Genomic DNA, 53,652 nt, shown 5'->3' with positions numbered 1-53,652 from the left:
GATCTGGCGAGCCGCCTGGTGATTTCCTCGGACTCGCTGCTGCCGGCCGACGGTCTGATCAAGACCTTCGCGGCGCGCTCGGCCCGTCTCCTGCAGCCGGAAGTGATCGACGAACTGCTCAAGCACTCGGCCGATATCGACGAAGAAGTCAGCCGCCTGCTCATGCTCGAGGAAAACCTCGTGGGGGAGGCCAACAAGAGCAAGCTGGCCGGTTATGTCCGGGCGACCATCGGCTCGTCCGAGGCGGACGGCTATTATATCCGTGGTGGCGCTCAGCCGCTGGAACGGCTGGCGCGCCTGGCCGCACACCAGAAAAAAGTGCTCAAGGGAACCTACCCCAAGGACGCCAAGCAGGAATTGTCGGCGAAGTTTGACGAACTCGGCGTCAAGATCATCGACCAGAGCAAGATCCTGAACATGGTCGAGGCCGGCGATCGTCCCGCTCTCGACAAGGCGTCGGCCCTGCTGCGTCTGGCAACCGGCGGTGCGCTGCCGCTTGGCCGGTGCTCCACCGATGCGCAGGCTCGCGCGCTGCGCCAGATCAAGTCGGCCGCCGGGCTGAGCGAAGCCCAGACCGAAGACGGCCGGCCAAAGCTGAAGGCGATCCACGGCCTGTTGCAGCAACTCGCCACCCAGACCGGCAAGGCCGCCTGACACGAACCCGCTTCCAAAGCCCGGTATGCCCGCCTAGAGTGAGCGCATGATCTGGCGTTCGCTCATTCTTCTCCTTGCAGGCCTTGCAGCCGGTGCCGCGCTTGCGGTGTTTCTGGTCTTCGGTCCGCTCGAGATCGGGGGAACGCGCGTCGGCCCATGGGCCACCAATCCGCTGATCGGTGCCAGCGACGCCGGACCGATGACCCGCGCCATCGTCGCGCGCCGCGGCCTGCTCGCCCTCAACCGCTCGGAAACCGTCTATTTCACCGCCTTCGAGGACAGTAACGGCCGGACCCTGCGCGAGACCTGTCAGTACCGGGTGAGCGGCGGCGCCCTGCCGACACGCTGGTGGAGTTTCACGCTGTACGGCGAGGACAACTTCCTGCCGGTCAATGGCGACGAGGCCCACGCCCTGACCCGGACCGATCTGGGCAATACGGACTGGACCTTCATCGCCGGCCCGCGACGCCCGGACGGCACGCCCTGGCTGTCGACGCGCCGGTCCGGCGCCTTCTCGATCACGCTGCGCCTTTATCATCCCGACCCGGTCGTTCTCGAAGCCCCTGAAACGCTCGACCTGCCGGAGATCGAGCGGGTCGGCTGCGGGGAGGCAAGCTGATGCGCTGGCTCCTGCCCCTCGGTCTCTTTGCCATCGCCTCCATCGCCGGTTTCTGGCTGGCGCTGAACGCCATTCCCGGCGTGATCATGGGCAAGGCGATGGACCGGATCGGGGCGCTGGGCAGCGAGGCCGGCGACGTCCGTCATGCGCCGCGCCTGCGCGAAGACAACCAGACCATCGTTCGCGCCAGTCCGGATATTCTCTATTCTGTGTGTGTCTATGACGTGTCGGACGGGCCTGTCGTTGTCGAAGCGCCCTGGCCCGCCGACGGCAATTATACCTCCGTAAGCTTCTACGATGCCCGGACCAATAATTTCGCCGTCTTCAGCGACCGGGATGGCGATGCCTCGCCTGTCGGGATCGTGCTGACCGGAAACGCCGATACTGCCGAGGTTCCGGCCGGCTTCCATGCCGTTTCAGCCCCGACCTCGCGCGGCCTCATTCTCTACCGCCGTGTCATCGATGCGGACACGGATATGGCCACCGCCGAGACGGAACGCCGGGGCTTCACCTGCGCCCGCCTGTCCGATGAGTAACTTGCCCTCGCGGCAGGAGCGGTGAAACTCTGCCCCATCAATCCGGGGAGGTTTCATGAAACATCTGATCCGCGCGGCTTTCGCCGCCAGCACCGCCGCCATCGTCATTGCACCGGCCCAGGCCGATGACCGTGCCGATGTGGAGGCCACCGTCCAGGCCGTGTATGACGTGATTTCCGGTCCGGTCGGACAGGCCCGCGACTTCGATGCCATGCGCGATCTCTACCTGCCCGGCGCCGCCATGGGTGCCGTTTCGCCGGGCGAGGACGGGCAGGGCCGCGGCCGTGTCATCACGCTGGACGACTATATCGAGCGCTCCGGCCCCTGGCTGGTGGAGAACGGTTTCACCGAACGTCCCACGCGCACCGAGACCACGATCTATGGCGAGCTGGCCTATGTGCGCTCGGCCTATGAGGGCGTGAGCGGTGTGACCGGCGAGGTCTTTGTGACAGGCGTGAATTTCATCACCCTGTTCAAGATCGAGGGTGAATGGAAGATCGCCTCCATCCTCTGGCGCTCCGCCGACCAGGATTGGCCGGTCGACGCCGCCTTCGACTAGGCGCCAACGCGTTTCTTCCCCACATCGTGGGGAAGTGGGCCGATGCGCAGCATCGGGTCGAAGGGGTCGCGGCCACCGGCCGCGAAAGACGCTTGGCTCCAGAATTTCGCCGCGTACCGCGGCGACCCCTCCCCCGCTTCGCGGGTCCCCCTCCCCACTGACGTGGGTAGGAAGGCCTTCTCAGCTATTCTTCCTGTGCCGGTGCCTCGCCCTGGGCGTCGAGCGGGTCCACATCGTCCATCAGCTTCTGCATCAGGAAGGTGTAGAGCAGCGCGTCGCGGCGGGCCGTCTCTTCCAGATTGGCCGCAGCCGAGTGACCGCCGGCCGTGTTCTCGTAGTAGAGATAGTCATGGCCCAGCTCCTCCAGAAGGTGTGCGAACTTGCGGGCATGACCCGGATGGACGCGGTCATCCTTGGTGGAGGTGTAGAGGTAGATTTCCGGATAATCGCCATTCGCATCGACATTGTGATAGGGCGAGATCGAGCGCAGGAAACCGCCCTCGTCCGGATCCGACGGATCGCCGTACTCACCCATCCAGGATGCGCCCGCCAGCAGCTGGTTGAAACGCAGCATATCGAGTAGCGGCACGGCCGAGACGACGGCGTTCCACAGATCCGGACGCTGGGTGTACATCACACCGGTCAGCAGTCCGCCATTCGAACCGCCATACACGCCCAGATGCCGCGGGCTGGTGAGACCGCGCTCGTGCAGGTCCTCGGCGACCGAGATCAGGTCGTCATAGATGCGCTGGCGGTCCATCTTCAGACCCGCCTGGTGCCAGGCCGGACCGAACTCGCCACCGCCGCGGATATTCGCCACGACATAGGCACCGCCGTTTTCCAGCCAGAGCTGGCCGCGCGAGCCGGAATAGCTCGGACGGATCGAGACCTGGAAACCGCCATAGGCATACAGGAGCGTCGGCGTGGTGCCGTCCATCGGCACGTCTTCACGGCGCACGACGAAATAGGGGATCATCGTACCGTCGGTGGATGCGGCTTCATGCTGCTCGACGATCAGGCCTTCGGTGTCGAACCGGTCCGGGATCGACTTGACCTGTTCGACCGTCAGCTCGGCCGCATTGACCATGTAAAGCGAGTCCGGCGTCAGGAAGCCTTCGGCATTCATGAAGGCGATGTCCTCGTTCGAATTCGTCGAACCCAGGCCGATCGTCATATTGTCCGGAACCGGCACCGTGTCCGAGCTCCAGTTTCCGTTCTCGTAGTGGAAGGCTTCCAGCCCGCCGACGACATTCTCGTCGATCGCCACCAGGAGAGCCGATGCCGTCGCACCGACACCGCCGATGGATTCACGCGCCCCCGGCACATAGACCGTCTTCACCTCCGGCAGTTCGCCACTGGCGACGAAATCGGCCATGGTGAAGGAGAGCAGCGCGCCCTGCGGATAGGTCTCGCCGCCTTCCACAGGCGTCCATTCCTCGTTGATCGTGAAGACCAGCTCGCCCTGATAGAGATCCTGGATGTCCGATTTTGACGGGATGGGCAGCGCCACCGGATCGCTGTCCAGCGGCAGGTACCACCAGGTCGTGTCGTAGAACGTGTCCGCTTCCGAAGCCATCATGTAGACGGTGCCGTCGCTGTCCTCGGTGCGGAACGCAAACAGGCCGACATCCTCGCGGTCGCCGCGCACGACTTCGGTCGCTTCGGACAGGTCGGTGCCGCGTTCCCAGCGGTAGGAGACCGAGGGGTAGCCGCTGTCGGTGGAGTCTTCTTCGCTGGTGGCCAGGCCGACCAGCAGCGTGTTCTCGTCGACCCAGCTGACACCGCCCTTGGCGTTGGGGGTTTCGAAACCGCCCTCGACGAAGGCGCGGTCGGAGACGTCGAACTCACGGCGCACGGCCGCGTCGGACCCGCCGTCCGACAGGGTCAGCATACAACGGTCATAATCCGGTGCCAGGCAATTGGCGCCGCGCCAGACCCAGTTGCGGTCCTCGGCTTCGGACAGCGCGTCGAGATCGAGGATCACATCCCATTCCGGCGCCTCGGAGAGATAGCTCGCCAGCGAGGTGCGGCGCCACAGGCCGTGGGTGTTGTCGGCATCCTGCCAGAAGTTCCAGACATAGCCGCCATAATAGGCGCCATAGGGGATCCGGTCCTCGCTCTGATAGATCGCCAGAGCCTGGTCATAGAGGTCCTGATAACGCGCATCGCCGCGCAGGCGATCGAAGGTGCGCTCGTTCTGGCCCTCGACCCATTCCAGCGCCCGTTCGCCCTCGACCTCTTCGAGCCAGACGCGCGGATCGTTTTCCGGATCGATCTGGACGATCTGGCGCTCGCTGGTGGTCTCCGGTGTCTGGGTCGTCACGGTATCGCTCTCTTCGCTCGCGGGCTGGGAGCAGGCGGCGAGCGCGAGCGCCCCCGCGCTCAACGCCCAGAACTGCTTCTTCAACGTCATGTCAGTCACCCCTTTGACTTGTGTCGCGCGCAGTTAAGCCCGGACGGGTGCTGGACGTAAAGGCGTCACAGCGCTATCGGGGCAGAATGAAAGCACGACTGATGAATGGCGCCGGCAACAAGTTCGTACTCGCGGACGCGCGCGCGCGCGCCGGCTTCCTCGGCCTGTCCCGGAATACCGTGCGGGCGTGGGCGCACGCGCTGCACTTCGACCAGCTGCTCGTGCTCGAGCACAGCGACAGCGCAGACGCCTTCATGCGGATCTGGAATGCCGATGGCGACGAGGTCGGTGCCTGCGGCAATGGAACGCGGGCGGCGGGCTGGTTCCTGATGGAAGAAAGCGGCAAGCCGGCGGTAAGCATCGGCACGGCCAGCGGTCTGCTGCAGGCGGTGCGCGCCGGCGCGCTGACCGTCAGCGTCGACATGGGAAAACCGCGGCTGGACTGGCAGGACATTCCGCTGGCGCGCGACATGGACACGGTCGCGCTGGACTATGTCGCCGAAGCCGGCGGCGTACGCATCGAGCGCCCGGGCGCAGTGAGCATGGGCAATCCGCACGCCGTCTTCTTCGTCAGCGATGTCGAGACCCTGCCGATCGCGCGGCTGGGGCCGGAAGTGGAGTACGACCCGCTCTTCCCCGAGCGCGTCAATGCCGGCTTTGCCCAGATCTATGACGAGACCCATATCCGCCTGCGCGTCTGGGAACGCGGCGCCGGCATCACCGCGGCCTGCGGGACGGGCGCCTGCGCCGCGCTCGTTGCTGCGCACCGGCGTGGCCTGGCAGACCGTTCGGCCTCTGTCATGGCCGATGGCGGCGAACTGCATGTGGAATGGCGCGTCACCGACGATCACGTGATCCTGACCGGCCCTGTGGAAGACGAGGGCGAGGTCGATCTCGCCCTGGAGATCTGATTGGCCTGCAGCCTGCACCGCAAAGCCGCCTTTTCGCCGGTGATATTTCCCATAATATCCCGCTTCATGCCGTGATCGTGACACGGTTCGGGGGGACAGATGGGGGAGATGTCCATGAACACGATCCTGCGCCTTGCGCTGCCGCTTGCCCTGCTCGCCGCTCCGGCCGCGGCCCAGACCGGCGCGTCCGGAACCACCCCGCAGACACTCGCCCAGCAGATGTTCGCAGAGGCGAGCGCCGCTATCGGCAATGCGGATTACGAAGCGGCACGGCGCCTGCTGGAAGCTGCGCTCGACCTCAAACCGGCACACCCCGCCGTTTTGCGCGGCCTCGCCATTGTGGCCCTGAGGGCGGAAAACCCCGAAGACGGTTTCCAGGCCCTGGAGCGGATGGCCCGGGCCGGCATCGCGTTTGACCCGGAGCCCCTGGAAGATCTCCTGCGCACGGCCAACACTGCACGCTTCGAGGCGGTCGCCGGGCAACTCGCTGCCAACAGCGCTCCGGTCGGACAGGCAGAAGTCGTCGCCGAGATCGACCGGCCCGGCGCGCTGATCGAGGGTGTCGCGATCGACATCGAAACCGACCGTCTCTTCGTCTCCTCCGTCACCGGGCGGGAAATCCTGCTGCTGGAACCCTTCGCCCGCGACGAACCCCGGGTCTTCGCCGACCAGGAAGACGGGCTGTGGTCGGTGTTCGGCCTTGCGGTCGATGACCGTACCCGTGTCGTCTGGGCCGGATCGGCGGCTATCGAACAGACCCCGCTGGAAGACGGCGAGACCGGCGGCACCGCGCTGTTTGCCTTCGACCTTGTCACCGGCGACCTCTATCGCCGCTACCAGATCGACGATGCCGTGCAGATCGCCGACTTCACCGTGCGCGACGGCACCGTCTATGCCTCCGACAGCCAGGCGCCGCGGGTCTATGTGCTCGACAGCGTCTCCGGCGAGCTGGAAGTCCTGGCGGAGGATCCGCGCTTTGTCAGCCTGCAGGGCGTTGCGCTGGCCCGGGGGGCGCTCTATGTCGCCGACTATGCGATGGGTCTGTGGCGGATCGATCTGGGCGACCGGTCGGTTTCGCTGGTGCGGGGCGGGACGGAAAGCCTGATCGGCATCGACGGGCTGCGCCAGACCCGCGACGGCCGCATCCTCGCCGTGCGCAATGGCACCCGGCCGCACCAGGTCATGGCGATCGATCTGGACGCAGACGGTCATGCCGTGGCCAGCACCGAAGTTCTGCTGCGCGGTCATCCGGCAATGACGGGCGAGCTTGCCGAACCCACCCTGATCGATCCGGCCGACGGCCGGGCCTGGCTGGTCGCGAACGCAGCCTGGCCGCGCTTCCCGGCGGAAGGCGAAGGTCCGGGCGGCGAGCAGCCGGCGACCGTGATCCTGGAAATCGATCTGCCCTGATACCGGTCCGTCATACCGGCGGCAGTCAGCTTTCATTCATCGGTTTCTCATAATCTTGACGTTGCGGGGGCTGGAGCCGGAAGGCTCGATCGCTGCAAGGAGGCAGATCATGAGGGAAGTCGATCGCGATTTCGCGGAACAGATCCGCGGCCTCAGGCTGACGACGGCCGAGGTGACCTACTACATGCCGGACCACCCGGCGCTGCTGCAGACCTTCGTGTGGCAGACCCAGGATCTCGCGCCGAAATATCCGCGCCTGACCCGGTTTCTCGATTTCTGGAAGAGCGAGATCGATGCCGTCATCCACACCGTGCGGATTGCGCATCAGGGCCTGATCCGGCCGGCCGAGTGGCGGTTTGCCGATTGTCAGATGCGGCTGAACTGAGCGGTACGCCCCGCTCAGTCCTTGCGCGACAGGCCCGCGCCGCAGGCCGAACGGATCACGGTATCGGCCCGCAGGGCGCGCTGGCGCAGATTGAGGATCTGGTCGAAGGAAAAGCCGAGCGCGTCGGCCAAAGCCTGCGGCTCGCCGACCCGTTGCATGTCCGGCATTGCCGCCACGATCACGCGCATCTGGCGCTCATTGAAGCGCGAGCTTGCCTCGCGGGCCACGCAGGCACACGCGCCGGGCGATCCGCCGGCCGCCTCGCAGGCCTCGACCAGCGCACCGCGCACGGTCTCGGGATCCGGGTCGGATTGCGCCGTCATCAACAGCGCTGCAACCAGTCCTGCCCCCTGCATGATGCCGGTCATTCCGGTGTATCCCCCTTTGCGACCGGCCCGTCATCGCCTGAAAAGCCGATCAATTCTTGCCCGAACTGCAATACGGCCCCTTTCAACCACGGCCAGACCCGTCATAATCCAGAATGCGAGGGTAACACGAGTCCCAAGGAGCCCGACATGAGGCGCGTTCTATTTTCACTGGCAGCCGTTTCGATGCTGGCCGCCTGTGCATCGCCCACCCCCTACCAGGCCGCCGACGGCAGCCGCCGGGGCTTCGAAGAACAGCAGATCGAGACCAACCGGTTCCGGCTCTCCTTCGAAGGGAATTCGCTGACCGACCGCGAAACCGTGGAGACCTACCTGCTTTACCGCGCTGCCGAACTGACGGTGGAACAGGGGTTTGACTACTTCACCGTGGTCACCCGCGCGACCGACGAGGACACGCGCGTCACGGCGAGCGGTTTCGGTTCGCCCTATTATTCCGCCTTCCCGGTGCACTATTCCTACTACCATCCCCGCTGGGGCTGGCATGGCTGGCGGGATCCGTTCTGGGATGACACGCGTTATCGCGAGACCACCCGCTATGAGGCGAGCGCCGAGATCTTCCTGGGACGCGGCACCAAGCCCGACGATCCCAGTGCTTTCGACGCACGCGACGTGATCGCCAACCTGTCCGACGACATCGTCCGGCCCGAACCGGGCTGACCGGCGCGGACAGAAACCGAAAAAAGCAAAAGGGCCGGCGCATGCGCCGGCCCTCTTCGTTCGGACAAGCCCCGATGCCTATTTCGGGGGCATGCGGGCGCCGGCGTCGAGGCGGACGCATTCGGCGTTGATGTAGTCATTGGTCACCATGAAGGCGACCAGATCGGCGTATTCGGCCGGCGTGCCGAAGCGCTGCGGGAATTGCAGATGCGAGGCCAGGGAGGTTTTCACTTCCGGCGGCATCTGCTGATAGATCGGCGTTTCGAAGAAGCCCGGCAGGATCGTGTTCACGCGGATGCCTTCGCGGGCCAGGTCGCGCGCCATCGGCAGGGTCATGCCATAGATACCGCCCTTGGAGGCCGAATAGGCCAGCTGGCCGATCTGGCCGTCCTGGGCCGCGACCGAAGCGGTGTTGACGATCACGCCACGGCCGCTGTCGCCCGCCGGGTCGAGCGCCATCATGCCGGCGGCCGATTTGGACGCGCACAGGAAGGAGCCGACCAGGTTGATCGCGATGACGGTCTGGAAGCCCTTGGCGGAGTGGGCGCTGATCTCGCCGGTCGAGGAGGACCGGCGTGCCGTCTTCTCGGCCCAGCCGATACCGGCGCAGTTCACCAGCACGCGTTCCTGGCCATGGGCCTCGCGTGCCCTGGCGAAACCGGCATCGACGCTCTCCTCCTCGGCCACATTGACCTGGCAGAACACGCCGCCGATTTCCCTGGCGACCGCTTCGCCCTTCTCGGCATTCATGTCGAAGATCGCGACCCTGGCGCCATCGGCGGCCAGACGGCGGGCTGTGCCTTCGCCGAGACCGGAAGCACCGCCGGTGACGATGGCAGCGATGGAATTGTCAATTTTCATTTGTCTTCCCCTTTATCGACTTGCCCTGCGGCATAGCGCGTCGGGACAAAAAAGAAAATCGCCCGCATCGTCGCGGCTGGAAATCCCGGTTGGGTGCGGCCGCTGCCCGGTGTTAGAGCTAGCGCCGCAACCCCACCGACGGACGATCCGATGAGCCAGACCTACGCCCTTCTCCTGCACGGCGGCGCCGGCGTGCTTGCGCCGCGCAGCTACGATCCCGAACGCACCCACATGCGCGAACTGGCCGAGGCCGGCAAGGCGATGCTGGAGGCTGGCGACGCGGCGCTGGACGTGGTGACGGAGATCGTGCGCCGGCTGGAGGCGTCCGGCCTCTATGTCGCGGGCAAGGGCGCCTCGCCCAACCAGGCCGGCCGCTATGAGCTCGACGCCGCCATCATGGACGGCTCGGACCGGCGCGCCGGGTCGGTCGCCGGCCTGACCGGCTTCATCAGCCCGGTCCATGCGGCCCGCGCCGTGATGGAGGAGACGCGGCATGTCATGCTCGCCGGGCGCGGCGCGGAGCGCTTCGCCGGCCTGCAGGGTCTCGAGCGGGTGGAGAGCGTCAACGACTATTACACCCCGGCAGCCGCCCCCGATGATCGCGAGATCGCGACCGGCACGGTCGGCTGCGTGGCGCTGGACACATCCGGACGTCTGGCTGCGGCAACCTCGACCGGCGGCACGCTGAACAAGCTGGAAGGCCGGGTCGGCGACAGCCCCATCCTGGGTGCCGGCTGCTGGGCGGACGGGCATGTGGCCGTCTCCTGCACCGGCCAGGGCGAATTCTTCCTGCGCCAGGCTACCGCCAAGGACATCTCGGCCCGCATGGCCTATGGCGGCCAGACGCTCGCCGAAGCCGCCGCCGGCGCGATCGGCGATGTCGGCAGCCTGGGCGGCGAGGGCGGCGTGATCTGTGTCGACCGCGACGGCAATCTGGCCCAGCCCTTCAACTCGCCGGGCATGAAGCGCGCCGCGGTATACCCGGACGGGCGGATCACTGTAGAGGTCGACTGAGCGACCAGGGATCGGGCAGCAGGGCAGGAGCGGGCATGCGCGGTTATTTTGCAGTCGGGGCGGAAGGCATTTCCAAGCCGATGAATCTCGGTGCGATCCTGCGCACGGCGCACGCTTTCGGCGCCAGCTTTGCCTTTTCGGTGAATGCCAGCCACCGGGTCCGCGATGTCTACCGGGCCGATACCGCCAAGTCTGTCAGCCATGTGCCCTATTACGAGTGGGCCGATATCGATGCCATCGCCCTGCCGGACAATTGCCAGCTGGTCGGGGTCGAGCTGACCGACGAAGCCGTCGATCTGCCAGCCTTCCGCCACCCGTTGTGCGCGGCCTATGTATTCGGACGCGAGCGCGGCTCGCTGACCGGGGAGATGCAGGCGCGCTGTCAGCACATCGTCAAGATCCCGACGAAATTCTGCGTCAATGTCTCGGTTGCCTGTGCGATCACGCTCTACGACCGCACGCTGAATTTCGGCGGTTTTCCCGAACGCCCGCTGATGCCGGGCGGCCCGCAGGCCGCGACTGACAATGCGGAAAAGAAGTTCGGCATGCATCGTTGATCGCCGCTGCAGGCGTGCCAGATTAGGGGGGATTTAACCCTCGCCGCCTTACCGGTTCCGACGCGCACAGTCCGATTGGCTACCGAACAGAGGATGACCTCAACCGTGTTCCTGCGACCCTGCCTTGCCGCCCTGACCCTCACCTGCGCCAGCGCCGTCCCGGCCCTCGCCCAGGACGAGCCGGAATTCCGCGGCGAGTATTCCGACTGGCGCGTCTTTACCCGGCCGACCCAGGCCGGGCTGGTCTGCTATGCGCTCAGCCGCCCGACCGACAGCGCGCCGCGCACCTTCGATCATGGCACGGTGTATTTCATCGTCGCCTCCTGGCAGAACGGCGCCGTCAACGAACAGCCCAACCTTCTGACCGGCTATGATCTGCGTCCCACCAGCCCGCCGGAAGTGCGGGTCGGCTCGTCGCGCTTCGACACGTTCACCGATGGCAGCGAAGCCTTCCTGGATGATCTGTCGGACGAGAGCGATCTGGTGCGCCAGATGCGCCGCGGCTCAGCCATGCATGTCACAGCCACCACCGCTGCCGGTGTCGCCACGGCCTACGAATTCTCGCTCTCCGGTGTGACGGCCGCCCTGCAACGCGTCGAAGCGCTCTGCGGGTAATCCACTCCCAGTGCTTTCCCCGGACTTGTTCCGGGGCCCGGCTGAGCCTGCATCTGAAATGCCGGCAGGCCCCTGTGTGTTGGAAGTGTCGTAGGATGGTTGCGCGAAGGAGGCCGTCAGGCCCCTGGCGCATGTGACGCCGGAACAAGTCCGGGGAAAGCGGTGTGTGGTGATAGCACTCAGCACGAAACCCTCCACGGGCGGAACCCTGGAGCGATGAGAGGGGTGCGGGATGCACGGCGGACATCGTGTCCGGATTTGAAGGTTTGGTGGTGATGCCCGGGGCATCCCGCACGCGGAGATTTACCCGGGTCCCTTGCGGGCCCCGTCTCGAGACCTGCAGGCACGCTCCGGTCGAGCTTTGTGCCGGTGTCCCCGCAGATGGCCACGCCGGAGCCTGATGCTGTCACCCACCAGGCGCGGACGAGCTCCGCACGCTCCCGGGCACAAGGGACTGAGCTCATGCCTCCCATCCCGGAAACCGATGACGATGGTAAGGGCAAATGAGGGGGCGGGGATAAGTTTCCCTTGTTGCCCCCACAAACCGTCATCCTGACGAAAGTCAGGACCCAGATCGTAAAGGGAGATTTTCGCCAGGCGGGCTCGGTCTGAGCGGTGGCGATGTGCGGGATAAGTGCGAGATCGCGGCCACCCGGCTCTATGAACTGGGCCCTGACTGTCGTCAGGGTGACGGTGTTTGTGGCGGCGTTCTCACTCTCTTTTCCAACCTCCGCATTTTTCCCGGCCCCCCGCTTTCGCGGGCGCAGGCTCCAGCCCGCGCAGGCAGGCTGCAGATCCGGGATCTACCGGAGATCACTTCCAGCGATGCGTTTCCCGTAGATCCCCGTACTCCGCCCGGCCTTCGCCGGGCGTCCGGCCGGGAAAAGCGGCATGGTGTCAAGGGTGGTGGTGGCGCTGCCGCGCGCCCCTCATTCGCCCTGCGGGCACCGTCTCTCCGGCCGGGGAGAATGCGGTTAGTGCGCTTCGGCCCAGCTCTTTCCGGCTTTTGCGTCCACATCCAGCGGTACGCTGAGCTCCAAAGCCGGCGCGCACGCCTCGCCCATCACCTTTGAGGCCAGGTCTATCAGTCTATCCGCCTGGTCTTCCGGCACTTCGAAAACGAGTTCGTCGTGGACCTGGAGGAGCATGCGGGCGTCGAGATTGGCGGCGCGGAGGGCGTCGTCCATGCGGATCATGGCGCGGCGGATGACGTCGGCGGCGCTGCCCTGGATCGGAGCATTGATGGCCTGGCGTTCGGCGAACATGCGCATGTTGGGATTCTTGTCGCGAATGCCCGGGAAGTGGCAACGGCGGCCGAAAACGGTCTCGACATAGCCGGTATCCTTCGCCTCTTTCTTCATGCGCTCCATATAGTCGGCAATGCCCGGGAATTTCTCGAAATAGGCGTCGATAAAATTCTTTGCCTCCTCGCGGGAGACGTCGATCTGGTTGGCGAGACCGAAGGCGGAAATGCCGTAGATGACGCCGAAATTGATCGCCTTGGCCTTGCGGCGCACCATCGGGTCCATGCCCTCCACCGGCACGCCGAAGACTTCCGAGGCGGTCATGGCGTGGATGTCCTGACCATCGCGGAAGGCCTGTTTCAGGCTCTCGACGCCGGCGATATGGGCCAGAAGCCGCAGCTCGATCTGGGAATAGTCGGCGGCGACCAGCACATGGCCGGGCTCGGGGATGAAGACCTCGCGGATCTTGCGGCCGGCCTCGGTGCGGATCGGGATATTCTGCAGGTTCGGCTCGGTCGAGGAGAGCCGTCCGGTCGTGGTGGCGGCCAGCGAGAAGGAGCCGTGGATGCGCTTTGTCTGCGGATTGATGTGGTCGAAGAGCGCGTCCGAATAGGTCGATTTCAGCTTGGCATACTGCCGGTATTCCAGCAGCGCGACGGGCAGGTCATGGCCTTCGGCGGCCAGCTGGTCGAGCACGGTGACGTCGGTGGACCAGGCGCCGGTCTTGGTCTTCTTGCCGCCGGGCAGGCCCATCTCGCCGAACAGGATCTCGCCGATCTGCTTGGGCGAGGCGACATTGAACTCGCGTCCGGCCGCCTCGTGCGCCGCAGCCTCGGCAGCGGCCATCTTCTGGGCGAAGTCGGAGGACAACCGGCGCAGCTGGTCCGGATCGACCTTCACGCCCACCCGCTCCATGTCCGAGAGCACCTTGGCCATCGGCCGTTCCAGCGTCTCGTAGACCGTCGCCTTCTTTTTCGAGACCATGGCCGGCTTGAGGATTTCCCACAGGCGCAGGGTGACGTCGGCATCTTCGGCGGCATACTGCGTCGCCTTGTCCAGCGGCACCTTGTCGAAACTGATCTGGTTCTTGCCGGTGCCGCAGATCTCCTTGAAGGCGATGCACTGATGGCCCAGGTGAATCTCGGCCAGCTCGTCCATGCCATGCCCGTGCAGGCCTGCCTCCATGACGTAGGAGATCAGCATCGTGTCGTCATAGGGCGCGACATCGATGCCGTAGCGGGCGAGGACGGAGAGATCGTACTTGAAATTCTGGCCGACCTTCAGAACGGCCGGATCTTCCAGCAGGGGTTTGAGCGCCGCGATGGCGTCGTCCATCGGGATCTGGTCGGGCTTTTCGCCGGTGTCGAACATGTCGCCTGAGCCTTCCGGGTCGACATGGGCGAGCGGGATATAGCAGGCCTCGCCCGGCGCGGTGGCCAGGCAGATGCCGACCAGGCCGGATGCCGTGGCCGAGAGGGCGTCGGTCTCGGTATCGACGGCGATCACGCCGGCGGTGCGGGCCTTCTCGATCCAGGCCTGCAGCTGCTTCATCGTGGTGACGCACTCATAGCTGTCCCGGTCGATCGGGGCGGTGGCGTCTCCGGTCTCGTCGGCGACCGGCCCGCCCAGCGCTTCCTCGACCTTGCGCGTGAAGGTGCGGAATTCCATCTCTTTCAGGAACTTGACGAGCGTTTCCGCATCCGGATCGGTGATGCCGAATTCGTCCATTTCGTCGGTGACGGGCGTGTCGGTCTTCAGCGTGACCAGCTGGCGCGAGATACGGGCATCCTCGGCATGGGCGAGGAGTTTTTCCCGCCGGCCCTTCTGCTTGATCTCGCCGGCGCGCTCGAGCAGCGTGTCGAGATCGCCGTATTCATTGATCAGCAGCGCGGCGGTCTTCACGCCGATGCCGGGCACGCCGGGCACATTGTCGACGCTGTCGCCGGCCAGCGACTGGATATCGATCACCCTGTCCGGCCCGACGCCGAACTTCTCGACAACCTGTTCCGCTTCGATGCGCTTGTTCTTCATCGCGTCGAACATGTCGATCCTGTCGGAGACCAGCTGCATCAGATCCTTGTCGGAGGAGACGATGGTCACCTTGGCGCCCTTCGCCTCGGCCATGCGGGCATAGGTGGCGATGATGTCGTCGGCCTCGTAATTCTCCAGCTCGATACAGGGCGTGCCGAAGGCGCGCGTGGCGTCGCGGATCAGGCCGAATTGCGGCACCAGATCCTCCGGCGCCGGCGGACGGTGGGCCTTGTACTGGTCGTAGATCTCGTTGCGGAAGGACTTGCCTGAATGGTCGAAGATAACGGCGAGGTGAGAGGGTGCATCCTCTCCCTTCAGGTCTTCGAGCAGCTTCCACAGCATGTTGCAGAAGCCCTGCACCGCGCCCACCGGCGTGCCGTCCGACCGGGTGAGCGGCGGCAGGGCGTGATAGGCCCGGAAGATATAGCCCGACCCGTCGATCAGGTAGAGGTGGGAGGTCTCGTCGAGGGGCTTCTTGATGGCCATGGGGCTCTCTCTCGCTTGGGTCGCCGCGAGGTTAACGCGGTGCGGCCAGGAGGTCATCGGTGGAGTGCGGTGGGGATGTCTGCGCACAGGGCGGCGCTTGTGTTATGATAATAATTATCCAGTCACGACGAGACCGCCATGCCCAGCTCCTACTCTCTCGGCGAACGCTATGAAAAGATGATGGAAGACCTCATCGCCTCCGGCCGCTTCAACTCGAAGAGCGAGGTGCTGCGCCATGGCCTTCGCATGGTGGAGGAGAGCGAGGCGCGCTACCTCACCGAGCTGGAAGAGCTGCGCGAGGCGGTGCGGATCGGCATGGAAAGCGGACCCGGCATTCCGGCTGAGGAGGTGCGCGCCAGCCTGAAAGCGCGAATCCGGGAGATTGCTGCCGGTTCGAAGTCGTCGTGATTGTTGTTATCGCACCAGCCGCCGAGGCGGATATGGGCGAGATCCTAGACTACATCGCTCTTGATAACCCGGACCGGGCGGAAAGCTTTGTCGATGAAATCATTGACAGATGCCTTGAAATCCCGGCCTTCCCGGAAGCGGGGACAGCCCGACCGGATGTGGCAGACGGTGCGCGCTCGATTGTGCACGGCCGCTATCTGATCTCGATTGTGCACGGCAGCCGCACCCTGCCCGACAGCCTTTAGCCCCCGAAGCCCAGCATCGCCGCGACCGAGCCGACGCCCGCGATCGCCAGCACAGCGAGCAGGTTGAGCCGGAAGCCGGCCTTGATCATCTGGCCCTGGGTGACCGCGCCCGACGCATAGACGATGGCGTTGGGCGCGGTGGCGACCGGTAGCATGAAGGCGGCCGAACCGGCGATGGCGACCGGGGCGATGAGCTGTTCGGCGGGCACGCCGGCTTCCGCCGCGATAATGCCCAGCACGGGCATGAAGCCGGTCACTGTGGCGACATTCGAGGTCAGCTCGGTCAGGAAGACGATCACCGCGACGATGACCAGGATCAGCAGCGGGGTGGGCAGGTCGGTGAGGAAATGCATCTGGCCGCCCAGCCAGTCGGCGAGGCCGGTGGCTGTGAGTGCAGCCGCAAGGGAGAGACCGCCGCCGAACAGGATGATGACATTCCAGGGCAGGCGGGCCGTATCTTCCCACGCCATCAGGGCCGTGCTGCGGCCTTCGGCGCGGCAGCCGGACGGGATGAGGAAGGCCGCGAGTGCCCCCATCACCGCGATCTGCGTATTGCCCAGGCGGATATCGACGGGCAGGCCCAGCGTATCGCCGATCCAGCCGAGCAGGGGATTCCAGCCCCAGCTCCATTCGCCGGCGGGAATGCCCGGGATCCACGAGACCAGGAAGCCGGGCAGGGTGGCGCCCATCCACAGGATGGCGACCGTGCCGAACAGGGCGGCGACCCGCAGTTCCGGCATTGTCATGCGGCCCAGCTTGCCCAGCTCCTCCAGCACCAGATCGTGCGCCGCGCCGCTGGCGCGTTCGCCCTTGAGGGAGAAGGCCCAGCGCGTCAGCACGAACCAGGCGGCGGGGATGATCAGCGCGACAACGGGCAGACCGACACCCATCCAGCTGGCAAAATCCAGTGTGCGGCCGAACTCGTTCTGCAAGAAGCCCAGTCCGATCAAATTGGTCGGCGTACCGACCGGGGTCGCCATGCCGCCGATGGAGGCGGCGTAGGCGATGCCCAGGGCGAGGGCCGGGGCGAAGAATTTCGTGGTCACGCCTTCGCGTTCCACCTCGGCCGCGACACGCAGGGCGATCGGGATCATCATCAGCGTCGTGGCCGTGTTGGAGATCCACATCGACAGGAGCGCCGAGGCCAGCATGAAGCCGGCGATCAGCGCGGCCGGCTGGCCGCCGAAACGGGCGACGACATTGAGCGCGATCCGGGTGTGCAGGTTCCAGCGCTCGATCGACAGGGCGATGATGAAGCCGCCGAGCAGCAACATGACGATCGGACTGGCATAGGGGGCGGTCGCCGCGCCGGTGGAGGTGATGCCCAAGAGCGGGAAGAGGGCGATGGGAATGAGGGCCGTGGCGGCGATCGGGATGGCTTCGCTCGCCCACCAGCTCGCCATCAGCAGGGCAAGCGAGGCCAGCAGCCAGGCTTCACGGGTCAGCCCGTCCGGAACCGGAATGAATTGCAGGAGGACCGCCAGCACGAGGCCGGTGATCAGCCCGATGCGCTGGCTGGCGGTTTGACCCAAAGACGCCTCCCCAGTCGTCCTGTGTGATCGGCGTCTTGCGGCCCTTGCGGGTTATGACCGCCCGGTCAGGCGGTCGGATCCTGCGCCGAACCCTTCTTCACGAAGCGGCGGTCGCAGTATCCGCACTCGACAAAGTCGTCCTCGCCCATTTCCAGGTAGATTTTCGGATGGCCGAGCGCACCGCCGCCCCCGTCGCAGGCAATGCGATGGTCTTCGGTGACGATGACTTCCGGCGGCGGAAAGGCGTTGCTGGCGTCGGCCATTGAAAAGCCCTCATGGACAGACAGCGGGACGATCCCTAGGTATGACGCCTAGTTATGGCGCTTGACCCCGTTCCGTCAATTCCGAGGCGACATGTCCGACAGTTCTTCCCTGCCCGAATACGCCCTCGAGGCCACCGATCTGCGCAAGACCTATGCAGGCTCGAAGAATGCCCCGCCGAAGGAAGCACTCAAGGGCGTCGACCTGAGGGTGCGCCGGGGCTCGATCTTCGGTCTGCTGGGCCCCAATGGTGCCGGCAAGTCGACCTTCATCAATATCTTTGCCGGCCTGGTGAACAAGACGTCTGGCACGGCAAAGACCTGGGGTATCGACATCGATCGCGACAGCCGCGCCGCGCGCGCCGCGATCGGCGTGGTGCCGCAGGAAATCAATATGGACGTCTTCTTCACGCCCTACGAGACGCTGGAGCTGATGGCTGGTTTCTACGGCGTTCCCAAGGAAGAGCGGCGCACCGACGAACTGCTCGAAGCGGTGGGGTTGTCCGACAAGCGCGATGCCTATGTGCGGCAATTGTCCGGCGGCATGAAACGTCGCCTCCTCGTGGCCAAGGCGATGGTGCACACGCCACCGGTCCTGGTGCTCGACGAGCCGACGGCGGGTGTGGATATCGAGCTGCGCCGCCAGCTCTGGGCCTATGTGCGTGAACTGCATGCACGCGGCACGACGATCGTTCTCACCACGCACTATCTGGAAGAGGCCCAGGAGCTGTGCGACGAGATCGCCATTATCGACCAGGGCGAGGTGATCGCCTGCGAGCCCAAGGAAACCCTGCTCAAGCGCATGGATTCCAAGACGCTGGTGATCGATCCGGTCGAGCCCCTGACCGCCGTGCCGGCCGAACTGGCGGAATACGATGCGGAAATCCGCGAGGACGGGGCGCTGGCCATCACCTATCGCTATGGCGAGCAATCCGTCGCGGAGATGATCGAGAAATTCCGCGCCTCCGGCGCCCGGATCGACGATCTGCGCACCGAGGAAGCCGATCTGGAAGACGTCTTCCTGGCGCTGACCTATCGTCGCGAAAGCGCCTGAGGCGGGATGCGGCCGAGGCCAGTCCCCTGGCGATTGCCCCTTTTCCGGCATGATTGCGGCGCAAGGTTGAAGCCGGGTCCGCGATGGACCGAAGGGAGGTCGACATGCGCACTCATCCAGTCCGCCGCTTTTTCGCAATCCTTGTCGCCGCGCCGGTCTTCGTATTCCTCGCCTGGTTTTTCGGTGTCTTCCTGCAGCCGCAGGGTCAGCTGGGTGCCGGTTTCGCTGCCGGGCTGATCGCCGTCAGCGCGCTGGCCGCGTTGTGGGTCTATGCTTGGCTCGTCCGTCCGGGGCCGAAAATGCGTTTCCGCAACCGGGGCGTCGACGGGATCGACAAGGACTGGGGTGTCGGCCTGACCGGCTATGCCCAGCAGCAGGATGCCCGCCGCCGGCGCGACGATTCCGATGGCGACGATCTGGGCGGACGCCGCTCTTCCGACGACATGGACGGTGACGGCGATATCGAGGATGGCAGCCTCGCCTGATCCCGACCTGTTCGCCCCACCTGGAGATCGCCACACGCTGTCGAGGGTTGCCGAGACCTTTGCGATGCTGGCCGGACCGGTTCGCGTGGCGCTGAGCCTGCGAAAACCCGGCGCACCCGCCGATTAAACCGCCAGGCCCGGGTATGCGGGCCGTTTCAGGCCAGGCACCACAGCCCGGTGCACACACCGAAGAAGACCTGCATGGCCAGGTCGAGCAGGCCCGTTACTACCAAGAGCGGGACGCCGACATAGAGAAACACCAGCCAGACCGCCATCAGGGTCGGGCGCGGTTCGGTGATGCGGTGTCCCATCACGCTCTGGGCTTTTCTGGAAAACACGGTCAGTCTCCCGCGGGCAGTTCGGATCAGTTCCTGTTAACCGTGATTCCCTAACGCTTTGCCCATGCGACTCGACCCCGACATCGACCGGATCACCTGGGACATCGCCCTGATGAGCCGTCCGGCTGCGCTGCAGCAGGACTGGAGCTATGGCGAGGCGGTGACGGCCCTGGGCGGTGAGGTCAGGCGCGTCGGCATCCTGGACGGCAATACGCTGGTGGGACTGGCGCAATTCACCACGCGCCGGATCGGCGGTGTCGTGCAGATGGCCCTGTGCACGCGCGGCCCGGTCTGGCTGGAAGACGTCGATCCGGCGGCCAAGGCCGCGGCGATCCGCGCTCTTCGCAAGGGGCTGGGGCTCGGCTGGCCGCGCCTCACCCTGGTCTCGCCGGATACCGAAAGCGCCGACGGGATGGCCGGCCGCAGCCGGGTGATGACAGGCTATTCCACCGTGCTGCTCGATCTGACACAGGATCTGGAAGCCTTGCGCGCCGGGCTCGACCAGAAATGGCGCAACCGGCTGAATGCGGCGGAGAAATCCGCGCTCAAGATCCAGCAGAACGGCACCAAGCTCGCCCAGTATCGCTGGCTGCTGGAGACCGAAGAGGGCCAGCGCGCCGGCCGCGGATACCGCGCGACGCCGGCCGCGCTGGTGCCGGCCTATGCCGACGCCCGCGGTGACCGCAACAGCGTGCTGGTCCTGCGGGCTGATGAAGGGCGCAAGAAGACTGCGGGCATGCTGTTCCTCGTCCATGGCTGTGCCGCGACCTACCATATCGGCTGGACCGATCCGTCCGGCCGGGCACCGGGCGCCCACAACCTCATGCTCTGGCAGGCGATGGATCTGTTGCGCCAGCGCGGCGTCGTGCAGCTTGATCTGGGCGGTGTGAACACCGTCTCGGGTGCCGGGATTGCGCGCTTCAAGATCGGTACCGGCGGGCGTGTGGTCACCCTTTGCGGCACTTTCCACTAGTATTCGCTGGCTCAATTCCCCGTGATCGGCCTAAAATGGTCCAAGGCTCTGGGGGCACACCATGAAAAAGACGATCGCCGGTCTTGCGGCCTTCCTTTTGCTGGCGGCCTGCGGCCCCGAATCGCGAACCGTTGGCGACCTGCCGGTGATCACGGTTTTCGGTGAGATCGAAGCCGAGCCGACACGGGCCGCCATGGATCCGGACGTCGAGCCGCTTTTTGCCCGGTATGGCCTTGTCTTCGAGGCTGCCGCCGAGCTGAGCTGGCCCCAGCTGGCCGCGCTGGAACAGCACCGGATCGATACCGACTATCCGGCCGGCGGGCCGGTGCGGCACTTCTCGGGACCCCTGCTGCGCGACGTGCTGGGTCTGGTCCGGCCGCGCGAAGAGGAAATCGTCGTCACGGCGCTGGATGGATACCAGCGATCCCTAGCGCGCATGACACTGGATGTGCATGACGTGATCCTCGCGATCCGCGTGGACGGCGATCCGATACCCTTGGGCGGTTTCGGGCCGGCCATGATCGTCTGGCCCCGCGCGCAGGATCAGGCGCTCACCGGCATGCCCGACGATGACTGGGTCTGGGGCGTCTTCGCCATTGAAGTGCGTGCTGAAAGCACGTCTCCCGCCCCCTGATCGTCCGGGTACCGCGGACCTTTTGCACAAAGCACCTCCCCAAAACCGGCTGCAGTCCCTAAGGTGGCCGCGAACCGGTTTCGGGGGAGAGACATGGACGTATTTTTCGACGGGGTCACGACCTTCAGTGACTTCCTGTGGGGCGGGACCTGGGGCGATACGCGCATCCTGCCTGTCGGCATCATCACCATCGCCCTTCTGGGCACGGGCCTTTTCTTCATGCTGCGGCTGGGCTTCCGTCCGCTGCTGCGGGTTTTCCCGGCTTTCGGCGAGCTGTGGAGCGGCCGCAAATCGACGGGCGAAGGCGAGATCACGCCCTGGAACGCGCTGTCGACGGCGCTGTCCGGCCAGGTCGGCACGGGCAATCTTGCCGGTGTCGCGACCGCCATCACGCTGGGCGGTCCCGGCGCCATCTTCTGGATGTGGGTGACGGCCCTGTTCGGCATGGCTGCGGCCTACGCCGAATCCAGCCTTGCCGTACGTTTTCGCGAGCGTCACCCGGACGGCCAGTTCCACGGCGGGCCGATGTATTACATCAAGAACGGCCTCGGAAAGAACTGGGGCTGGCTCGCCGTCCTGTTCTGCATCGGTACCGTGCTGTCAGCCTTTGCGACGGGCGGCATGATCCAGGCAAACTCGGTCACCCAGTCGGCGCTGGAAGCGGGCACCTCGCTCGGTTTCGAGCTGCAGAACTGGATGGTCGGCATCGTGCTGGCCGCGCTGGTCTTCCTGGTGATCATCGGCGGCATCAAGTCGATCGGCAATCTGGCCGGAAAGATCGTGCCGGTGATGGCCGTGGCCTATGTGCTGTGTGCCCTCTTCGTGCTGATCACCCATATCGACCATATCCCGGGCGCCTTCGGCCAGATCTTCGGCCAGGCCTTCGGCTTCGGCCAGGCCGCCGGCGGTCTTGCCGGCTATGGCGTGCTCGCGGCGGTGCGGGCCGGTGTGGCGCGTGGCCTGTTCTCCAACGAGGCCGGTCAGGGTTCCGCCCCGATCGCCCACGCGGCCGCGCAGACCAAGAATCCGGTCAAGCAGGGCGAGATCGCCATGCTGGGCGTGTTCATCGACACGCTGGTCATCTGCACCATGACGGCGCTGGTGATCCTTGTTGTCGAGGGCGCCTATCCCAATGATGACGGTACGACGGCAGCCTATGCCTGGCAGGCGACCTCGCTGGAAGCCTCGGCCATCACCACGGCGGCCTTCTCGAACGGCATGTTCGGCGGCGCCTGGGTGATCCTGGCGGCGCAGGCCCTGTTCGCCTTCACCACCATTATCGGCTGGTCTTACTATGCCGAGACCTCGCTGACCTATGTGCTCGGCGACTGGGCGGCCAAACCGTTCCGCTATGTCTGGGTGGCGGTCGCCTTCGTCGGCACGCTGATCCTGAATGTCGACGGGCTGTGGCGTTTCGGCGATGTGGCGAACTCCTGGATGCTGCTGCCGAACGTGGTGGCGCTGCTGATGCTGTCCGGCGTGGTGGTCTCCATGACGAAGCGCTTCGACAAGACCGGCGAGCTGCCGCCGAACTGGGCCGGCGACGACTGGGGGACGACCGAGACCCCGGAAGACACCATCACCGCCGTGTCGCCCGATGGCAGCGGTGAAGACAGCAAGCCGAACGCCTGATTTTCAGGCCTTGGCTGAAGCAGGATCAGGCCCCGCTCCGGCGGGGCCTTTTCTTTGCCCGCAGCTTTGTCTGGTCAGGAGGCCGTATGGTCCCAGCGGCGAAGACCGTTGAACAGGCGGATCAGGGCAAAGCCTGCCAGGATGCCGACCGCATCGGCAATCAGGTCGGCGAGGGAAGCAACGCGCCCGGCGTCCAGGGCATCCTGGGCGAGCTCGATCCCGAAGCCATAGGCCAGCAGAAAGAATGCAATGAGCCAGCCCGACAGGCGCGGCCAGGCCATTCGCGCCAGCACGGTCAGTGCGAGAAAGGCGGCAGCGTGTTCGATCTTGTCGGAACCGAGCAGGCTGCCTGGCAGGTCCGGAGCCGGTTGCAGGGCAAGGTCGGTGATAACCACCACTGCCACGGCCAGCACGATCCGCGCCGCCCAGCGCAGTGTCATGTCTGGACGCGGCGCGCCACTGTTTCTAGGTTCCCTTGTCATTTTCCGGGACTGACCTTTCATGACCACACTGCTCAGCGATATCGACCTTCTGGCACAGCCCCGCATGGACTGGACGCGTGAAGACGCGGCCCGGATCTATCGCGCACCGTTCGGCGATCTCATCTTCGCCGCCCAGTCTGTGCACAGAAAGTGCCATCCGGCCAACCAGGTCCAGACCAGCCAGCTGCTTTCCATCAAGACCGGCGGCTGTGCCGAGGATTGCGGCTATTGCAACCAGTCGGCCCATTTCGACACCGGGCTGAAAGCCTCCAAGCTGATGCCACTGGACGAAGTCCTGGAGGCCGCGAGGAAGGCGAAGGATGGCGGGGCGACGCGCTTCTGCATGGGCGCGGCCTGGCGAGAACTGAAGCCGCGCGACGAGGAGAAGGTCTGCGACATGATCACCGGCGTGAAAGCGCTGGGCATGGAGACCTGTGTGACGCTGGGCATGCTCGCCGACGGCCAGGCGGAGCGTCTGCGTGATGCGGGGCTGGACTATTACAATCACAATCTCGACACCGCGCCGGAAGATTATGGCCGGGTGATCTCGACGCGCACCTATCAGGACCGTCTCGACACGCTGTCGCGCGTGCGCGGGGCGGGCATCCATGTGTGCACCGGCGGGATTGTCGGCATGGGCGAGGACGAGAGCGCGCGGATCGGTCTCTTGACCGAGCTCGCCTCGATGGACCCGCATCCCGAAAGCGTGCCGATCAACCACCTGGTCGGCGTGGCGAATACACCGCTGGGCGATTCAAGGCCGCTGGACGGGATCGAGTTCGTGCGCACCATCGCCACCGCGCGCATCCTGATGCCGAAGTCCATGGTCCGCCTGTCGGCCGGCCGCGAGGGCATGAGCCAGGAATTGCAGGCGCTGTGCTTCCTGGCGGGCGCCAATTCGATCTTCGTCGGCGAGGAATTGCTGACCACGCCCAATCCGGGCGAGAGCGAGGATTTCGACCTGTTCCGGGCCCTGGGCATCGAGCCGATGGCCCTGCCGGCCGCGGAATAGGCGCAGCAAGCAGAACGGGAGATTGCAGATGGAGCGTATCGGAACACAAGCCGCACTGGCCCGCCTGAACGGCTGGTCTGCCGTCGAAGGGCGCGATGCCATCCGCAAAGTGTTCGAATTCGAGGACTTCAACGCCGCCTGGGGCTTCATGAGCCGGGTCGCGGTGAAAGCCGACAAGGTCGATCACCACCCCGAATGGTTCAATGTCTACAACAAGGTGGACGTGACCCTGGCGACGCATGACGCCGATGGCGTGACGCAGAAGGATGTCGATCTGGCATCCTTCATGGACGCGATCGCCTGAGCATCAGCCGTCAGTCGGCGTGGATGATCACCATGCCGATGAGGACTTCTGCGCCTTCTTCACCCAGGGTGATGTCGGTCGCTTCCTGCAGGATCTGCGCGATGCGGTCGGCATCCGGCACGTCGCCGAAGCGATAACTCATGCCGGTATAGGCGCTCAGCCCCGAAACCCAGGCATTGCGCAGGCGCGGCAGGTAGCGCTCGGCGCGGCGGCGCAACTCCGGATCCGCGATCTCCAGCCCGGCCTCGATCTGCAGCAGGCCGCGGGCGCGGTGATTGGCCTGCACGGTCGCCGTCAGCGGTGGCAGGGGCATGTAGGTCTGTGACGGCGTGATCATCCGCCGGCGCGTTTCCTCGCCCTGGGCCGGGGCGCTGCTGCCGCCTCCCCCGCCGCCACCGCCGGCGGCGATGGCCGGACCGGTTGCCGAGGCCAGCAGGACGGCCACAAGGCCGCAGGTCAGAAGGGCGTGCAAACGTGTCATGCCCCTGTCCTAGCAGGCGGCGGTAAAGGAAGCGTTCCTGCCGCAACTGCAGGGCTCTTGACTCTTTCCGGCATTGGAACAAAAACAGAACAATGAGCCTGAAGCCGGACATTCTGGCCCCCGTGGCGGGGCGTGAGCTGCCCTTTCCCTACGGGCTGGGCGAGGCGGGCATGCATGAACTGGCCGAGGCGGGGTTCGGGGATTTCCCGGCACTGACCGGGCTGGCCCTGGCGGCGGTCCGCGACACGGGCCGTACGGGCGGGCTTGTCTGGATCCGTCAGGCGGCGCTGGCACGGGAGCACGGGCGGCTCTCCGGCCGGGGGCTGGCCGGGTTCGGGATCGATCCGGGGCGTATGCTCCTGATCGAGGCGAAGGGCCGGATGGAGGCCCTGCAAGCTGCCGAGGAGGCCTGCAGGGCCTCCGGTCTTGCGGCCGTGATCGCCGAGCTGGACGACATGGATTTCACGGCCTCGCGGCGGCTGGGTCTGGCCTGCGAGACCAGCCGGACGCCGCTTGTCCTGGTCTTTCCCCATACGCGGTCGGGAGCAACGACCGCCCAGGGGCGCTGGCGGGTTTCGGCCCGGCCATCCGCTCCGCACGAACACGATGCGCGCGCCCCGGGGCGGCCGGCCTGGCGCGCCATCCTGGAAAAGTCCCGCCTGCAGCCGGGCAAGGCGGGACGGATCTTCGACCTGGAGTATGAGGATGCGACGCCATGTCTGCGTCTGGTTTCCCGACTGGCCGCTCGACCGGCTGCGCCGCAGCCGCGCCGGATCGGTGCCGGCCTTGCCGGTGTCTGGCGCGACACCGGATGATCAGGCGGGAGACACGCCCTTCGTCCTGACCGAGGCCGGGCGGAACGGCCTGCGTGTGGTCGCCGCCAATGATGCGGCGCGCAGTGCAGGTGTGGAGCCGGGTCTGCGTTTTGCCGATGCCCGCACCCGCGCCCCCGAACTGGCGGCCGAACCGGTCGACCGGGCTGCCGATGCCCGGGCGCTGGAAAAGCTGGCCCTGTGGATGGAGTGCTGGTCGCCTGCGGTTGCCGTGGCGGGCGGCGACAGCATCCTGATCGACATGACGGGCGGGGCGCACCTGTTCGGCGGGGAAGACGCCATGCTGGACCATATGGAAGCCCGGCTGAAACGGGCGGGCCTGCCGGCCCGGCTCGGCCTGGCCCCGACCCCGGGCGCGGCCTGGGCGCTGGCGCATGAAGTGTCCGGCGGCCGGGCAGGGCGGCGTGTGGACGAGGCCGGGCTGAAGCCGGGGCTGGCCGGTCTGCCCATGGCGGGGCTGCGCCTGTCCGATGCCAGCCTCACCCTCCTGCGACGCTTCGGCCTGACGCGTATCGGCCAGCTCTACGGCATTGACCGCAAGGCGCTGGCGCGGCGCTTTCATTCCGTCAGTGCGGCCGATGCCGTGCTGACGCGGCTGGACCAGGCGCTGGGGCTGCGGCCGGAACCGCTGGATCCGCTGCGTGCGCCGCCGGATCATGCCGTGCGCCTGCCCTGCCCGGAACCGCTGCTGCATCCGGACGGGATACGGGCGGGGCTGGCGCGCCTGGCCCCGGCCCTGTGCGAGCGGCTCGAGGCGCATGGCGAAGGGGCCCGGCGTTTCCGGCTGGCCATCTTTCGCAGCGATCAGAGCGTTGCCGCCGTGACCGCCGGTGCCGCACGCCCGATACACGACCCGGCCCACCTGCTCACCCTGTTCCGCGACCGGCTGGACGGGCTCGACCCCGGCTTCGGTGTGGAATTGATGGAGCTGGAGGCTGCCCGCACGGGCCCGGTCACGCCGCAGGCCCGGCCGCTGGATGCGGTTCTGGCCGGCGATGGTCCGGATACGGCCGGTCTGGCCGTGCTGGCCGACCGGATCACGGCCCGGCTGGGCGATCGCGTGGTGAAAATCCTGCAGCCGGTGGAAAGCCATCTGCCCGAGCGCGGCGAGGCGCTGGCTGTCTATGACGGTGAATTGCCCGACTGGCAGTCCGCCACACCGCCCGGACCGGCCCCGCGTCCGCTGCGCCTGTTCGAACGGCCGGAAAGCCTGGAGGTGATCGCGGAAATTCCCGACGGCCCGCCCATGCGTTTCGTCTGGCGCCGCATCGTGCACCGGGTGCGGCGTGCCGACGGGCCGGAACGGATTGCCCCGGAATGGTGGCGGGCGGGCGCGTCCGGTCCGGGTGGGCGCCGGGCGCGCGACTACTACCGGGTCGAGGACGAGGAGGGGCGGCGTTACTGGATCTTCCGCGAGGGGCTTTACGGAGACGGTCGCGGCGGTCCGCCGGCCTGGTTCATCCACGGCCTGTTTGCGTGAGGGGGCGGCGATGACCGGTTATGCCGAACTGCTCTGCTTGACGAATTTCTCCTTCCTGCGCGGCGCTTCCCATGCCGAGGAACTGGTGGCGACGGCGCGCGCGCTGGGGCTGGATGCGCTGGGCGTTTGCGACATCAACACGCTGGCCGGTGTGGTGCGGGCGCATCTGGCCGCGAAGGAACAGGGGATGCGCCTGCTGGTCGGTGCCCGGCTGCGCCCGTCCGACGGGCCGGACCTGGTTTGCTATCCCACCGACCGGGCCGCCTATGGCCGCCTCTCGCGCCTGCTTTCGCAAGGCAAGACAGGGCAGGCGGTGGGCGATGTCCCCAAGGGCGAGTGCCATATCACCGTCGCGGACATTATCGAGCACGCCGAAGGGCAGATCTTCATCGCTGTGCCGCCGGATGTGCCGGGGCCGGACTTCGAACCGCTTCTGACCCGGCTGGCCGGCCTGTGGGGCGATCGGCTCTATCTGGCGGCTGTCCATCGCATGGCGGGGGGCGACCGGGCGCGGCTGGGCGCACTGGAAGCCCTGTCCGGCCGCACCGGTGTGCCGCTGGTTGCCAGTCAGGACGTGCTTTATCACACGCCGGCGCGGCGCCCGCTGCAGGATGTGCTGACCTGTATCCGCGAGGGCTGTTCCATGGAGGCGGCCGGTTTCCGGCTCAACGCCAATGCCGAACGCCATCTCAAGCCGCCGGAGGAAATGGCGCGCCTGTTTACCGGGTTCGCCCCGGCCCTGGCGCGCACCCGCGAGATCGTCGCGCGCTGCCGCTTCTCGCTGGACGAGCTGTCCTATGTCTATCCCGATGAGCCGGTACCGCCCGGCCGCACACCCCAGGAACACCTGGTCGCCCTGACCTGGGCCGGTGCCCATACCCGCTATCCGGACGGTATTCCCGACAAGGTCTCCCGCCTGATCTCCCGCGAGCTGGAGCTGATCGAGGAGCTCGACTACCCGGCCTATTTTCTCACCGTGCACGACATTGTCGCCTGGGCCCGTGCCCAGGGCATTCTGTGCCAGGGCCGCGGCTCGGCGGCCAATTCCGCGGTCTGCTTCTGCCTCGGGATCACCGAGGTCGATCCGGCCCGTTCCAGCCTGCTGTTCGCGCGCTTCCTGTCGAAAGAGCGCAAGGAGCCGCCGGATATCGATGTCGATTTCGAGCATGAGCGGCGCGAGGAGGTGATCCAGTATGTCTATCGCCGCTATGGCCGCGAGCGGGCGGCGCTAACGGCGACGGTGATCTGCTACCGGCCGCGCTCGACCCTGCGCGAGGTGTGCAAGGCGATGGGCCTGTCCGAGGATGTCGCCACGGCGATGGCCGGCACCGTCTGGGGCAGCTGGGGCCGCAAGGTGGATGGCGAGCATATCCGCAAGGCCGGGCTGGATCCGGACAATCCGGCGGTGCGTCTCGCCCTGCGCCTGGCTGGCGAGCTGATCGGCTTCCCGCGCCACCTCTCCCAGCATGTCGGCGGTTTCGTGCTCACCCAGGGCCCGCTGGTGGAAACCGTGCCGATCGGCAATGCCGCCATGGACGAGCGCACCTTCATCGAATGGGACAAGGACGATATCGACGCGCTGGGGATCATGAAGGTGGATGTGCTCGCCCTGGGCATGCTGTCCTGCATCCGCCGCGCCTTCGACATGCTGTCGCTCTACAAGGGCGAGGACTGGACGATGGCTGCCCTGCCGCCGGGCGACGAAGCCGTCTATGACATGTTGTGCCGCGCCGACAGCCTGGGGGTTTTCCAGGTGGAAAGCCGGGCGCAGATGTCGATGCTGCCGCGGCTCAGGCCCCGCAATTTCTACGATCTGGTGATCGAGGTGGCGATCGTGCGGCCGGGCCCGATCCAGGGCGACATGGTCCACCCCTATCTGCGCCGCCGCAAGGGCGAGGAAAAAGTGGTCTTTCCCAGTCCCGACCCGGAGCATGGCCCGCCGGACGAGCTGGAACAGATCCTCCGGCGAACGCTGGGCGTCCCCCTCTTCCAGGAACAGGCGATGCAAATCGCCATCGATGCCGCCAAATTCACGCCTGATGAGGCCAACGGGCTGCGCCGGGCCATGGCGACCTTCCGCAAGCTGGGGACGATCGCGAATTACGAGGCCAAGATGGTCGAGGGGATGACCGCACGCGGCTATTCCGAGGACTTCGCACGGCGTTGTTTCGACCAGGTGAAAGGGTTCGGCGATTACGGTTTTCCGGAAAGCCATGCGGCCAGTTTCGCGCTTCTGGTCTATGTCTCCTCCTGGTTGAAATGCCATCATCCGGAGGTTTTTGCCGCTGCGCTGCTGAATTCCCAGCCCATGGGATTCTATGCCCCGGCCCAGATCGTGCGCGATGCCCGCGAGCACGGGGTCGAGGTGCGGGCTCCCGATATCAATCATTCCGGCTGGGACTGTACGCTGGAACCGGCCGAGACCGGCGCGTTCGCCCTGCGCCTGGGTCTGCGGACGATTGACGGGATGCGCGAGGCCGATGCGGTGCGGCTGGTCGAACTTCGCGGTGCCGGCTATGCCGACCCGGCCGCCCTGCGCCGGCGTGCCGGACTGGATCGAGGCGCCATGGAGCGCCTGGCTGCGGCCGATGCCTTCCGCTCGACCGGGCTGGATCGCCGCCAGGCCCTGTGGGCGGTGCGCGGCGGGGCGAAGGATGCCGGTCTGCCCCTGTTCGACCGGGCCGACACGGACAGTTTCGGCCATGAGGATCGTGTCGCCCTGCCGGCCATGCCGCTGTCGGAGCATGTGTTGCAGGATTATCAGACCACCGGCCTGTCCCTGAAGGCCCACCCCATGCGCTTCCTGCGTGAGCGCTATGCGGGCATGGGGCTTGTGCCGACCCGCTCGGCCAATGCCCGTCCCGGTGGCAGCTGGGTGAAGACCGGCGGCGTGGTGCTGGTGCGCCAGCGACCCGGCACGGCGAGTGGCGTGGTCTTCATCACCCTCGAGGATGAGAGCGGTATTGCCAATCTCGTCGTCTGGCCGCGCGTTTTCGATATCTATCGTCCCGTCGTCATGGGCGCGCGCATCCTGGCGGTGCGCGGCCGGGTGCAGAGCGCCGACAATGTCACCCACATCGTTGCCGAGGAGCTCGTGGATTGCACCGACGATCTCTATCGCCTGTCCGAGGATGCCCAGCGCGCCGCCCTCGACCGCGCCCTGGCCCCGACCGACGAGGTCGCCCGCCCGGTCAGCCGCGACCCGCGCGGCCGTCATCCCCGGAATGTGAGGGTAATCCCGAAGAGCCGGGATTTTCATTGAGGATGGAGACGGTCGCGCGCCGGCTGTCCCCGGCGCGCCGGACCGGCTCAGTCGATCCGTTCGCGGTCGAAGAAGTCTCCGCTGGGATAGGCCTGCCGCATGGCGCTGGCACGGCCGCTGCGATAGCCGGGGAAATGCACCTGCACCGTATCATTGTCCGGGAAATGGAAGACGCCCGGCGCGAAGGGTGTGAGGGCGAGCACGTTATTGCTGCCCTGATAACGCAGCTGCCCGTCCTCCAGCCAGACCCGGCCGCCATTATACTGCCCGGTGCAGGCCTCCAGCTCGGCCGGGGTCGGAACCCAGCGGCCGGCCTCGGCCTGGGCCAGTGCCAGCTGATAGGCCGACTGCATGGCTTGAGGCCCCTCGATTTCAACGCCGGAGACCTGCCGGGTCAGGGCCTCGACCCGGGCACGTTCCAAGGCGTCGCCGGCCGCAACCTCGATATCGGGCTGCACGCCGGTACGGTCCCAGTTTGCGCCGGTAAACGGGCTGCGGCCGGTCGTGTCCGGAATGAAGACGATCAACCCGGCAGGCGCGAGGAAGATCCGTCCGGCGTTGGCACCGCCCCCGGTAACTTCGCCGACCACCGTTGCGCGGCCCATGGCCTGAAGATGATAGGCAAGGGCTTCGGCGGCCGAGAAGCTTTCGCCTGAGACCAGCACGTAGAGCGGGACGTCCGGGCGATGTCCCATCGGATGATCGGCGATCGTGTAGAGGTCTTCGGCGTCTGCATTGCGCTGCAGAACCGTATTGTAGTGAACGCGCTCGCCAGCCGGCGTGAAATGGCTCAGCAGATAGTTCACCAGTTCCGGCTCGCCGCCGCGATTGCCACGCAGATCGATGATGACGGCATCGGTATCGGCCAGGAAGGACAGGGCCGCATCGGCCTTCGATTGCGATACGATCAGCGGGTTGAAGGTGGTGACGGCCATATAGCCGATATTGCCTTCCAGCACGCGCACATCGTTGAAACCGTAATTCTGCGGCCGGTATTCGGCCCAGCGCTCGATACTGTCCTCTTCCTCGCCGCCGGCGGCTTCTTCCGCATCCCATTGCGCCTGGACCCGGGCAATAAAGTCGGGACCGCGCCAGGCCGCGTTGAAATGCCGGTCCCGCTCGCGCAGGAATTCGACCAGCGCGGTTGCCAGCCCCTGGCCGGTATCGAGGCCGGCGGCCTGCGGAGAGCGGGCAAAGGCGGCCAGTTCTTCGGCAATGGCGGCACCACGCCCGGCGTCGTAATAGTTTTCGGCTATGAGATCGCCCACATCCGCGATCGCGGCATTGCGGGTTTCCGCATCGATCGGCGTGGGTGCGGGCTGGGCCTGAGCGGACGGTGCCGCCAAGACAAGCATTGCAAGGCAAACCAGAAACCGCATGTCAGCTCCCCTCAGGACATCCCCAAAGGCGTAGAGAGCCGGAGCGCCCAGATCAAATTACCGCTTGGTAGGATGGAGGGTGCCTGTTGCAGGCGACGGCGTGGCGATGCAGGCAGCAGGATTTTCGTTTGCGGTGGAGCTGGACGAACCCGCAGGGTTCGCAAGCGCGACCGCGCGTCGGCCGGTCAGGCCGCCCCATCGGAGGCGTCCGCGAAGCGGACTGCCGTGAGATCGGAGAAATGGTGGAGCCGAGGGGAATCGAACCCCTGACCTCGTCATTGCGAACGACGCGCTCTCCCAACTGAGCTACGGCCCCGTCACCTTCCCGCAAACGCGAGGCGCAGCGGGTTTGGGAGCGGTTTATGTGTCACCGGATTGCGGGCGCGTCAACGCGTCTGTCGCAGAAGGGCATTCCATGCCGGACCCGTCCGGCCATCGCGGGATGTGTGCCGGCGAGCGCACGCGCTTCTGGACCTTCCCTGCCTGGCCGGGCTAGAAGCAGGGAAAGCGAGCGAATGCCGAGGAAAACCCGCCCATGTCCCCGATCGACGGCCTCATTGTCTACATCATCCACCCTTTGCTGAACCTGTTGTGGATCGTTGTTCTTGTCAGCGTGATCCTGAGCTGGCTGATCAGCTTCAATGTGGTGAATGCGCACAATCAGTTTGTCTCGACGATCTGGCGGGTGACTTCGGCGATCACCGAACCGCTCCTGTCGCCGATCCGGCGCATCCTGCCGCCGCTCGGCGGGATGGATTTCTCGCCCATCGTCCTTCTGCTGCTGATCGGTTTCGTGCAGGGCTATGTGCTCGGGGAGCTGATGCGCATCTTCTAGATGAACGGCTTGCAGAGCGACGCAACCGGGCTTGTCCTGCACGTCCGCCTGACGCCCAACGCTTCGGCGGATGCGGTTGAAGGCTGGCAGGACGGCGCCGATGGCAGCCGGCACCTGGCGGTGCGCGTGCGCGCTGTGCCCGAGAAGGGCAAGGCCAACACCGCGCTGATTGCGCTCCTGGCGAAGCATCTGGGTCTTCCCAAACGCGATCTGGATGTTATACGCGGCGCCACATCCCGACTGAAGACCGTCCGCATCGAGGCCGAGGGCCCGGCGCTGGCGCGTATCCGGAGCCTGCTGGAGGGCCCAAGCGATGAGCGCTGAACTGATCGACGGCAAGGCCGTCGCGGCTGAAATCGACGCCCGGGCCGCCGAGGCTGCGGCCGGGCTGGCCAAATCCCTGGGGCGCGTGCCCTGTCTCGCCGTGGTGCTGATCGGCGACGATCCGGCCAGCGACGTCTATGTCCGCAACAAGGGCCTTCGTACGCAAGCGGCCGGCATGCGCTCGATCGAGATCCGCAAGCCGGCGGACACAAGCGAGGCCGACGTGCTGGAGATCGTCGCCGGCCTCAATGCCGATGACGGTGTGGACGGCATCCTCGTGCAGATGCCGCTGCCGGATCATATCGACGCCAACCGGGTCATCGGGGCGATCCATCCGGACAAGGATGTGGACGGTCTCACAGAAGCGTCCGCAGGCCGTCTCGTGCTCGGCAAGCCGGGCCTGCGTCCGTGCACGCCGTCGGGCTGCGTGCTGCTGGCTGAACGGGCGATGGGCGATGTTTCGGGCAAGTCGGTGGTGGTGATCGGCCGCTCGATCCTGGTGGGCAAGCCGACCGCCCTGCTCTTCCTGGAAAAGAACGCCACGGTCACGATCGCGCACTCGCGCACGAAGGACCTGCCCGCGCTGGTCCGTACCGCCGATATCGTGGTGCCGGCGGTGGGCCGCCCCGAGATGGTCAGGGGTGACTGGGTGAAGCCGGGCGCCTGCGTGCTGGATGTCGGTATCAACCGTATCCCGGCGCCCGAGCGTGGCGAGGGCAAGACGCGCCTTGTGGGCGATGCGGCCTTTGACGAGATTGTGAAGCATGCGGGCTGGATTACGCCGGTTCCCGGCGGTATCGGACCGATGACGATTGCCATGCTGCTGCGAAACACGGTAATCGCAGCGGCGCTGCGTCACAGCGTGGAGTTGCCGGACGGGTTTTGACGACAAAAAGGGGCGTCATAAACAGTTCGGTAAGGCAACCGGGCTAGTCTGGCATATGAGGGAGGAAATGATGGCGAACCGCGCACTCAAGGTGCTGCACGTCGAGGACGATTTTGCGGATGCGATGCTGGTCCAGCACGCCGTCTGCGAAGCCGGGGACCTGGACATCGCTTTCGAGGTTGCCCGCACGCTGCGGGATGCCAAACGCCTGCTCGGCCGCAATGATTACGATCTCGTCCTGCTCGATCTGCGCCTGCCGGACTCCATCCACCCACGCGATACGCTGGAAACCACGCAGAGCCATGCCGGAGACACACCGATCCTGATCCTGTCGGGCTCGATGAGTGTCGATGCAGCGCGCCTGCCGGACGATATCGCCCGTCTCGACAAGAATGAGAGCTTCCGCAAGAGCTGCGGCGATGTGCCGGTGCATCTGGCCCACCGTATCCGCGAAGCCGTCGGCGAAGCCGATATCCAGACTATCTGATCCGTTTCCGCTCTGACCTGGAAGGCACGCGCCCCGGGGGAAGGGACGCGGCACAATACCGCTTGCCCGGACGGACCGGCGTTCTAGGCTGTCCTTTTATCCTGCATGCGAAGGGGATCGTGCATGAGCCAGACGGACGTGATCGACTACAAGATCGGCGGCGGCGATATCCAGTATGTCGAGATCGAACTGGATCCGGGCGAAAGCGTCGTCTCGGAAGCCGGTGCGATGATGTACAAATCGCCCAGTATCGGCATGGACGCCGTGTTCGGCGACGGTTCGTCGAAACAGTCGGGCGTCTGGGGCGCGCTGGCCGGTGCCGGCAAAAGGCTCCTGACCGGCGAGAGCCTGTTCATGACGGTCTTCACCCATCAGGGGCAGGGCAAGGCGCATGTCGCCTTTGCCGCGCCGTTTCCGGGCACCATCATCCCGGTTCACCTGCCGGATATGGGCGGCGAGCTGATCTGCCAGAAGGACAGTTTCCTGGCCGCCGCCAAGGGCGTGTCGATCGGCATTGCGCTGCAAAAGCGCATCATGACCGGCCTGTTTGGCGGTGAAGGCTTCATCATGCAGCGCCTGCAGGGCACGGGTTGGTGCTTTGTGCACGCCGGCGGCACGCTGATCGAGCGCGAACTGGCGCCGGGCGAGGAACTGCATGTCGATACCGGCTGCGTGGTCGCCTACACGCCGGGCGTCGATTTCGAGATCGAGCGGGCGGGCAATATCAAGTCGATGATCTTTGGCGGCGAAGGCGTGTTCTTTGCGCGCCTGCGCGGCCCGGGGAAAGTCTGGCTCCAGTCCATGCCGTTCTCGCGCCTGGCGGGCCGCATCCTGGCGAATGTGCCGCGCACCGGTTCCGGCCAGGGCGAGGGCTCGGTCCTCGGTCCGATCGGCGACATCATGCGCGGCAGCTAGCGGCGGTTCTTGCGCCGGTCTGTCCTTGCGGGGCAGGCCTGCGGCGCTCGCGTAAACGGGGAATGACTGACTCTGCATCATTTATGAAGTTGACAGTCATTCGCATTCGCGGGACAAGTTTCCCTACGACTTCCGGGAAACGAGTCCGCCCATGTATGTCTGCATCTGCAACGCCCTGCGCGACAAGGAACTCCAGGCTGCCGCCGCCGATCCGGCGGTGAAGGAAGTCGGCTGCGTGTTCAAGCGTTGCGAAGCCAAGCCGCGCTGCGGCCGCTGCCTGCCGGATGTCGCCGACATGATCGCGATGCACCGCCTCGGCCCGGAAGGCCTTGCCACGGCAGCCGAATAGCCGCGAGCGCTTCCCACTTTCACTTGCAAAGATAGCGGTTGGCCGCAGGCCGCATTTCCGTACAGTACGGCGCGTCCAGTCACTACGGGAGATGCGCCATGAAGGGCGATGCCAAGGTCATCGAATATCTCAACCAGGCGCTCAAGCTCGAGCTGGCCGCGGTAAACCAGTATTTCCTGCATGCCCGCATGTACAAGGACTGGGGCTTCGGCAAGATCGCCGAGGTCGAGTACGAGGAATCCATCGACGAGATGAAGCACGCCGATCTCCTGATCGAACGTATCCTCTTTCTCGAAGGCCTGCCCAATGTGCAGGACCTCTCCAAGATCTATATCGGCGAAACCCTGAAGGAATGCATCGAGTGTGACCTGAAGATCGAGAAGCGGGCCCACCCCTTCTATGTCGAGGCGATCGCCTATTGCGAACAGGCCCAGGACTTCGTCTCCCGCAAGATCTTCACCGACATCCTCGCCTCCGAGGAAGAGCATATCGACTATCTGGAGACCCAGCTCGGCCTGATCGAGAAGATCGGCGAAGAGCGCTACATGCAATCCCAGATGAAATCCGGCGAATAGGACGGCGCCGGGAGCGCGCCTGCCGAAGAAGACTCTGCTGGCGGAGGGATGAAGCGGTTGGTGTCTGTCGCCAGCCGCCCTCCTTCGTCAAGGCTTCGGAGGGCACCGCTTCGCCCGGTGTGCGCGCTGCGGGTGGCTTGCCACCCGAAGCCCGCAGGGCGAAGGGTGGTGCCGCTTGCGTGACTCGAACACGCGACCTACGCATTACGAATGCGTTGCTCTACCAGCTGAGCTAAAGCGGCCCATTGCATATGCTCCGGCCCGTCAGGCTGGAGGCGGCGGAAACTAACCGCGAAACCGGGTCCGGGCAAGTCCCGCTGCAGCAGGAAAATCACTTATCTGCGGCGCTGCGCCTCGACGGCGTAGATGACCGGCCGTGCCAGCGCGTCAAAATCCGGTTTGCCCATGTTTTCAATCACGATATCAGCGTGAACGCGCTGGGGTTCAACATGCCGTTCATGCATCGGCTGGACGATGGTGTTGAACTGCAGCGTCACGGATGCCGGCGTGCGGGCGCGTTCACTGACATCGCGGGCCATGCGGCGCGCGAAGCGGGTCTGTTCGCAGGCCTCGACAAACACTGCCAGATCCAGCGTGCAGGCAATATCGGAACTGGCCAGCAGGTGCAGGCCCTCGACCAGGATGACCGGTGCCGGCTGGCGCTGCACGGTCTCCGCGCGCCGCCGGTGCGTCTTGAAATCATAAAGCGGTGCATCGACCGTCTCGCCGGCTTTCAGGCACCCCAGATGCGCCGCGAGAAGGCCGTGATCCTTTGCCGCCGGTTCGTCGAAATTGAACGTGTCGGCGTCGAAATCCGGGATCGCCGTCGCGTCGATATAATAGTCGTCCTCGGGGATGACATAGGCCCCGTGCGGCGCGAAATGACGCGCCAGCGCCTCGGCGAGCCGCGACTTGCCGGAGGCCGAACCTCCGACAATACCAAGCAGGAAGACCGGATCCGTCATGCGCTGCGGCCGTCGCCGTTCTCGTCCGTCTCGACACCGGGATCGTCCGGCATGCGCGGCGGGGCGTCGGCAAACCGGGCGCTGCGCGAGGCGGCGGCCCGCTTGGGCCGGGGCGCCTCCAGCAGGGCGGTTTCGGGAACGGTCTCGGCGATGCGCTCGAAACGCTCATAGCGCGGATGGGTCAGCCGGTTCTCGTCGCCATAGACATAGACCATGCGTTTCCAGTCATCCGGCGTGTAGGCAAACAGCCGCCCGTCCGGGTCGATATCGGTCCAGTCGGCCTCGGCCGTCGCGTGAGAGGCGCGGGTCATCCAGCGCCGGGCCTGCTCGTCGCGGCCCTCCAGGCGCGCAAGGCGCGCCGCCAGGGCGCACAGGCGCGAGGACGGCGCCTCGGTCCTGGCCAGGATCGGGTCCAGCAGTTCACGCGCAGCCGGGGCGTCGCCATCTTCAAGCGCCGTCTGGATACGGATCAGGCGGCTTTCGCGGTGATCCGGATGCAGGGCTGCCAGGGCGTTGAGGCGCTCCAGCCGCCTGGTCTTGCTGTCGGACTTGCGCAGTTCGCGATAGGCCTGTGCCAGCGCCGGGTGCGGTGCTGCAGCCCAGGCGGACTCGATTACCTCGGACGCCTTCTTGTGGCGCCGGCCTTCCGCCAGAAGCCGCGCCGCGAGGGCGGCCGCCGGTGCGAAACCCGGGGCGGCACGATGGGCGGAAAGTGCCAGCTCGCGCGCCTTCTCGGCATCGCTTTGCTCGCAGGACAGCGCGGCGGCCGTCAGCAGGACGGCGCGGCGGCGCCTGGCGATGTCCGGCGCGACATGCTTGCGCTTCTCGCCTTCGCCGAGGGTTGCGGCCGCGTCCTCCCAGCGTCCCTCGGCCACTTGTGCATCGAACAGGGCGATGAAGGCCCAGCGGGCACCCTTGGCCTGGCTGAAGGCATCGGCGGCATGCTCGGCCGTCGCCTTGTGATCGCCGCGCTCATGGGCCAGCTGGGCGAGGCCCCGGCGGGCAACGACGCGCGTACGCTGGTCTTCCAGCAGGGCTTCGTACTGGGTTTGGGCTCCTTCGAGATTGCCGGCGGCTTCAGCGGCGCGGGCGGCCAGCAGGCGCGACAGGGCAGGCCGGTCCAGCAGGGCATCGGCGCGGGCAGCCTGGCGGACGGCGGCTTCGCCATCGCCGGCGGCCGAGGCAATCAGGGCGCGTTCCAGCGCGTCATAGCCCTGTTCCCGACGGCGGCGGGACAGGAAGGCCTTCACCTTGTCCGGCGACGTCCACAGCATGTAGATGCTCCACCACACGACCAGCAGCGCGAAGGCGAAGAGGATCGTCCCGCCCGCCGCGACCACGAAGGGCATCTCCATGCGCGTGCCGAGGAACTCAAAGGTCGCGCGGCCTGGATTGAGGGCCAGGAAGGCGCCCAGCGCAGCGGTCAGCACAGCGAAGGCGACGGCGAGGATCAGGCGGATCATAACGGATCGGCTCCCTGCGCAGTGGCATCGTCGGCGAGCGCCTGGCGCAGCCGGGTCAGGCGAAGGTCGAGATCCTGACGGGCGCGTGCCGAGATCAGCCAGTCGCGCGCGGCTTCGAGCGCGTCGCCTTCCAGGCGTTCGGTCAGGGCGATGGCGCCGTCCAGATCGTCCTGTGACAGCCGGTCTTCGGCCAGGGCCGTGATCGCCAGCGCGCCGGTCTCGTCATCGCCGGCCTCGGCCTGGCGCACCTCGATCAGGCCGAAAAAGATACGGCCGGGCCCGGCGGCTTCGCGAATGGTGCTGCCGGGATAATTGGCGGCCAGCTGATCGAGTGTCGGAACACCGGCACGCGCGACAGGCGCCAGGGCTTCCAGATCGGCATTGTCACGCCACAGACGCGCAAGAGCGGCGCGCTCGGCCTCGAAGCCCTCACCCGTCATTGCGATCTCGCGCAGGGCGGTGAGCGCCAGGGCGCGTGCCGCCAGCGTCCGCGAGGCCCTTGCATCATCGCCGCCGGTATTCTGAGCGGTACGCGTCGCGGTGTCGGCCGCCGACTGCGCGGTCTCGGCGAGGGAACGGGTCTCGCCCAGCCGGTCGCCGAGCGCCGAGAGATCGCTTTCCAGCCCGGCAATCCGGGCGTCGAGCGCCTCGATCTGCGGTGCCGGATCGTCGAAGCTGACGGCGGGTGGCGCGCCGCCGGTATCGCCCGCCTGCTCGAGTGCGGCAAGGCGTTGAGTGATGTTCTGCAGGACTTGCGGATCGATGCTGTTGCCGGTCGAGGCCTGGGCGCCGTCGAGCGCCTGGTTGGCGAGGGCATCGACATCGGCGATCGCGGCTTCCAGCCGGTCGAGCCTGTGTTCCAGCGGCGCCGGGTCGAAAGCGCTGCCGGCCGTGGCGGCTGGCGCGTTCTCCAGCGAAGTCAGCCGCGCTTCGAGTGCGGCGAAATCGGGCTGGTCGCCGGCTTCCAGAAATTCCGTGATGGCCGACAGATCGCCTTCGGGAAGCTGTCCTTCAACCGTGGCCAGGCGGCTTTCCAGTGCCGTGATCGCATCCGTGAGGGCGGCCCGTTCCGCTGCAGCGCCATCACCGGACGGAACAGGCGCGCCGAAATAGGTCTGCCCGGCATAGCCGATGGCACCCCCGGCTGCGCTCGCCAGCAGAAATACCGTGAACAGCGACAGCCAGCCCGGACCTTTGCGCACAGGCTTTCCGGCCGGGCGGGAATCGTCCGCCGGCTCGAACTCGGCATCGACGGGTTCGGGGTCGAGAGTGTCGTTGGGATCAGCCATGTCGGCCCGTGATTCGCGTGTTTGGACCAGCTTAGGACGCGTTGGAGGCGCGCGCCAGTTCCGAGGTCTCGTCCAGCAGGGCAAGAAGCGCGTCCTCACTGGGCCGGGGCGCGGCAACAAGGGCACCGAAACCGGCGCCTTCCAGCGGCGCCAGCGCATTGGCGGAGATGCCATAGACCGTGACCGAGCCCAGCCAGTGGTGAAGGCCGAATTTGCGCAGCAGGTCGAGGAAGGTCTTTGCGCTTCGCGCCGAGTGGATCAGCACCGAGACCGGCGCGCCGGAAACGATCGCTGCGATGGCCTCCTCACCCAGCGTGTCCACAGCGACCGCGCCATAGCCGATCGCGTCATGCACCCTGAACCCATGCGGCTTCAGCGCCCCACCCAGATCACCGGCGACATGGATGCCGCGCACATGCAGGAGGTCGCCATCGGACGGTTTCACCTTCCGCAGGATCAGCCGGGCCAGCGCCTCGACATCGCCCTTGGCTGTAAAGACCTTCTTGAAGCCGATATCGCGCGCGGCGTCGGCCGTTGCGTCACCGACCGCGAAAACGGGCAGATCCCGCTCCGGCCGGCGCGGGCCCCAGGCCCGCACGCCATTGGCGCTGGTGAAGACAATCGCCTGCGTGCCTGTCAGGTCGACATCGATACGGGCCCGGAAATTGATGTCGAGAACCGGTGACACAATGGGGTCGATGCCCATCCGCCGCAGTCCTGCAGCGGTGCGTTCGGCGCCGGGCCATCCACGTGTCACCAGAACCGTCATGCCGTACCGAGAACCTCCGCAAGGCGGTCTCCGGCGGCCGCGCGCACAGCCTCGCCCAGGGTCTGGCCGGCCGTGTCGGCGTCGGTGAGGGTGGCTTTCTTCATGTCGATCCGGGACTGTTCACGCCAGCGGTTCTGGCCATCAGGTGTCAGGACTTCGCCGGTGAAATCCATTGATTCATTATTAAGATGGGCCGCAATCGGGGTGCGGCAAGACCCATCCAGTTTTCTGAGAAAAGCACGTTCTGCGACAATCGCAAGCTCTGTCGCAGCGTGGTTGAGCGGTGCAAGCCAGGTCCGGGCCTCGGCATCGTCGGCGCGGACCGCCACGCCCACGGCAGCCTGAGCCGCGGCGGGCAACATCTCATCCATCGCCAGCGGTTCGCGCAGCGCTTCGTCCCGTCCGAGACGGTTCAGCCCGGCGCGCGCCAGGAAAGTCGCGTAGATCTCGCCATCGCGCAGCCGGCCAAGCCGGGTATCGACATTGCCGCGCAGGGGCACGACGGTCAGGTCCGGGCGGGCGTGCAGCAGCTGGGCCTGCCGGCGCAGGCTGGCCGTGCCGACGGTCACGCCTTCGGGCAGGTCGGCCAGGCGGGTCTCGCCGCCGCGGGCCAGCAGCATGTCGCGCGGATCCTCCCGCTCCAGTATGGCGCCGAGGGCGAGCCCCTCGGGAAGCTCGGTCGGGACATCCTTCATGGAATGCACTGCGAAGGTCGCCTCGCCGGCCAGCTGGGCCTCGTCGATCTCCTTGGTGAAAAGGCCCTTGCCGCCCGCTTCCAGCAAGGTGCGATCCTGGATCCGGTCGCCGGTGCTGACCAGGCCCAGAATGGGGAAAAGGCGCTCGCCCTCTTCCGCGTCAAGGCCCCAGGCGGCGATGAGGCGGGCCTGCACATCGCGGGCCTGGACCAGGGCGAGCGGCGAGCGGCGGGTGGCGATGGGCTGGGGCGAGGACGGCGGCTTCACGTTGCAGGATCCCGGTCTTGAGGCTATCGGTCAGCCATGGACTTAGCCCCCGCATCCGCATCCGCGCAACCAGGCGAACTCACCGTGCTCGGTCTGGAGTCGAGCTGCGACGAGAGCGCTGCTGCGATCCTGCGCCGTCATCCCGACGGCCGGATCGAGGTGCTGGCCGATCTCGTGCTCGGCCAGACAGAGGCCCATGCGCCCTTCGGGGGCGTGGTTCCCGAGATCGCAGCGCGGGCCCATGCCGAGGCGATGGACGGTCTCGCGGCTGCGGCGCTTGACAAGGCCGGCCTGTCGCTGGACGCGCTGGACGCGGTGGCTGCGACATCGGGTCCCGGTCTGATCGGCGGGGTTATGGCCGCGCTGATGACGGCCAAGGGGCTCGCTCTGGGTGCGGGCAAGCCACTGATCGCGGTGAACCATCTCGAGGGCCACGCCCTGTCGCCGCGGCTGAGCGAGAAGCTCGATTTCCCCTATCTCCTGCTGCTCGTGTCCGGTGGGCATACCCAGCTGCTGATTGCCGAAGCCGTCGGTGTCTATCACCGCCTCGGCTCGACCCTGGACGATGCCGCCGGTGAAGCCTTCGACAAGACGGCGAAAGTGCTGGGTCTGGGCTTTCCGGGTGGTCCGGCGCTGGAACGCTGTGCCGAAGCCGGCGATGCGGACCGTTTTGACCTGCCGACCCCGTTGAAGGGCAAGCCGGGTTGCGACTTCTCCTTTGCCGGTCTGAAGACGGCAGCCCGGCAGATCTGGGACGGGCTGGACGCGCCGTCCGCACAGGACAAGGCCGATCTGGCCGCGTCTGTCCAGGCCGCGATCGCGACAGCGCTCGCGAGCCGGACCCGGCGGGCGATGAAGCAGTTTGCCGGGGATTATCCGGATGTTGCGACGCCGCGGCCGCTGGTCGTGGCGGGCGGGGTCGCGGCCAATCGGGCCGTGCGCGGGGCGCTCGAGGCGGCGGCCGCACAGGAAGGCTTCCGCCTGATCGCGCCGCCGATGAAATGGTGTACCGACAACGCCGCCATGATCGCCCTGGCAGGGCTGGAACGGCTGGTGCGCGGCGAGACCGACGGGCTCGACGCACCGGCACGGGCACGCTGGCCATTGGACGCGGCGTCGGCCAAGCTGGCCCCCGTGATCGGATCCGGACGGAAAGGACCCAAAGCGTGAGCGACTATCAGACCATCGGCGTCATCGGCGCCGGCGCCTGGGGAACGGCCCTGGCCCAGACGGCTGCCAAGGCAGGCCGGGACGTGCTGCTCTGGTCCTTCGAGCAGGATGTGGCCGACGCGATCAACACGAAACGCCAGAACACGGTTTTCCTGCCGGAAGTGACGCTCGAACCGTCGATCGAGGCGGTCACGGCGATTTCCGATCTGGATGCCTGCGAGGCCGTCCTGGCTGTCGCGCCCGCGCAACATTTGCGTCGCGTACTGGAAACATTCGCGCCCTATGCGCGTGACGGTCTGCCCCTGGTTCTGTGCGCCAAGGGGATCGAACAGTCCTCCCTGTCGCTGATGACGGATGTGCTGGGTGAAACCATTCCGCGCGCCATTCCGGCGGTGCTGTCCGGACCGAGTTTCGCCATCGATACCGCCCAGGGCCTGCCGACGGCGGTGACGCTGGCCTGTGCCGACGAGACGGTCGGCAATGATCTGATCGCGGCCCTGGGGACCAGCCGCTTCCGGCCCTATCTGGTGACCGATCTGGTCGGCGCCGAGATCGGCGGGGCGGTGAAGAATGTGCTGGCGATCGCCTGCGGGATTTCCGAGGGCAAGGGTCTGGGCAAGTCGGCGCACGCGGCACTGATCTCGCGCGGCTTTGCCGAGATGACGCGGCTGGGCGTGGCCATGGGCGCCCGGCGCGAGACGCTGGCCGGGCTGTGCGGTCTGGGCGATCTCGTTCTGACCTGTTCCTCGCCGCAGTCGCGCAACATGTCCTGCGGCCTGGCGCTGGGGCGCGGCGTGTCGCTGGACGATATCCTCGCCAGCCGCCGGGCCGTCACGGAAGGCGTGGCCAGCGCGCCGGCGGTCGTTGCGCTGGCGAAACGGCATGGTGTCGAGATGCCGATCTGCGAGGCGGTGGACGATATCCTGGCCGGCCGCACCGGCGTCGACGACGCGATCGAGGCGCTGCTGTCGCGCCCCTTCACCCTGGAGACCGCCTGATGCTTTTTCTCATCCACACCTGGGACCGGCCCGGTGCGCTGGATGTGCGCCTGGCCAACCGCAATGACCATATCGCCTGGCTCAACGCGGCCGGTGATGCGGTGAAGGCGGCCGGGCCCTGGCTCGACGAGGCCGGTGACATGGCCGGTTCGCTGATCATTGCCGACATGGCGGATCGCGCGGCGCTGGATGCCTGGCTGGCGGACGATCCCTACGGCCGTGCCGGCCTGTTCGAGCGGGTCGAGATCGCGCCCTGGCGCTGGCTGGTCAATCCGCCGTTCGACAGCGCCGCATGAGACCGAAGCCGCCGGCAGGAACCGAGCTCGCCCGGCTGGACGAGATTCCCGATCCCGGAGCCCGGGCGGCTGCCTGGGAGAAGGGCGCCGTGCTGCTCGTGCGCCGGGGAAGCGACATTACCGCCTGGTCGAACCTGTGTCCGCATGCCGGCCTGCCGCTGACCCTGCCCGACGGGCGCGGCCTGCTGCACAAGGGTGAGACGCTGGTCTGCCCGGTTCATGGCGCCAGTTTCGACATTGAAGACGGCCGCTGTACCGGCGGCCCCGCGGCGGGCGACCGGCTGGTCCCGATTGCCGTCAAGGTGACGGGCGGCGTGATCCGCGCCGTCTGAGCCTATTCGTCCGGCGTGTCCGGCCGCGCCGCGTCAACCGCTTCGGCAGCATCGACCAGCGCCTGGCCGGCCGCATCGTCGCGGATCACGGCACAGAAGGCCCCGTCCCGGGCGCGGTGATAGATCACGGCGTCCGTGGTCACGTCGTAGAGCTCGCCGGCCGTGCGGAAGAAATCCGCGGCGGCGGCGTCGATCTGCTGGCGCTGCGCTTCGGGCAGGGTCGCGATGTTGAAGGCATAGTCAGCCGGCGCCCCGCCGCGGGCATGGGAAACCAGCACCACGCCTGACGGACCCCGCTCGATCAGCGTCTGTCCGGGCTCCAGGAGCACCGACGGCGTTTCGGAAAAGCAGGCTTGCGACGTTGCCAGATTGTCAGCGTCATAGCCGCTGGTGGCAGCCGTCCCGCCATCCTCCTGCGGGGCGGAGCAGGCGGCGATCACCAGGGCGAAAGCGAGGCAGTAGACGGTCTTCATGGCGTGTCCCCTCCGTGAGGTCATGTCCGCCGGGCCTATATCGGATCGGCCGTGGACGGAGAAATGAAACTTATGTGTCGCCGGTTCCGCCGTCCGGACGGTCCACCTTCGGCTTCGTCCGCGAGCTAAGCGCGCGGGGAGCCTTGATGCAAGCTGCGGCCGGAACGGGCTGCGACACTATGCGTTTTTCAAAACCCTTGCCGGGTGCAGGCATTGATGCCCAGATATCTGGCGTAGCAACGAGGTGGACGTCCATGAAGAAGGCATTGATAGACACGGTGACCTGGCTCGCCGCCTTCGACGGCGGCAAGGCACTGATCTGGCACAATGAAGGCTTTGACGATCAGCCCAACCTGAAACTGGTCGAGACGCTCGGCATCGACAATCCGCCCGATCGCGATCAGGGCGAGGACAGGCCGGGCCGTTTCCCCGACCCTGCTCACGGCCGCTCGGCGGTCAGCGAAACCGACTTTCACCAGCAGGCCAAGGCGCGCTTTGTCGACGATGTTGTCGAGTATCTCAACAAGGCTTGCGCGGAGAAGAAATTCGACCGCCTTGTCGTCATGGCGCCGGCCAGGGCGCTGGGCGAGGCGCGTTCGCAATTCTCCGACGCGCTGGCGGAATGCCTGATCGAGGACCCTGTGGACGTGACCAACGAGCCGGTCGACAAGATCGAGAAACGGCTCGCCGGGCTTCTGACGGGTTAGAGGCCGGTCGGCCTACTCGGCCGCGCGCGCCAGGGGCTGGACGCCGAAAAAGGCGGTGAGCTCGGCGATCAGCGCGCCCCTGGAGACGGCGACGATCTCGGCCCCCTTTTCCGCCGTCGCCTGGGACGGGTCGGAGCCGATCCGGCCGTCCGGGAAATTGCGGCGATAGTCGGCGGCGTCGGTGAAGCTGCCCGTCGGCGCGATCTTCGGCGACATCTCCACCGTCTTCACGGCCTGCGGGTGCGCATAATAGGTCACGGCGACTTCCGATGCGGTGGCATGCATGCCGTCGCCGACCGGGAAGAGATTGCGGCAGGTATCGCCCACGCCGGGCAGTTCCCACCAGTTGCGCTGGCTCAGACGAACCGGACAGGCCGCCGCGTCGAGCGAGAAATTGGCGTAGTATTCGGCGAAGGCGGCGTTGATCGTGGTGATGTTGCCGCCATGGCCGTTGAGGAAGTAGATCCGGTCGAAACCGTGCCGCGTCAGGCTTTCGATCCAGTCATTCAGCGCGGCGATCATGGTCGAGGGACGCAGCGTCATCGAGCCGGCAAAGGCCAGGTGATGCTGGGCGATACCGACATTGAAGGTCGGCCCGATCAGGAAGCCGCTCTCGGCGCCGGCTTCCGCGGCGATGACTTCCGGACAGATCGCGTCCGTGCCGACAAGCCCGTTCGGCCCGTGCTGCTCCGTCGAGCCGATCGGAATCACGATGCCCTTGCAGCGTTTCAGATAGGCCTCGACTTCGGGCCAGGATGCGTGGTGCAGGAGCATGTCGGCCTCCCCGGAGAATTGTTCCGAAGGAGCTAAACCGGACAGCGGCCCGCACGCAAGCGCGCGTTACCGGTGTTGCTGCCGCCGGCTTTCGCGGCGGTAGACAAAGGCGGCGAGTCCGGTGAGCACGACCGCAAAGGCCAGGATGAATTGCATGTCCCCTCCATCGGACCCGCTGACCGGGGCCCTGATGGATTAACCTTATGCCTGAAAACCCCTTAGCAAGCGTAAACTTGCGCCTGGCGTGTCTCACGCCGCGTCACGGGTTCGTGATTTTCGCGGAGTGGCCTGCGGCGGCATGATCCGCCGGATTTCGGGCCGAGGCCTGAAGGATGAGGAGGGAATTCATGCGCCAGATGATTTCAGCGACGACAGCCATCGCGCTGGCCGCGGCGATGACGGCAGCGATGCCGGCCATGGCCCAGGACGACAGCATGGCGGACGGTGCCATGCAGCACGACACAGAGATGCATCACGATGCGGACATGTCGCATGACATGCATGCCGATCAGGAGATGCACGCCGATCACGACATGCACGACGAGCATGACGGGATGATGGATCATGCCGATGCCATGCCACAGAGCCTGGAGGATGCCGTGTCCGACGAGACCCGGCCCGAAGAGGACCGGCTGCTCGACGTCAACCGGCATCCGGCGGAAGTCCTGCTGTTCGCCGGGCTGGAACATGGCTGGCGCGTCGCCGACCTGACGGCGGGTTCGGGCTATTACACCCGCGTACTGTCAACGGCGGTGGGCGCGGAAGGCCATGTCTACGCCCACAATCCCAGCTGGATCGCCGAGCGCTTCCCCGAGCCGAATGCCGCGCTGGGCATGCTGGCCGATGACCGCGCCAACGTCACCCATGTCGTCTCGCCGATCGAGACGTTTGCCGCCGATATCGACGAACCGCTCGACGGCGTGATGATGGTGCTCTTCTATCACGACACGGCCTGGGACGAGACCGACCGGGACGCCATGAACCGGGCCGTCTACGACGCGTTGCGGCCGGGCGGGGTCTATCTGGTGATCGATCACCACGCGCCGGAAGGCAGCGGGCTCGAGCACGTCAACACCACCCACCGGATCGAGGCCAGCATCGTGCGCGCCGAGATCGAGGCGGCCGGCTTCGTCTTCGACGGTGAAAGCGACATGCTGGCCAATCCGGACGACCCGCGCGACATCTCGGTGTTCGACGCGTCCATCCGCCGCATGACGGATCGCTTCGTCTACCGTTTCCGCAAGCCGGACATGTAGGCCGGCGGCAGGGCCGGGCGCGGTTACGCCGCGCCCAGCGACTGCCGGAAACGGTCGAGTTCCTCGTCCAGCTGGCGGGCAGACCCGTTCAGTTCGCTGGAGGCCTGGGCGAAGCTTTCCGCCGCACCGGAGGTGCGGGCTGCGGCATCGCTGACCGAATCCATGCTGTCATTGACGCGCGAGGTTGCCGCCGCAGCCTTCTCGGCCAGTTCCGCGATCTCGCGCGTTGCCTGATCCTGCTGGGTGAAGGCATCCTGGACGCTGTCGGTGGCGCCGCGCAGTTCCGCGATGATTTCTGCGATGCGGCCCAGCGAAACGGCCGCGCCGCTGGAGGCGCCCCGCATCGACTCGATCCGGCTGGCGATATCGTTCGACGCCCGTGTGGTCTGTTCGGCCAGGGCTTTCACTTCCGATGCCACGACGGCAAATCCCTTGCCGGCCTCACCGGCGCGGGCGGCCTCGATGGTCGCATTCAGCGCCAGGAGATTGGTCTGCTCGGCCACATCGGCGACCAGTTTCATGATGCTCTCGATTTCCGTGGCGGCGGATTCAAGCTGTTCCACGGACCGGCCGGCGCCCTCGGCTTCGGCCACGGCCCGTTCGGACACGCCCGAACTGCTTTCCAGGATGCGGGCGACTTCGCTGATCGAGGCCGACAATTGCTGGGCCGCGGCGGCGACGGACTGCACGTCGGAATTCGTCGAGGAGGCCTGGGAGACAGCTTCGCTGGCGCTCAGGCGCGTTGCCTCGGCATCGCTTCCCAGCTGCCGGGCAAGGCTGTCGACCTGGCCGGACGCGCCGGAAATACCCTTCGCGACCTGCCGCAGCTGGATTTCGAACTGTTCAGCGAGGGCCGCAATGTCCCGGCGCTGCCGCTCGGCATTGCTGCGTGCGGTCGAGGCCTGCTCCGAGCTGCTGGCCGCGTCCTCGCGTGCCTTGTCGGCCTCGGATGTGCGCAGGTCCGCATCGCTCAGGGCCTTCGCCGCCTGATGGGTCATCCAGATGAGGGCGGCGGCCTGGCCGACCACGATCACGGCATGGAACACGACGCGCAGGAAATTGGCGCCTTCGGGGAATACCGCCCAGGGCAGGAAGAAGTTGAGGGAGAGGTGGTGCACCGCGGTGACCGCCGAGGCTGCCACGATAGCCCGCCAGTCCAGCATGATCGCGCAGATCGCCAGGCTGGCGAAGAACATCATGTGCATGTCGATCTGCCAGGGCGAGCCGCTGAGCATGAAGACGAACAGGGCCGGGAAGGCGATCAGGGCCGCGGCCGTGGCGGAGCGCGAGGCCGGGGTATTGGGGCTGAGGCGCCAGTTGGCCAGCGCCAGTCCCGCGACCAGGGCACTCATGATTGCAACCGTGACCAGATGGCTGGCGGCGAAGATGGCCGAGGTGACCGGTGCCAGGACGGCCAGGGCGAAGATGACCATCGAGGCGACGCTTTGGGCGCGAAGGCGCAGTGTATCCAGATTGCTCATGAGGTTCGGGCTCCGGTGGACGGATGCAGGGAGGCTGTCGTCAGTTCATCGCCGATCAGGCAACCGCCAAGGGCCTGCGGCGGCAGGGTCAGCCAGGCGCCGGCCGCGCGCAGGCGGGCCAGGGCGTCCGGATCGCCGATCTCGACGATGCCGATATTCCCGAAGGCGCCGAAGCGCACGAGACCGACATCGGCCCGGGCCACGGCTTGCATCACGTCGGCCGGCTGCCAGCCCGGCGGGAACACGGCCGCCACGTCCGGACCGTCGACGGGTTCGGTCAGGACAAGCAGGGGCGTGCACACGGTGAGGAGTGCCAGGATTGCCGCCGGAAGGAAGTCGAGAACGGGTTTTGCTTGCATCGAATCGCGTGAACTGAAGTGCGTTCAAGATCAGATGCCAAAGTTAACTAGTGCTTATTCAGGTCGTGGAACGGTCTGATATTTTATAAGCTCTCACGAGGTCCAGTCGCTGCGGGTCAGGCCGTAGATCAGGCTGTCACGCACGCCGATATGCGTTTCCCAGGCCTCGCGCAGCCGGCCTTCCAGCTGGAAACCCAGTGCCTCGACCAGCCGGATCGAGGCGGCATTGTCCGGATCGATATCGGCATAGAGGCGGCGCAGGCCGAGCGTGTCGAAGGCGTGGCCGAGCACGGCCTGCACGGCTTCGCGGGCATAGCCGGAGCCGGCGGCGTCGGGGCGCTGGATATAGCCGATCTCGGCCGTGCCCTCGCGCCGGTCCATCAGCAAAGCCCAGCCCAGCGCATCGTGCGGGGCTTCTGCCCGGGCGAAAGCCCAGCAGCGCGCGCCGTCACCCTCGACATTCCAGCGCATATAGCGGCGCATGGCGTCCAGGTCTTCCAGCGCCGCGGAGGACCAGTAGCGCATATTGTCGTCATCGGCGAAGGCCGGGAAGAGGGCTTCGGCGTCATCCATTGTCAGCGGGCGCAGGATGAGGCGGTCCGTCGTGAGCACCGGCAATTCGGGACGGTCGGCCGGCGGGCTGAGCACCAGGCTCTTCGCGTCCAGCCGGATTTCCTCGAACCGCTCGTCGATGCAGTCCTGCATGGTGATGAAACAGTCCCGGGAGAACCAGTCATTCTCCTTGAAACAGGTCTTGCGCGCATCCTCGGACGGCCAGAGCGCATAGGACCAGTAGATCCCGTCCTCGTCGCAGTGCAGGGCCGCGCCGTGCGAGCTGCAGGTCTCGTGGATGCGGCGCGTACCCTCGGTCCAGGCGTCGCGGAACTCGGCGTCGCGTCCGGGCTTGAGGCGCCAGCGGTAAAGAACGGCAGAAGTCATGATGTCTCCGGGCCGTGGCCCTTTTGCGGATGCCAACGCTAGCGCGCCGAATGTCCGGATGCCAAGCCGCCCTGCCACATTCTGCCCCGAAATGACCCCAACTGCGGCAGGAACCGATGTCCGGGAGCGGGCATTTCTAGGTCATTCGCAACGGGTGAGCTGCCCAGGCAGCGCCCGAAAGCAACGGAAAGGAAATTTGCCATGAAAACGCTGCTGATGATTTCCGCCGCGACGCTGTTCGGTGCTTCCGCCGCGCTCGCCCAGGACAACCAGACCTTCATCACGCTGGACTCCAACCAGGACGGTGCGGTGTCCTTCGACGAGGCCGTGATCGCCGATCCGTCCCTGGACCGCGCGTCCTTTGACGAGCAGGACAGCGATGGCGACGGTTCGCTGAATGCCGCCGAGTTCGAAGCCTGGCTGGAAGGCCGCGCTGATGCGGAAGCCGGTGTCGAGAGCGATATCGACGACAATCCGGTCGAGGACGATCCGGTCTATGACGAGCCGCAGGACAGCCCGATCGAGTCCGAAGCCGGGATCGAGGCCGAAACGGGTCTGGAATCGGAAACCGGGATCGACCCGATGGAAGATCCGATGGACGACCCGCTCCAGGATCCCATCACCGATCCGGAAGTCGGCAATGATGCCGAGCTGGGCGCCGATACCGATATCGATGCCGAAGGCTCGCTTGAAGATCCGATGCGCGGGTAATCCTCCCCGAACCCGTCATCGATACCTGGAAACCCCGGTGCCCCTCGCGCCGGGGTTTTCTTTATCGCGTCAGGCTTCGCCTGCGAGGCGCTGCTTTTTCAGCACGCTGGCGCGCAACTTCTCGCTTTCCGAGCGCAACTGGCCGCAGGCGGCAAAGATGTCGCGGCCGCGCGGGGTGCGGATCGGCGAGGCATAGCCGGCCCGGTTGACCACATCGGCAAAGGCCTCGATCCGGTCCCAGTCGGAGCACTCATACGGGCTGTTCGGCCAGGGATTGAACGGGATCAGATTGATCTTCGCCGGCACGCCCTTGAGCAGTTTCACCAGCGCCCGCGCTTCGGCCAGGCTGTCATTGACGCCCTTGAGCATCACGTATTCGAAGGTCACGCGCTTGGAATTGCCCAGGCCCGGATAGGCGCGGATCGCGTCCATCAGCTGGGCCAGCGGGTATTTCCTGTTCAGCGGTACCAGTTCGTTGCGCAGATCGTCATTGGTGGCGTGCAGCGAGATGGCGAGCATCGTGCCCGTCCGCTCGCCCAGCTCCTGGATCTTCGGCACCACGCCCGAGGTCGACACCGTCGTGCGCCGGCGGCCGATCGCCATGCCGTCGCCATCGGAAATGATGTCGATCGCATCGGAGACATGATCGAGATTGTACAGCGGCTCGCCCATGCCCATGAAGACGATATTGGTGATCTTGCGGTTCTCGTTCGAGGTCGGCCATTCGGCCAGGTCGTCGCGCGCGATCATCACCTGGGCGGCGATCTCGGCCGCGGTGAGATTGCGCACCAGCGCCTGGGTGCCGGTATGGCAGAAGGTGCAGTTCAGCGTGCAGCCGACCTGGCTGGACACGCACAGCGCACCCGAACGCGCCACGTCCGGGATGAAGACGGTCTCGCACTCCACGCCCGGTGCCAGCCGGATCAGGTATTTGCGCGTGCCGTCGACGGAGACGAGGCGTTCCACGATCTCCGGCCGGTGCAGCGTGAACTCCCGCGCCAGCACGGCGCGCAGGTCCTTGGAGACATTCGTCATCTCGTCAAAAGAGGTGACGCCATAGTGATAGATCCAGCGCCAGAGCTGGTCGGCGCGCATCCTGGCCTTCTTCTCGTCGACGCCCGCGCGCTCGATCAGCGCATCGCGCAATTGCGTGCGTGTCAGGCCGGCGAGCGAAAGCGGTCCGGGCGGCGCGGCAGGGCGGCGGGCGGCAGACAGGTCGAGGGAATGGCTGGTCTGTAGGTTCATGGCGGCGTCACATACAGGAAAACACTGCACTCCGCGAGGGGGCAGAACGCATGACGGGGTTGCGCGCGCGGGGCAGGCCGCGCTGTGATGGGGGCATGAAACTGATCTGCCACCCCCTCACCGCACAAGCGCCGACGATCCGCCCGGCCGGAAGCCGCCGCGACTGGATGGACGCCACGCCGGAAAGTTCGGCCTATCGCTGCCTGCCGCTGGCGCTGGCCAACCAGCACGGCTGGGAAGTGTTCACCCCGACCGGCTTCACCGCCAGCTGGAATGGCGGCGAGCGGGTCGAGGATGTGACGGTGCGCATGGACGACCCGCTGGCGACGGGAAAACCCGGCGCGCCGATGGCGAATTTCGGATCCGGCATCCTGACCTTCGAGACGGGCTTCCTGCTGCGCACGCCGCCGGGCTGGAATATCTGGGTGATGGGGCCGGTGAATGCGCCCAGGGACGGGATCGCGCCGCTCAACGGCGTGATCGAGACCGACTGGAGCCCCTATGCCTTCACCATGAACTGGCGCTTCACCCGGCCCGGCGAGGTGCGTTTCGAGGCAGACGAGGCCATCGCCCAGCTCTTCCCGGTGCGCCGCGACCTGTTCGACAAGGTCGAGACCGAGATCCGGCCGCTGCATGCCGACCCGAAGACGTTCGAACAGTTCGAGACCTGGCGCCTCAGCCGCGCCGACTTCGCCACCCGCCTGCGCGAGGGCGACAGGGACGCGGCCGAGCTGAAATGGCAGAAGGGCTATTATCGCGGCCTGATGCCCGACGGCTCGAAAGGCCCGCCCAGCCACAAGACCAAGCTGCGCCCGAAGCCGTTCGGGGACGGGGAGACCGGAAAGTAGGTGGACACACACCATTTCCCCCGGACTTGTTGTTCAGCCCGGGGACATCATTAACGGGTGTTCGGAGACATGGTTGACACCTTGTGGCTTGGATTTCGTCTCTTGGACAGGA

Annotated in this window: 59 protein-coding genes and 2 tRNA genes (1 of these 61 only partly in view); 38 read left to right on the top strand and 23 right to left on the bottom strand. The window is 66.3% G+C overall.

Translation table 11 applies throughout. From position 1 onward, the window contains the following. The 4 genes in view from PKE71_RS13325 to PKE71_RS13310 are tightly spaced (at most 55 nt apart) and all read left to right on the top strand, a layout consistent with a single transcriptional unit that may run on beyond the window. Window positions 1-654 carry the end of a hypothetical protein gene (locus PKE71_RS13325; RefSeq protein ID WP_271187481.1) on the top strand. 1,047 nt of this gene lie to the left of the window's left edge, so only the last 654 of its 1,701 coding nucleotides appear in the window; the start codon falls outside the window, past its left edge; it ends in the stop codon at window positions 652-654. 46 nt (window positions 655-700) lie between these two features. Continuing rightward, on the top strand, window positions 701-1,273 hold the full coding sequence (locus PKE71_RS13320) for a DUF1214 domain-containing protein (RefSeq protein WP_271187480.1): 573 nt from the start codon (window positions 701-703) through the stop codon (window positions 1,271-1,273). Further along, window positions 1,273-1,809, top strand: coding sequence for a DUF1254 domain-containing protein (locus tag PKE71_RS13315; RefSeq protein WP_271187479.1), 537 nt, complete (start codon window positions 1,273-1,275; stop codon window positions 1,807-1,809). Before PKE71_RS13320 ends, PKE71_RS13315 begins: the two co-directional genes overlap by 1 nt. Before the next feature lie 55 nt (window positions 1,810-1,864). Beyond that, the gene (locus PKE71_RS13310; RefSeq protein ID WP_271187478.1) at window positions 1,865-2,368 is read left to right on the top strand and encodes a hypothetical protein; all 504 of its coding nucleotides are present in this window, start codon (window positions 1,865-1,867) and stop codon (window positions 2,366-2,368) included. A gap of 184 nt (window positions 2,369-2,552) precedes the next feature. On the opposite strand, the gene PKE71_RS13305 is transcribed toward PKE71_RS13310, so the two are convergent. Continuing rightward, window positions 2,553-4,781: a prolyl oligopeptidase family serine peptidase gene (locus PKE71_RS13305; protein ID WP_271187477.1), complete on the bottom strand. Its 2,229-nt coding sequence runs from the start codon at window positions 4,779-4,781 to the stop codon at window positions 2,553-2,555. Between the two features lie 86 nt (window positions 4,782-4,867). On the opposite strand from PKE71_RS13305, the gene dapF reads away from it, so the two are divergent. The 3 genes from dapF (at window position 4,868) to PKE71_RS13290 (ending at window position 7,487) form a co-directional block, all read left to right on the top strand. Then, window positions 4,868-5,692, top strand: a complete 825-nt coding sequence (gene dapF / locus PKE71_RS13300; protein WP_271187476.1) for a diaminopimelate epimerase — start codon at window positions 4,868-4,870, stop codon at window positions 5,690-5,692. A gap of 114 nt (window positions 5,693-5,806) precedes the next feature. Next, window positions 5,807-7,102 (top strand): hypothetical protein, encoded by a 1,296-nt coding sequence (locus tag PKE71_RS13295; RefSeq protein ID WP_271187475.1) that lies wholly within the window; start codon window positions 5,807-5,809, stop codon window positions 7,100-7,102. 109 nt (window positions 7,103-7,211) lie between these two features. Beyond that, window positions 7,212-7,487 carry an usg protein gene (locus PKE71_RS13290; protein WP_271187474.1) on the top strand — a complete coding sequence of 92 codons (276 nt, stop codon included), beginning with the start codon at window positions 7,212-7,214 and terminating at the stop codon, window positions 7,485-7,487. A 14-nt stretch (window positions 7,488-7,501) separates the two neighbouring features. On the opposite strand, the gene PKE71_RS13285 is transcribed toward PKE71_RS13290, so the two are convergent. Then, entirely contained in the window at window positions 7,502-7,855 is a 354-nt protein-coding gene (locus PKE71_RS13285) for a hypothetical protein (RefSeq protein WP_271187473.1), read from the bottom strand. Window positions 7,856-8,002: 147 nt separating this feature from the next. Here PKE71_RS13285 and PKE71_RS13280 point away from each other — a divergent pair, with 147 nt between their 5' ends. Next, window positions 8,003-8,530, top strand: a complete 528-nt coding sequence (locus PKE71_RS13280) for a CC0125/CC1285 family lipoprotein (RefSeq protein WP_271187472.1) — start codon at window positions 8,003-8,005, stop codon at window positions 8,528-8,530. Between the two features lie 78 nt (window positions 8,531-8,608). On the opposite strand, the gene PKE71_RS13275 is transcribed toward PKE71_RS13280, so the two are convergent. After that, entirely contained in the window at window positions 8,609-9,391 is a 783-nt protein-coding gene (locus PKE71_RS13275) for an SDR family NAD(P)-dependent oxidoreductase (RefSeq protein WP_271187471.1), read from the bottom strand. Window positions 9,392-9,541: 150 nt separating this feature from the next. Between PKE71_RS13275 and PKE71_RS13270 the strand changes: the two genes are divergently transcribed. From PKE71_RS13270 to PKE71_RS13260, 3 genes are all read left to right on the top strand, one after another. After that, complete coding sequence (locus tag PKE71_RS13270) at window positions 9,542-10,405, top strand: isoaspartyl peptidase/L-asparaginase family protein (protein ID WP_271187470.1); 864 nt, start codon at window positions 9,542-9,544, stop codon at window positions 10,403-10,405. Window positions 10,406-10,440: 35 nt separating this feature from the next. Beyond that, window positions 10,441-10,962, top strand: a complete 522-nt coding sequence (locus tag PKE71_RS13265; protein WP_271187469.1) for an RNA methyltransferase — start codon at window positions 10,441-10,443, stop codon at window positions 10,960-10,962. A gap of 105 nt (window positions 10,963-11,067) precedes the next feature. Next, window positions 11,068-11,577, top strand: coding sequence for an invasion associated locus B family protein (locus tag PKE71_RS13260; RefSeq protein WP_271187468.1), 510 nt, complete (start codon window positions 11,068-11,070; stop codon window positions 11,575-11,577). 974 nt (window positions 11,578-12,551) lie between these two features. Here the strand turns inward: PKE71_RS13260 and polA are convergent. After that, window positions 12,552-15,338, bottom strand: coding sequence for a DNA polymerase I (polA, locus tag PKE71_RS13255; RefSeq protein ID WP_271187467.1), 2,787 nt, complete (start codon window positions 15,336-15,338; stop codon window positions 12,552-12,554). A gap of 138 nt (window positions 15,339-15,476) precedes the next feature. Here polA and PKE71_RS13250 point away from each other — a divergent pair, with 138 nt between their 5' ends. Continuing rightward, entirely contained in the window at window positions 15,477-15,746 is a 270-nt protein-coding gene (locus tag PKE71_RS13250; RefSeq protein WP_271187466.1) for a type II toxin-antitoxin system ParD family antitoxin, read from the top strand. Continuing rightward, window positions 15,743-15,991 carry a type II toxin-antitoxin system RelE/ParE family toxin gene (locus PKE71_RS13245; protein ID WP_271187465.1) on the top strand — a complete coding sequence of 83 codons (249 nt, stop codon included), beginning with the start codon at window positions 15,743-15,745 and terminating at the stop codon, window positions 15,989-15,991. The genes PKE71_RS13250 and PKE71_RS13245 overlap by 4 nt, the downstream gene beginning before the upstream one ends. Here the strand turns inward: PKE71_RS13245 and PKE71_RS13240 are convergent. Beyond that, window positions 15,988-17,523: an SLC13 family permease gene (locus tag PKE71_RS13240; protein ID WP_271187464.1), complete on the bottom strand. Its 1,536-nt coding sequence runs from the start codon at window positions 17,521-17,523 to the stop codon at window positions 15,988-15,990. The two genes, PKE71_RS13245 and PKE71_RS13240, sit on opposite strands and share 4 nt — an antisense overlap. A 65-nt stretch (window positions 17,524-17,588) precedes the next feature. Next, the gene (locus tag PKE71_RS13235; protein ID WP_271187463.1) at window positions 17,589-17,786 is read right to left on the bottom strand and encodes a zinc-finger domain-containing protein; all 198 of its coding nucleotides are present in this window, start codon (window positions 17,784-17,786) and stop codon (window positions 17,589-17,591) included. 91 nt (window positions 17,787-17,877) lie between these two features. On the opposite strand from PKE71_RS13235, the gene PKE71_RS13230 reads away from it, so the two are divergent. Together PKE71_RS13230 and PKE71_RS13225 are read left to right on the top strand one after the other, a co-directional pair. Next, complete coding sequence (locus PKE71_RS13230; RefSeq protein ID WP_271187462.1) at window positions 17,878-18,837, top strand: ABC transporter ATP-binding protein; 960 nt, start codon at window positions 17,878-17,880, stop codon at window positions 18,835-18,837. Window positions 18,838-18,941: 104 nt separating this feature from the next. Continuing rightward, window positions 18,942-19,322, top strand: a complete 381-nt coding sequence (locus PKE71_RS13225) for a hypothetical protein (protein ID WP_271187461.1) — start codon at window positions 18,942-18,944, stop codon at window positions 19,320-19,322. A gap of 155 nt (window positions 19,323-19,477) precedes the next feature. On the opposite strand, the gene PKE71_RS13220 is transcribed toward PKE71_RS13225, so the two are convergent. Further along, window positions 19,478-19,660 carry a hypothetical protein gene (locus PKE71_RS13220; protein WP_271187460.1) on the bottom strand — a complete coding sequence of 61 codons (183 nt, stop codon included), beginning with the start codon at window positions 19,658-19,660 and terminating at the stop codon, window positions 19,478-19,480. Window positions 19,661-19,724: 64 nt separating this feature from the next. On the opposite strand from PKE71_RS13220, the gene PKE71_RS13215 reads away from it, so the two are divergent. The 3 genes from PKE71_RS13215 to PKE71_RS13205 all read left to right on the top strand — a co-directional run bounded on the left by PKE71_RS13215 (window position 19,725) and on the right by PKE71_RS13205 (window position 22,899). Next, the gene (locus PKE71_RS13215) at window positions 19,725-20,633 is read left to right on the top strand and encodes a lipid II:glycine glycyltransferase FemX (protein ID WP_271187459.1); all 909 of its coding nucleotides are present in this window, start codon (window positions 19,725-19,727) and stop codon (window positions 20,631-20,633) included. A gap of 61 nt (window positions 20,634-20,694) precedes the next feature. Beyond that, complete coding sequence (locus PKE71_RS13210) at window positions 20,695-21,267, top strand: molybdopterin-binding protein (protein WP_271187458.1); 573 nt, start codon at window positions 20,695-20,697, stop codon at window positions 21,265-21,267. A gap of 93 nt (window positions 21,268-21,360) precedes the next feature. Next, on the top strand, window positions 21,361-22,899 hold the full coding sequence (locus PKE71_RS13205) for an alanine/glycine:cation symporter family protein (protein WP_271187457.1): 1,539 nt from the start codon (window positions 21,361-21,363) through the stop codon (window positions 22,897-22,899). Window positions 22,900-22,973: 74 nt separating this feature from the next. On the opposite strand, the gene PKE71_RS13200 is transcribed toward PKE71_RS13205, so the two are convergent. Next, a complete protein-coding gene (locus PKE71_RS13200) occupies window positions 22,974-23,339 on the bottom strand; it encodes a VanZ family protein (RefSeq protein ID WP_271187456.1) in 366 nt (121 codons plus the stop codon). Between the two features lie 61 nt (window positions 23,340-23,400). Between PKE71_RS13200 and bioB the strand changes: the two genes are divergently transcribed. Together bioB and PKE71_RS13190 are read left to right on the top strand one after the other, a co-directional pair. Beyond that, window positions 23,401-24,393: a biotin synthase BioB gene (gene bioB, locus PKE71_RS13195; RefSeq protein ID WP_271187455.1), complete on the top strand. Its 993-nt coding sequence runs from the start codon at window positions 23,401-23,403 to the stop codon at window positions 24,391-24,393. 28 nt (window positions 24,394-24,421) lie between these two features. After that, window positions 24,422-24,697: a 4a-hydroxytetrahydrobiopterin dehydratase gene (locus tag PKE71_RS13190; protein ID WP_271187454.1), complete on the top strand. Its 276-nt coding sequence runs from the start codon at window positions 24,422-24,424 to the stop codon at window positions 24,695-24,697. A 10-nt stretch (window positions 24,698-24,707) separates the two neighbouring features. Here the strand turns inward: PKE71_RS13190 and PKE71_RS13185 are convergent, their stop codons facing one another. Then, window positions 24,708-25,178 (bottom strand): hypothetical protein, encoded by a 471-nt coding sequence (locus PKE71_RS13185; RefSeq protein WP_271187453.1) that lies wholly within the window; start codon window positions 25,176-25,178, stop codon window positions 24,708-24,710. A 92-nt stretch (window positions 25,179-25,270) separates the two neighbouring features. Here PKE71_RS13185 and PKE71_RS13180 point away from each other — a divergent pair, with 92 nt between their 5' ends. From PKE71_RS13180 to PKE71_RS13170, 3 genes are read left to right on the top strand one after another with little or no spacing between them, the layout of a single operon-like run. Further along, complete coding sequence (locus tag PKE71_RS13180) at window positions 25,271-25,993, top strand: ImuA family protein (RefSeq protein ID WP_271187452.1); 723 nt, start codon at window positions 25,271-25,273, stop codon at window positions 25,991-25,993. After that, complete coding sequence (locus tag PKE71_RS13175; protein ID WP_271187451.1) at window positions 25,884-27,491, top strand: Y-family DNA polymerase; 1,608 nt, start codon at window positions 25,884-25,886, stop codon at window positions 27,489-27,491. The genes PKE71_RS13180 and PKE71_RS13175 overlap by 110 nt, the downstream gene beginning before the upstream one ends. A gap of 10 nt (window positions 27,492-27,501) precedes the next feature. Next, window positions 27,502-30,753, top strand: a complete 3,252-nt coding sequence (locus PKE71_RS13170; RefSeq protein ID WP_271187450.1) for an error-prone DNA polymerase — start codon at window positions 27,502-27,504, stop codon at window positions 30,751-30,753. A gap of 47 nt (window positions 30,754-30,800) precedes the next feature. Here the strand turns inward: PKE71_RS13170 and PKE71_RS13165 are convergent, their stop codons facing one another. Both PKE71_RS13165 and PKE71_RS13160 read right to left on the bottom strand, forming a co-directional pair. After that, entirely contained in the window at window positions 30,801-32,132 is a 1,332-nt protein-coding gene (locus PKE71_RS13165; RefSeq protein WP_271187449.1) for a S41 family peptidase, read from the bottom strand. 240 nt (window positions 32,133-32,372) lie between these two features. Then, a tRNA-Ala gene (locus tag PKE71_RS13160) sits at window positions 32,373-32,448 on the bottom strand. A 219-nt stretch (window positions 32,449-32,667) separates the two neighbouring features. Between PKE71_RS13160 and PKE71_RS13155 the strand changes: the two genes are divergently transcribed. The 7 genes from PKE71_RS13155 to bfr all read left to right on the top strand — a co-directional run bounded on the left by PKE71_RS13155 (window position 32,668) and on the right by bfr (window position 36,503). After that, window positions 32,668-32,967: a YggT family protein gene (locus tag PKE71_RS13155; RefSeq protein WP_271187448.1), complete on the top strand. Its 300-nt coding sequence runs from the start codon at window positions 32,668-32,670 to the stop codon at window positions 32,965-32,967. After that, entirely contained in the window at window positions 32,968-33,291 is a 324-nt protein-coding gene (locus tag PKE71_RS13150; RefSeq protein WP_271187447.1) for a DUF167 domain-containing protein, read from the top strand. Beyond that, entirely contained in the window at window positions 33,281-34,177 is an 897-nt protein-coding gene (gene folD, locus PKE71_RS13145) for a bifunctional methylenetetrahydrofolate dehydrogenase/methenyltetrahydrofolate cyclohydrolase FolD (protein WP_271187446.1), read from the top strand. The genes PKE71_RS13150 and folD overlap by 11 nt, the downstream gene beginning before the upstream one ends. A gap of 70 nt (window positions 34,178-34,247) precedes the next feature. Continuing rightward, window positions 34,248-34,664 (top strand): response regulator, encoded by a 417-nt coding sequence (locus tag PKE71_RS13140; RefSeq protein ID WP_271187445.1) that lies wholly within the window; start codon window positions 34,248-34,250, stop codon window positions 34,662-34,664. A 123-nt stretch (window positions 34,665-34,787) separates the two neighbouring features. Next, a complete protein-coding gene (locus PKE71_RS13135) occupies window positions 34,788-35,579 on the top strand; it encodes a TIGR00266 family protein (RefSeq protein ID WP_271187444.1) in 792 nt (263 codons plus the stop codon). Window positions 35,580-35,730: 151 nt separating this feature from the next. Then, window positions 35,731-35,928 carry a (2Fe-2S)-binding protein gene (locus PKE71_RS13130; protein WP_271187443.1) on the top strand — a complete coding sequence of 66 codons (198 nt, stop codon included), beginning with the start codon at window positions 35,731-35,733 and terminating at the stop codon, window positions 35,926-35,928. 98 nt (window positions 35,929-36,026) lie between these two features. Further along, window positions 36,027-36,503 carry a bacterioferritin gene (gene bfr, locus PKE71_RS13125; protein ID WP_271187442.1) on the top strand — a complete coding sequence of 159 codons (477 nt, stop codon included), beginning with the start codon at window positions 36,027-36,029 and terminating at the stop codon, window positions 36,501-36,503. A 166-nt stretch (window positions 36,504-36,669) separates the two neighbouring features. On the opposite strand, the gene PKE71_RS13120 is transcribed toward bfr, so the two are convergent. The 6 genes from PKE71_RS13120 to hemC form a co-directional block, all read right to left on the bottom strand. Further along, a tRNA-Thr gene (locus PKE71_RS13120) sits at window positions 36,670-36,745 on the bottom strand. 93 nt (window positions 36,746-36,838) lie between these two features. Beyond that, entirely contained in the window at window positions 36,839-37,468 is a 630-nt protein-coding gene (gene udk, locus PKE71_RS13115; protein ID WP_271187441.1) for a uridine kinase, read from the bottom strand. Then, window positions 37,465-38,931, bottom strand: a complete 1,467-nt coding sequence (locus PKE71_RS13110) for a heme biosynthesis protein HemY (RefSeq protein ID WP_271187440.1) — start codon at window positions 38,929-38,931, stop codon at window positions 37,465-37,467. Before PKE71_RS13110 ends, udk begins: the two co-directional genes overlap by 4 nt. Further along, entirely contained in the window at window positions 38,928-40,220 is a 1,293-nt protein-coding gene (locus tag PKE71_RS13105) for a hypothetical protein (protein WP_271187439.1), read from the bottom strand. The genes PKE71_RS13110 and PKE71_RS13105 overlap by 4 nt, the downstream gene beginning before the upstream one ends. A gap of 31 nt (window positions 40,221-40,251) precedes the next feature. Beyond that, window positions 40,252-40,989 carry a uroporphyrinogen-III synthase gene (locus tag PKE71_RS13100; RefSeq protein ID WP_271187438.1) on the bottom strand — a complete coding sequence of 246 codons (738 nt, stop codon included), beginning with the start codon at window positions 40,987-40,989 and terminating at the stop codon, window positions 40,252-40,254. Further along, complete coding sequence (gene hemC, locus PKE71_RS13095) at window positions 40,986-41,951, bottom strand: hydroxymethylbilane synthase (RefSeq protein ID WP_271187437.1); 966 nt, start codon at window positions 41,949-41,951, stop codon at window positions 40,986-40,988. Before hemC ends, PKE71_RS13100 begins: the two co-directional genes overlap by 4 nt. A gap of 36 nt (window positions 41,952-41,987) precedes the next feature. Here hemC and tsaD point away from each other — a divergent pair, with 36 nt between their 5' ends. The 4 genes from tsaD to PKE71_RS13075 are packed head-to-tail and all read left to right on the top strand — an operon-like array spanning window position 41,988 to window position 44,747. Beyond that, window positions 41,988-43,121, top strand: a complete 1,134-nt coding sequence (tsaD, locus tag PKE71_RS13090; protein WP_373878821.1) for a tRNA (adenosine(37)-N6)-threonylcarbamoyltransferase complex transferase subunit TsaD — start codon at window positions 41,988-41,990, stop codon at window positions 43,119-43,121. Next, window positions 43,118-44,119 (top strand): NAD(P)H-dependent glycerol-3-phosphate dehydrogenase, encoded by a 1,002-nt coding sequence (locus tag PKE71_RS13085; RefSeq protein ID WP_271187435.1) that lies wholly within the window; start codon window positions 43,118-43,120, stop codon window positions 44,117-44,119. The genes tsaD and PKE71_RS13085 overlap by 4 nt, the downstream gene beginning before the upstream one ends. Further along, window positions 44,119-44,415, top strand: a complete 297-nt coding sequence (locus PKE71_RS13080; RefSeq protein WP_271187434.1) for a YciI family protein — start codon at window positions 44,119-44,121, stop codon at window positions 44,413-44,415. The genes PKE71_RS13085 and PKE71_RS13080 overlap by 1 nt, the downstream gene beginning before the upstream one ends. Continuing rightward, window positions 44,412-44,747: a Rieske (2Fe-2S) protein gene (locus PKE71_RS13075; RefSeq protein WP_271187433.1), complete on the top strand. Its 336-nt coding sequence runs from the start codon at window positions 44,412-44,414 to the stop codon at window positions 44,745-44,747. Before PKE71_RS13080 ends, PKE71_RS13075 begins: the two co-directional genes overlap by 4 nt. A 2-nt stretch (window positions 44,748-44,749) precedes the next feature. Here PKE71_RS13075 and PKE71_RS13070 read toward each other — a convergent pair whose 3' ends face one another. Continuing rightward, complete coding sequence (locus PKE71_RS13070) at window positions 44,750-45,220, bottom strand: hypothetical protein (protein ID WP_271187432.1); 471 nt, start codon at window positions 45,218-45,220, stop codon at window positions 44,750-44,752. 254 nt (window positions 45,221-45,474) lie between these two features. On the opposite strand from PKE71_RS13070, the gene PKE71_RS13065 reads away from it, so the two are divergent. Beyond that, window positions 45,475-45,927, top strand: coding sequence for a host attachment family protein (locus PKE71_RS13065; RefSeq protein ID WP_271187431.1), 453 nt, complete (start codon window positions 45,475-45,477; stop codon window positions 45,925-45,927). 12 nt (window positions 45,928-45,939) lie between these two features. Here PKE71_RS13065 and PKE71_RS13060 read toward each other — a convergent pair whose 3' ends face one another. Then, entirely contained in the window at window positions 45,940-46,701 is a 762-nt protein-coding gene (locus PKE71_RS13060) for a creatininase family protein (RefSeq protein ID WP_271187430.1), read from the bottom strand. Window positions 46,702-47,048: 347 nt separating this feature from the next. Between PKE71_RS13060 and PKE71_RS13055 the strand changes: the two genes are divergently transcribed. Further along, complete coding sequence (locus tag PKE71_RS13055) at window positions 47,049-47,957, top strand: class I SAM-dependent methyltransferase (RefSeq protein WP_271187429.1); 909 nt, start codon at window positions 47,049-47,051, stop codon at window positions 47,955-47,957. A 23-nt stretch (window positions 47,958-47,980) separates the two neighbouring features. Here the strand turns inward: PKE71_RS13055 and PKE71_RS13050 are convergent, their stop codons facing one another. The 3 genes from PKE71_RS13050 to PKE71_RS13040 form a co-directional block, all read right to left on the bottom strand. Further along, entirely contained in the window at window positions 47,981-49,438 is a 1,458-nt protein-coding gene (locus PKE71_RS13050; protein WP_271187428.1) for a methyl-accepting chemotaxis protein, read from the bottom strand. Beyond that, the gene (locus tag PKE71_RS13045) at window positions 49,435-49,797 is read right to left on the bottom strand and encodes a hypothetical protein (RefSeq protein ID WP_271187427.1); all 363 of its coding nucleotides are present in this window, start codon (window positions 49,795-49,797) and stop codon (window positions 49,435-49,437) included. The genes PKE71_RS13050 and PKE71_RS13045 overlap by 4 nt, the downstream gene beginning before the upstream one ends. 93 nt (window positions 49,798-49,890) lie before the next feature. Beyond that, window positions 49,891-50,736, bottom strand: coding sequence for a GNAT family N-acetyltransferase (locus PKE71_RS13040; RefSeq protein WP_271187426.1), 846 nt, complete (start codon window positions 50,734-50,736; stop codon window positions 49,891-49,893). Between the two features lie 201 nt (window positions 50,737-50,937). On the opposite strand from PKE71_RS13040, the gene PKE71_RS13035 reads away from it, so the two are divergent. Continuing rightward, window positions 50,938-51,447, top strand: coding sequence for an EF-hand domain-containing protein (locus PKE71_RS13035; RefSeq protein ID WP_271187425.1), 510 nt, complete (start codon window positions 50,938-50,940; stop codon window positions 51,445-51,447). A 69-nt stretch (window positions 51,448-51,516) separates the two neighbouring features. Here PKE71_RS13035 and rlmN read toward each other — a convergent pair whose 3' ends face one another. Then, a complete protein-coding gene (gene rlmN / locus PKE71_RS13030) occupies window positions 51,517-52,692 on the bottom strand; it encodes a 23S rRNA (adenine(2503)-C(2))-methyltransferase RlmN (RefSeq protein WP_271187424.1) in 1,176 nt (391 codons plus the stop codon). Window positions 52,693-52,787: 95 nt separating this feature from the next. Here rlmN and PKE71_RS13025 point away from each other — a divergent pair, with 95 nt between their 5' ends. Further along, window positions 52,788-53,540, top strand: a complete 753-nt coding sequence (locus tag PKE71_RS13025; RefSeq protein ID WP_271187423.1) for a DUF6065 family protein — start codon at window positions 52,788-52,790, stop codon at window positions 53,538-53,540. Window positions 53,541-53,652: the final 112 nt, after the last annotated feature.

The organism is Maricaulis virginensis, from assembly GCF_027922185.1.
Taxonomy (GTDB): domain Bacteria; phylum Pseudomonadota; class Alphaproteobacteria; order Caulobacterales; family Maricaulaceae; genus Maricaulis; species Maricaulis virginensis.
This window is presented reverse-complemented; position numbering and strand designations above follow the sequence as displayed.

Excerpts from the sequence above, each read along its gene's own strand:
- PKE71_RS13215 (WP_271187459.1), top strand. The coding sequence starts at position 19,725 with ATGCGACTCGACCCCGACATCGACCGGATCACCTGGGACATCGCCCTG.
- PKE71_RS13060 (WP_271187430.1), bottom strand. The coding sequence starts at position 46,701 with ATGCTCCTGCACCACGCATCCTGGCCCGAAGTCGAGGCCTATCTGAAA.
- PKE71_RS13135 (WP_271187444.1), top strand. The coding sequence starts at position 34,788 with ATGAGCCAGACGGACGTGATCGACTACAAGATCGGCGGCGGCGATATC.
- PKE71_RS13275 (WP_271187471.1), bottom strand. The coding sequence starts at position 9,391 with ATGAAAATTGACAATTCCATCGCTGCCATCGTCACCGGCGGTGCTTCC.
- PKE71_RS13180 (WP_271187452.1), top strand. The coding sequence starts at position 25,271 with ATGAGCCTGAAGCCGGACATTCTGGCCCCCGTGGCGGGGCGTGAGCTG.
- PKE71_RS13190 (WP_271187454.1), top strand. The coding sequence starts at position 24,422 with ATGGAGCGTATCGGAACACAAGCCGCACTGGCCCGCCTGAACGGCTGG.
- PKE71_RS13305 (WP_271187477.1), bottom strand. The coding sequence starts at position 4,781 with ATGACGTTGAAGAAGCAGTTCTGGGCGTTGAGCGCGGGGGCGCTCGCG.
- PKE71_RS13295 (WP_271187475.1), top strand. The coding sequence starts at position 5,807 with ATGAACACGATCCTGCGCCTTGCGCTGCCGCTTGCCCTGCTCGCCGCT.
- tsaD (WP_373878821.1), top strand. The coding sequence starts at position 41,988 with ATGGACTTAGCCCCCGCATCCGCATCCGCGCAACCAGGCGAACTCACC.
- PKE71_RS13315 (WP_271187479.1), top strand. The coding sequence starts at position 1,273 with ATGCGCTGGCTCCTGCCCCTCGGTCTCTTTGCCATCGCCTCCATCGCC.
- PKE71_RS13055 (WP_271187429.1), top strand. The coding sequence starts at position 47,049 with ATGCGCCAGATGATTTCAGCGACGACAGCCATCGCGCTGGCCGCGGCG.
- PKE71_RS13200 (WP_271187456.1), bottom strand. The coding sequence starts at position 23,339 with ATGACACTGCGCTGGGCGGCGCGGATCGTGCTGGCCGTGGCAGTGGTG.
- PKE71_RS13250 (WP_271187466.1), top strand. The coding sequence starts at position 15,477 with ATGCCCAGCTCCTACTCTCTCGGCGAACGCTATGAAAAGATGATGGAA.
- dapF (WP_271187476.1), top strand. The coding sequence starts at position 4,868 with ATGAAAGCACGACTGATGAATGGCGCCGGCAACAAGTTCGTACTCGCG.
- PKE71_RS13185 (WP_271187453.1), bottom strand. The coding sequence starts at position 25,178 with ATGACACGTTTGCACGCCCTTCTGACCTGCGGCCTTGTGGCCGTCCTG.
- PKE71_RS13155 (WP_271187448.1), top strand. The coding sequence starts at position 32,668 with ATGTCCCCGATCGACGGCCTCATTGTCTACATCATCCACCCTTTGCTG.
- PKE71_RS13280 (WP_271187472.1), top strand. The coding sequence starts at position 8,003 with ATGAGGCGCGTTCTATTTTCACTGGCAGCCGTTTCGATGCTGGCCGCC.
- polA (WP_271187467.1), bottom strand. The coding sequence starts at position 15,338 with ATGGCCATCAAGAAGCCCCTCGACGAGACCTCCCACCTCTACCTGATC.
- PKE71_RS13205 (WP_271187457.1), top strand. The coding sequence starts at position 21,361 with ATGGACGTATTTTTCGACGGGGTCACGACCTTCAGTGACTTCCTGTGG.
- udk (WP_271187441.1), bottom strand. The coding sequence starts at position 37,468 with ATGACGGATCCGGTCTTCCTGCTTGGTATTGTCGGAGGTTCGGCCTCC.
- PKE71_RS13105 (WP_271187439.1), bottom strand. The coding sequence starts at position 40,220 with ATGGCTGATCCCAACGACACTCTCGACCCCGAACCCGTCGATGCCGAG.
- PKE71_RS13080 (WP_271187434.1), top strand. The coding sequence starts at position 44,119 with ATGCTTTTTCTCATCCACACCTGGGACCGGCCCGGTGCGCTGGATGTG.
- PKE71_RS13110 (WP_271187440.1), bottom strand. The coding sequence starts at position 38,931 with ATGATCCGCCTGATCCTCGCCGTCGCCTTCGCTGTGCTGACCGCTGCG.
- rlmN (WP_271187424.1), bottom strand. The coding sequence starts at position 52,692 with ATGAACCTACAGACCAGCCATTCCCTCGACCTGTCTGCCGCCCGCCGC.
- PKE71_RS13045 (WP_271187427.1), bottom strand. The coding sequence starts at position 49,797 with ATGCAAGCAAAACCCGTTCTCGACTTCCTTCCGGCGGCAATCCTGGCA.
- PKE71_RS13225 (WP_271187461.1), top strand. The coding sequence starts at position 18,942 with ATGCGCACTCATCCAGTCCGCCGCTTTTTCGCAATCCTTGTCGCCGCG.
- PKE71_RS13230 (WP_271187462.1), top strand. The coding sequence starts at position 17,878 with ATGTCCGACAGTTCTTCCCTGCCCGAATACGCCCTCGAGGCCACCGAT.
- PKE71_RS13035 (WP_271187425.1), top strand. The coding sequence starts at position 50,938 with ATGAAAACGCTGCTGATGATTTCCGCCGCGACGCTGTTCGGTGCTTCC.
- PKE71_RS13100 (WP_271187438.1), bottom strand. The coding sequence starts at position 40,989 with ATGACGGTTCTGGTGACACGTGGATGGCCCGGCGCCGAACGCACCGCT.
- PKE71_RS13265 (WP_271187469.1), top strand. The coding sequence starts at position 10,441 with ATGCGCGGTTATTTTGCAGTCGGGGCGGAAGGCATTTCCAAGCCGATG.
- PKE71_RS13025 (WP_271187423.1), top strand. The coding sequence starts at position 52,788 with ATGAAACTGATCTGCCACCCCCTCACCGCACAAGCGCCGACGATCCGC.
- PKE71_RS13290 (WP_271187474.1), top strand. The coding sequence starts at position 7,212 with ATGAGGGAAGTCGATCGCGATTTCGCGGAACAGATCCGCGGCCTCAGG.
- PKE71_RS13050 (WP_271187428.1), bottom strand. The coding sequence starts at position 49,438 with ATGAGCAATCTGGATACACTGCGCCTTCGCGCCCAAAGCGTCGCCTCG.
- PKE71_RS13040 (WP_271187426.1), bottom strand. The coding sequence starts at position 50,736 with ATGACTTCTGCCGTTCTTTACCGCTGGCGCCTCAAGCCCGGACGCGAC.
- PKE71_RS13285 (WP_271187473.1), bottom strand. The coding sequence starts at position 7,855 with ATGACCGGCATCATGCAGGGGGCAGGACTGGTTGCAGCGCTGTTGATG.
- PKE71_RS13270 (WP_271187470.1), top strand. The coding sequence starts at position 9,542 with ATGAGCCAGACCTACGCCCTTCTCCTGCACGGCGGCGCCGGCGTGCTT.
- PKE71_RS13065 (WP_271187431.1), top strand. The coding sequence starts at position 45,475 with ATGAAGAAGGCATTGATAGACACGGTGACCTGGCTCGCCGCCTTCGAC.
- PKE71_RS13175 (WP_271187451.1), top strand. The coding sequence starts at position 25,884 with ATGCGACGCCATGTCTGCGTCTGGTTTCCCGACTGGCCGCTCGACCGG.
- bfr (WP_271187442.1), top strand. The coding sequence starts at position 36,027 with ATGAAGGGCGATGCCAAGGTCATCGAATATCTCAACCAGGCGCTCAAG.
- PKE71_RS13235 (WP_271187463.1), bottom strand. The coding sequence starts at position 17,786 with ATGGCCGACGCCAGCAACGCCTTTCCGCCGCCGGAAGTCATCGTCACC.
- PKE71_RS13320 (WP_271187480.1), top strand. The coding sequence starts at position 701 with ATGATCTGGCGTTCGCTCATTCTTCTCCTTGCAGGCCTTGCAGCCGGT.
- PKE71_RS13075 (WP_271187433.1), top strand. The coding sequence starts at position 44,412 with ATGAGACCGAAGCCGCCGGCAGGAACCGAGCTCGCCCGGCTGGACGAG.
- PKE71_RS13140 (WP_271187445.1), top strand. The coding sequence starts at position 34,248 with ATGGCGAACCGCGCACTCAAGGTGCTGCACGTCGAGGACGATTTTGCG.
- PKE71_RS13310 (WP_271187478.1), top strand. The coding sequence starts at position 1,865 with ATGAAACATCTGATCCGCGCGGCTTTCGCCGCCAGCACCGCCGCCATC.
- PKE71_RS13170 (WP_271187450.1), top strand. The coding sequence starts at position 27,502 with ATGACCGGTTATGCCGAACTGCTCTGCTTGACGAATTTCTCCTTCCTG.
- PKE71_RS13150 (WP_271187447.1), top strand. The coding sequence starts at position 32,968 with ATGAACGGCTTGCAGAGCGACGCAACCGGGCTTGTCCTGCACGTCCGC.
- PKE71_RS13165 (WP_271187449.1), bottom strand. The coding sequence starts at position 32,132 with ATGCGGTTTCTGGTTTGCCTTGCAATGCTTGTCTTGGCGGCACCGTCC.
- PKE71_RS13130 (WP_271187443.1), top strand. The coding sequence starts at position 35,731 with ATGTATGTCTGCATCTGCAACGCCCTGCGCGACAAGGAACTCCAGGCT.
- PKE71_RS13210 (WP_271187458.1), top strand. The coding sequence starts at position 20,695 with ATGAAAAAGACGATCGCCGGTCTTGCGGCCTTCCTTTTGCTGGCGGCC.
- folD (WP_271187446.1), top strand. The coding sequence starts at position 33,281 with ATGAGCGCTGAACTGATCGACGGCAAGGCCGTCGCGGCTGAAATCGAC.
- PKE71_RS13070 (WP_271187432.1), bottom strand. The coding sequence starts at position 45,220 with ATGAAGACCGTCTACTGCCTCGCTTTCGCCCTGGTGATCGCCGCCTGC.
- bioB (WP_271187455.1), top strand. The coding sequence starts at position 23,401 with ATGACCACACTGCTCAGCGATATCGACCTTCTGGCACAGCCCCGCATG.